This window comes from Rhizobium sp. BK619 (genome assembly GCF_014195245.1).
Lineage (GTDB): Bacteria > Pseudomonadota > Alphaproteobacteria > Rhizobiales > Rhizobiaceae > Rhizobium > Rhizobium acidisoli.
Genome location: NZ_JACIBH010000022.1, coordinates 1 through 40,808, shown reverse-complemented (window position 1 = coordinate 40,808; position 40,808 = coordinate 1). Strand labels below are relative to the sequence as shown.

Genomic DNA, 40,808 nt, shown 5'->3' with positions numbered 1-40,808 from the left:
GTGCCGCCTTCATTGGCCGCCTTCAGATCGGCGATGCCCTTCTTGCCGCAGGCGTCGAAGTCGGTGTCGGGAACGTCGGTGCGGGCCGGCACCGACCCCTTGACGACGTTGAAGGCCGACTGGAAGCTCTTCGACAGCGTCGCGGTCGCCAGCGCCACCTGGGCCGCCTTGCGGTCGTCGGGGACGTTGAACATGCCGAACATGTCGGAGTTGTAGACGACGCTGCCTTCGGTGCCGGGGAAGCGGTAGCAGAGGAAGTCCTTGTCCGGGGTCTTCTTGGCGGCGACGAATTCGCCCTTGGCCCAGTCGCCCATCACCTGCACCAGCGCATCACCCTTGATGACCATGGCGGTCGCCAGATTCCAGTCGCGGCCGGAGAAGTTCGGATCGACATATTTGATGATCGTCGCCAGATTGTCGAAGGACTTCTTCATCGTGTCCGACTTCAGCGAAGCCTCGTCGAGATCGTTGAAGGCCTTCTTGTAGAATTCCGGCCCGCCGGTCGACAGCACGATGGAATCGAACATCGTCGCTTCCTGCCAGTTCTGGCCACCGAGCGCCAAGGGGATCACACCTGCGGCCTTGGCCTTGTCGAGCAGCGCGATCAGATCATCGAAAGTCTTCGGCTGGGTGCCGCCGATCTTGTCCATCACCGCCTTGTTGATCCACAGCCAGTTGACCGAGTGCACGTTAACAGGGGCTGCGACCCATTTGCCGTCATAGACGGAAAACTTCTGCAGCGCCGCCGGCACCGACTTGTCCCAGCCTTCCTTCTTCGCCGTCTCGGTCAGGTCACCCATGACGCCGGCCTGGGCATAATCGAGCACGGTATAGCCCAGCATCTGCGAGGCTGTCGGATAAGTGCCGGCCGCAACCATCGCCTTCAGCGCCGTCATCGCCGCATCACCGCCGCCGCCGGCCACCGGAACGTCCTTCCAGGCAAAACCTTCCTTCGACAGATCCTGCTTCAGGACGTTCAGTGCCGCTGCCTCGCCGCCGGATGTCCACCAGTGCAGCATCTGAACTTCCTTCACGTCGGCTGCGCGGGCGGAGACATGCGCGCCGGCCAGAGCCAATGCGATCATCGCCGTCGTGGTCAAAAACCTATTCATCGAAGAACCTCCCAGTTCCCTCTTGGAAGATGCAGGACCATTCCCGCATCCGATCACCCGCCCTCCTCGGGCGTAGTTTCCTTACCGGCTAAGCCGGCTTTTCCGTCTGCGGCATCCACCAGTTGGTGCGTTTGCCGATATGCATGTTCAGCGTCTTGGTCTCGGTGTAATCCTCCACCGCATGGCGGCCGAGTTCGCGGCCGAGACCGCTCTGCTTGTAACCGCCGAAGGGAAGCTCCGAGGCGCCGTCCATGAAGGTGTTCATCCAGACCGTGCCTGCCCGCACAGACCGGCCGATCGTCAGGCAGGTGTCGAAATCGCGGCTCCAGACACCGGCCGACAGGCCGTAGTCGATGGAGTTGGCGATGCTGATCGCTTCGGCCGACGTCTCGAATGTCAGGACCGACAGCACCGGGCCAAAGACTTCCTCGCGCGCCACCGCCATATCGGGGGTGACCGCTTCGAGGATCGTCGGCGACATGAACTGCCCCATGCCGAGGTCGAGCGTCTCGCCGCCATGGGCGACACGGGCGCCGCTGCTCCTGGCACCAGTGACATAGCCCGAGATCTTCTCCAGATGCTGCGGCGTAATGATCGCGCCGACCTGTGTGGAGGGATCAAGGGGATCGCCGACCTTCACTGCCTTCGACAGTTCGGCAATCCGGTTGACGACGTCTGAGGCGATCGATTTGTGCAGGATCAGCCGCGACCCGGCATTGCAGCACTCGCCGGCGTTGAAATAGGCACCGAAGACCGCGGCATCGATGAAGGCGTCGAGATCGGCATCCGGGAAAACGATCTGCGGGTTCTTGCCGCCGAGCTCCAGCGAGACTTTCTTCAGCGTCTGCGCGGCATTCGACATGGTCAGTTTTCCGACACCGGTCGAGCCGGTGAAGGAGACCATGTCGACATCGGGATGAGATGTCATGATCGCGCCGACCTCAGGTCCCGTACCGGTGACAATATTGACGACGCCATCCGGAACGCCGGCCTGCTGCAGAATTTCTCCGAGCACGAGCGTCGATCCCGATGTCAGCTCCGAAGGTTTGACGACGGCCGTGCAGCCCGCCGCAAGCGCGAAGGGCAGCTTCTGGCCGACGATCAGGAACGGGAAATTCCAGGGCGTGATGATCGAGACCACGCCGATCGCTTCGCGGAGCACGACGCCAAGCGTGCCGTCGCCGAGCATGTTGTAGCTCTCGCCGTGGAGATCGCGCGCCAGGGCCGCCGCATAGCGCCAGATGTCGACAGAGCCGGCAATTTCGCCCCGCACCTGCGTGATCGGTTTTCCGGCCTCGATGGCATCGAGAAATGCCAGTTCCTCCGCACGCGCTGCGATCAGATCAGCCGCCTTGAGCAGGATAGCGGAGCGTTCGGACGCGGTCATCCGCGGCCATGGTCCCTGGTCGAAAGCCTTGCGTGCGGCGGCAATGGCGCGCTCGGCATCATTCCTGCTGCCGGTCGGGAACCGGCTGACCACGACCCCATGGCTCGGTGCGACACGCTCGATCGGATCGGCGGCGCCGGCCTCCCATCTGCCGTCGATCAGCATCTTGAAATCACGCGCCTTGTGGTCGCTGAGCGCCGTGGGGTTGACGAGGACCGTCATTACCATTCTCCCTTGAACGTTGCCGGGCGCTTCTCGCTGAACGATGCGACGCCCTCTTTCAGATCGCCGGTCTTGGCGGCGAGGATCGAGCCCAGGGCTTCGACCGCGGTTCCGTTGTCCTCACCATTCGCCGATGCGATCATCAGCTTGGCGATCTCGACGGCAGCCGGCCCCCTTGCGGCAATCCACTGCGCATAATCCCTAGCGGCGGTCAGCGAGCCTCCCGAGGGAACGACCACATCGACGATACCGAGAAGGCGCGCCTCCTCGGCGGTGAAGATCTCGCCGCCCAAGGCCATGCGCCGGACGGCCTGCGCGCCGAAACGGCGCACGAGACGCTGGGTGCCGGACCAGCCCGGCACCATTCCGAGGCCGGTCTCCGGCAGGCCGATCTTGATGTGTTCTTCTGCGATGCGAATGTCGGCAACGCCTGCCAGTTCGAGCCCTCCGCCGAGGGCGTGGCCGTTCAGGGCCGCGACCAGCGGCACCCGGAGCGTCGCCAGCCGTTCGAAGATCCGGTGCCCGTGCCGAACCCAGGCATGGCCGAACTCCTGCGGCAGCATTCCGCCCCAGGCCTTGATATCGCCTCCGGCGGAAAAACCCTTTCCTTCGCCCGTCAGAACGGCAGCGCGCACGTCCGGGTTCGCCTCGACTACGTCGGCGGCATCCGCCAAGGCTTTCAGCATGTCGAGATCGAGCGCGTTCAGCTTCTCCGGACGAGAAATCGTCAAGGTCGCAACATGTCCGTCAATGTCGATCCTGACTGTTCCGCTAGCCATGGAAAGTACCCTCCAGCGTCCGCGCGCTTTTGGCTGGAAGCGACAGGCCGATGCCGGCCTCGCCGAAGAGTGCCGCATCCATGACCTTCAGGTCAGGCGCGACGATCAGCGGAAATTCGGACTGATCGAGGATCTGGGACTGAAGATCGACACCGGGCGCGATCTCGGTCAGCACGATGCCTTCGGGCGTCAGCTTCATCACGCACCGCTCGGTGACATAGACAATATCCTGCCCCTGCTCGATCGCCCGCCTGCCGCTGAAGGTGACATGTTCGACTTCGTTGACGAGCTTCTTCAGCTTGCCTTCTTTTTCAATGAGCAGAGCCCCGTCGGTGATCGAAAGCTTCGCTCCCGCGTTGAACATGCCTGAAAAGACGATCTTCTTTGCCCGCGCCGTGATGTCGACGAAGCCGCCGGCACCGGCCGTCACATGCGGCCGGAAGGAAAGTTTGGAGACGTTGACCGAGCCGTCCTTGCCGATTTCGAGAAAGGAGAGCAGCGACGCATCGAAGCCCGCGCCTTGAAAGTAAGTGAACTGATAGGGGGACGGCATATAGGCGTCGGCATTGGAGGCGCAGCCGAAGGCGAAGTCGAGCAGCGGCACCCCACCGACCGCGCCTTGCTCGATGACCCAGGTGACGGCGCCGTGGAGCCCCTCCTCCAGCAGAATGCGCGGCACGTTGGCCGAGATGCCGAAGCCGAGATTGACGCAGCTTCCCGCCTGCAGCTCCTGTGCGACGCGGCGGGCGATGACCTTCTGAACATTGAATTCCGGAACGTGGAAACTATCGAGCGGGCGGAAGATCTCTCCCGAAATCGCCGGATCGTACGCCGTCTGTGTCGTCTGCTTCTGATCAGGATCGACGACGATATAATCGACCAGCATGCCCGGCACCCGGACGTCATGCGGTTTCAGCGAGCCTTCCTTGGTGATCCGCTTGACCTGGGCGATGACGATGCCGCCATTGTTGCGTACGGCGAGCGCCTGATCGAGGCCGCCGAGATAGGCGCCTTCATGTTCGTATGTGAGATTGCCGCGCTCGTCGGCAGTGGTGGCGCGGATAATGGCGACCTGAGGGACGATCGAGGGGAAGAACAGCCAGTCGTCGCCCTCGAAGCTGACGCGCTTGACCACCTGTTGTTCCGAAGCCAGTTCGTTCATCGCGCAGCCCTGCCGCCGGGGGTCGACGAATGTGTCGACGCCGACCTTGGTCAGCACGCCCGGCCGCTTGGCGGCGGCTTCGCGATGGATGTCGAACAGGATGCCGGAGGGAATGTTATAGGCCGGGATCTCGTTGTTGGTGATCATCTGCCAGATCAGCGGCGGCTCGGACGATGACGGCCCGGACGGATAGGAGCCACCGATGATGCACTTGAGCAGGCCCTTCCTGGCGATGTAGTCGACGCCCTTGATGCCGCTCATGTCGCCGGCGGCGATCGGATGAAGGGTGGTGAGATCGCGGGGATGGCCGGTCGCCTCGAAACGCTCGCCGATCGCCTTCAGCATGAGGTCCGGGCAACCGAGACCGCTGGAAGACGATACCGTGACGACGGCGCCATCCGGGATGAGCGCGGCCGCTTCGGCTGGGGTGAGATGCTTCTTCATATGCATTACTCAGCGTCCTGTTTCGATTTTACGCTCTTGCCGGCCTTTGCCGGCGCGGTCTTGCCGGCGCCGCAGCTTTCGCGAACGACCAGCCGAACGGCTGTCGTCACCGTCTCCGCCTCGGCCTTGCCGGCATTGATCTGCTTGAGCAGCATCTGCGCGCCGCGGCGCCCGATGCCCTGTGGGTCGACCGAGACCGTCGTCAGCGCCGGAACCGCCGCCTGAGCCTCGATGACGTCGTCGAAGCCCACCACGGCGAAGTCGGCGCCAGGCTCCAGGCGGCGCGCCCGCAACCCGTCGCAAACGCCGAAGGCCACGGCATCGTTGAAGCAGACGGCCGCAGACGGCCGCCGGCCAAGCGCGATTGCTTTTCCGATCGCCTCCACCCCGCCGGCTCGCGACGGCGCCGATGCGACGACGAGTTCTTCGTGATAATCGAGCCCGGCCGCCTCGACGCCGCTGCGATAACCGGCAAGCCTGTCGTCGAAGACGGCAGTGTCGGGAAAACCGCCGAGAAAGGCGATGCGCTTGTGGCCGAGCCCAGCCAGATGCTTGACGGCCGACATCATACCGGCCCGGTTGTCGGAAACGATGGACGAGACTTTGGCGCCGGGCAGGTTTCGAACGACGACCACGACTGGAATCCCTGCCGCAACGAGCGGCTTGAAGTCGGCGGCATCGGTGGCGCGGGCCGGCGAGACGATGAGGCCGGAAATGCCGTGCTCGCGCATCGAGGCGACAACCTCACGCTGCCTGTCGATGCTCTCGCCGGTGTTCGACAGGAACTGCACGAAGCCGGCCGACTGGACGACCATATCGACGCCGACCGCCAGCTCCGCAAAAAAGCTGTTCGTCAGGTCGTTGACGACAACGCCGATAATCTTCGATTTGGCACCGGCCTGGCGAAGATTGGCGGCGCCGCGATTATAGACATAGCCGAGTTCGCGCATCACGGCATTGACCTTGGAGCGCGTCCCCTCATTGACCAGGGAGGAGCCCTGCAACACCAGCGACACCGTCGACTTGGAGACGCCGGCGGCCTTTGCGATGTCAATGACGGTTACCCGCGCCTTTGTCATTTCCCTCTCCGACCATCACGTCGACTGATGGATAAATATTTGGAACGTTCCAATTATGTCAAGAGAAAATTTGCGCAGGCGCCATTCATGCTAACGTTTTAAGCCAGATCTCCCGACTCCTAATATGGAAATCCGCATTCAGAAAATTGGAACGTTCTAAATTGGGAGGCACGTGAGAGTCCGCCGACATTCTCGGGCACGAGAAAGCTTACGTGTTTTTGCGATAGCACGAGGTCAATCCGAGGCTGGTATTTTTCACCGCATCGACTACAAGTCGAAATGAAGCGTCTGCCAAAACAGCGATCGTGACCTGAGTATATTTGTCAAACCTATTGAGTTTTTTATGAAAATTTTCAGAGCTTTTCGTGCTCGTCGCCCCATTTGCGCAGCCACGTTGGGATTTCTATTCGGTCCGGATTTGGTTATGGCCTATCTCGGGCGCGGCTGGAATGCCATCGCTTACTCTATCGGCGGCGTCTGCATCTTTATCGCGCAACTCTGGTTGCTTGATGCTCCTTCGACCGCTGCTTTTGGGTATTTGCTGATCTCTGCCTGGCGTCTGATCGGCCTGTTGCATGGCTATCGCACGGCAAGGAAGATGCCCGCGAACATCGTGTTTCCCTGGTACTCGCGGTGGTACAGTCTCGCTCTGATCTTTTCGATTGTACCGCTCACCTTGGCGATGCTGGTTCGCAGTTTCCTCTTCCAGCCATTCACGATCCCGTCGAGTTCCATGTTGCCGAACTTGCGAAGCGGCGACTACATGTTCGCGCAAAAATACGTCTACGGGTACAGCCGCTATTCGTTCCCTTACGGATTTGGACCGGAGCATCGTATGTTTGGACATGGACCGGACCGAGGAGACGTTGTCGTATTCCGGGGGTCGATGAATCCAGGGGGCGATTTCGTGAAACGCGTCGTCGGTCTGCCGGGTGACCGCATTCAAATGAAATCCGGTATTCTCTACTTGAATGGCAGCGCCGTTGAGCGCGAACCGGTGGGTGATTTGACCTATCAGTCAGTAACTGTGCATGCATTTAAAGAGACGCTGCCATCCGGCCGCAGCTATACGATCGTTGAGCAGGTGGACGACGCCCGTGGTGACAACACCAAGGAATTCATTGTCCCAGACGGGCATTATTTCGTGCTGGGTGACAATCGTGACAACAGCCTGGATAGCCGCTTCGATATGGGGTTCGTCCCAGACGACAACATCTATGCGAAGGCAGCGCTCCTGCTTTTCAATTCCGAGGATAAATCGCGGCAGGCGTCGTGGATCCAGTAGGCTTGAAGCGTACCCATCCTCTGGGAAGGCGGGTTCCCTCTGGACGGGGAGTCCTTGCCATCGGTGGTTGCTCTGAACGATGTACAGTGCCCCCTCTTCAAGTGAGGAAGTCCGATCGATAGCCATTAGCGAAACTTTATCGTTTCTGACGAATGCTACGAATACGTGCAACGTGCCAGATCTGAAGCAGGGCCGGATGATGCCACATTCGTTTGAATCCATTCTGGAGAACCTGCCGCAAGGCATTGTTCTCCTTGATCCTGCCAGCAGGGTGACGGCTTTCAATTCCCGCACACTTGCTATTCTCGGGCTGCCGGATGGAGCCATCGGCAAAGGAATGAATATCGACGGACTGCCGGGCACCGCCGATTGCCGCGCGGCCGCATGCAGGCAGTCGACGACCGGCAGGCCGCACACGTCTCAGTTTGCGCTTTCCGACGGACGGATGGTCTCAATGACCTGCGCCCCATCGAAAGAGGGAGGCTGGATCCTCAGCTACGAAGACATCTCGACCCTGATCCGCGTCGAAGACAGTCTCACCGAACAACATCACCGGTTCGACGCAGCACTCAGCAACATGCCGCACGGCCTATGCATGTTCGATTCGACGAAGAAGCTGATCCTGTGCAACACAGCCTACGCGCGGATGTACAATCTGCCGGATCTCCTGACGCAACCGGGGACGCCGCTTGTCGATATCCTGGCCTATCGCGGCCGCGAGGGAAATGGCCCGGCCGACACCGCTACCTATTTCGATGTGGTGTTCGAAGCAACGGCGCGCGGCGCGGTGGCCAGCCAGAATATCGTGCTCGTTGACGGCCGCGTTATCAAAATCACCCACAATCCGATGCAGAACGGTGGCTACGTGGCCACCCACGAAGACGTCACCAAAACAGTGCGGCTGACCGAAGAGCTGCGCCGGCATCATGATCAGCTCGAAACGACCGTGCAGAGCCGCACAGCCGAGGTCGAGCGGCAGGCGCGGGAACTCGAGCGAATGCTTGCGCAGGAGCGAAACATCAACGAATTGCAGCGGCAGTTCGTGGCGATGGCCTCCCATGAATTCCGAACGCCGCTGGCCATCATCGACGCTGCCGCCCAGCGGCTGCTGCGCAAAAGAGGAGCAGTCGAGCCCGAATTCTTGAGCGACAAGGTCGATCAGATCCGCGCATCGGTGAACCGGATCGTCGACCTGATGGAGAGTATCCTCTCGGCCGGGCGCCTCGACACCGGCAAGATCGATATCAGCTATGACGCCTGCGCCTTGCGATCATTGATCAGAAGCTGTTGCGAGCGGCAGTCGACGATCGCCAAGACGCACAGCTTCGTGCTGGATATCGACGGACTGCCGGAGTTCATCGATGCCGATCCCCGAACTTTGGCGCAGGTCTTTACCAACCTGCTGTCCAACGCCGTCAAATACGCGCCCGGAACCTCGGAAATTCGCGTCACAGCCTGGGAAGAGACGGGAAGCGTCAAAGTTTCGATCAGCGATGACGGGGTGGGGATCGATCCCGAAGACGTGCCGCGGCTGTTCCAGCGCTATTTTCGGGCCGGGACGTCGACGGGAATTGCCGGGACGGGCATCGGCCTCAACCTGGTGAAGCAGATCGTCGAGCTGCACCACGGCTCGATAGAGGTTCGAAGCGCAAGAGGCTGCGGATCGACATTCACCGTAACCCTTCCGATCAAGCGAACCGGTAACGCTTCTGAGAACAGCGACGCCGCCTGACATTTCAGGATTGCTGTCCTCAATATCTACCCTATCCTTCTCGCTATAGAGGAGGACCATGCCATGGCTTTCATTCACACCCCCAATGCATCCGCCAGCGAGAAGACGACGTCGATGTATGCGTCGGCCGTGGCGAATTATGGTTATCTGCCGAACATGTACCGCGCCTTCGGACACCGGCCGGAGGTGATGGAGAACTGGGCAGCGCTGCTCTCGAGCATTCGCGGACATATGAGCCTCAGGCGCTATGAGCTGGCGACGCTGGCGGCGGCCAAGGAGCTGAAATCCTCCTATTGCATGCTGGCGCACGGCTCGGTGCTGCTACGCGAGGGTTTTACCAGCGACGGGCTGACGGCCGTCGTCAACGAGACGGAGAAAGCGCCGATCGATGCCGGCGAAAGGGCGATCATGGCCTTTGCCGCCAAGGTGGCGCGCGACGCGACGTCGATCACCCAGCAGGATATAGACGGGCTGAAGAAACACGGGCTGAGTGATGCCGAGGTCTTCGACGTCACGGCGGCGGCAGCGGCCCGGTGTTTCTTCTCGAAAATGCTGGATGCGCTGGGGGCTGCACCCGATCACGCGTATATCGAGCGGCTGGAGCCGAATGTCAGAAAGGCGCTCAGCGTCGGTCGGGAGGTCGAGCGGCCTCTGGCGCCGTCACCCTCGCGTGGCACATCGCAATGATCCGGACGGCGAGGACGTGAGGCCTCTGCCTCGCGGCCCTACTCCTGCGGCTTGTCTGCGAAATGCCGGATCGCAAATTCGGCGATATTCTGGCTCGACCGGTCGGCATCGTCGAGCAGCGACGGAAACAGCTGCCACTGATGCGGCATGCCCGGCCAGATCTCGGTGGTGACATCCACCCCGGCCTGACGCGCCTTGTCGGCGAGCCGCAGCGTATCGTCCAGCAGCACTTCGCCGGAGCCGACCTGCAGCAGCAGCGGCGGAAAGCCGGTCAGGTCGGCATAAAGCGGCGATGCCTGGGGATCGCTCGGCGACCGGCTGCCGAGATAGGCCTTGCGCAAGGTCTCGATCGTCGCCCTGCCGACCAGCGGATCGCTGTCGGCATTCGATGTCATCGATCCGCCGGTCGCGGCAAGATCGGTGATGGGGCTGAGCGCAATGACCGCCGCCGGCAGCGGCTTTGCCGCCTGCCTCTGCCGCAGTACCGTCTCCAGCGCGATATTGCCGCCGGCGCCGTCTCCCGCCACGACGACATTCTCGGCGCGATAGCCGTTGTCGAGAAGCCAGCGATAGGCCGTCAGCGCGTCATTGATCTGGGCGGGATAGGTATATTCGGGCATCAGCCGATACTCGATCAGAAGCACGTCGCTGGATGCGGCCTTGGCGAGCGAGCCGGCAAGCAGGCTGTGCGTGCGGATGGAGCCGCCGGAAAAGCCGCCGCCATGAATATAGAGGATCACCCTTTGGCCGATCGGATGATGAAGACGGGCGGGCCACATCAGCTCGGCATCGACGCCGTCGGCATCGACCTGCCGGACCTGGATGCGTGTCGGCCCCGGCGTCGTTTCCATCAGCGTCCGGAAGGCTGTCCGCCGCTGCTGCAGGCCATCAGCGCCGGTGAAATGATCCTTCCAGAGGCCGACGAGTTTTTCGACCTGATCGCGCGAGGCCTGGCTTTGCGGTTCAATGTCCTTTCCGGCTGCCGCCGAGGCCAGCAGCATCACCGCAGCGAATGCGGGCAACAGACCGCCGAGCCGCTTTGATGCGCTTCGTTTGACAGCTGGCAAAATCCGACCGTTCATCAACCTCTCCCGATGATGCTGGCCATCGCGGCCATGGCAGCATCATTGGCCAGTTCATGCGCTGGAGTCAAAAGGGTGAGGGATGCGAATCCTGAGCTTTTTTACTCGGCTTTCATCGCATCGATGACCGCCCTGAAGCCCGCCGACATGTGGCGTCGGCTCGGATAGTAGAGATAGAGCGGCTCCTCCGGCTGGCACCAGTCGTCGAGCACCTGGATCAGTTCTCCGTCGGCGATCGCCTTCTCCACCCGCGGCTCCCAGATATAGGCAAGGCCGACGCCGCCGAGCGCTGCCTGCAGCATCAGTTCGTGATCATCGAGCGACAGCGGTCCTGTCGGCTGAAAGCTGACCGTCTGGCCATCCTTCTCGAACTCCCAGGCATAACGCGCGCCTGACGGAAACATGTTCTGGATGCAAAGATGGCGCTTGAGATCGTGCGGCGTCGCCGGCTTCGGCCGGACCTCGAAATAGGCAGGCGAACCGACGACGACCAAGCGGATGCGCTGCTTGATGCGCAGCGCGATCATGCCTTCGGTCACCCGTTCGCCGAAACGGATGCCGGCATCGAAGCCCTCCTCGACGATATCGACCAGCCTGTCGGTCGCGTTGATCTCCAGCTGCAGATTGGGATTGCGTTGGAGCAGCGGGGCAATGACGCGGCCGATGACGAAGGGGCCGATCGAATTCGGCACGTTGATCCTCACCTTGCCGAAGAGCGTGTCTCGGTAACGGTTCAGCGCATCGAGCGCTGCCGCCATCTCGCCGAAGGCCGGGTCGAGATGCGAGATCAGCAGTTCGCCGGCCTCGGTCAACGAGACGCTGCGCGTCGTGCGGTTGAGCAGGCGAATGCCGATCCGGTCTTCGAGGTTGAGCACCGCATGGCTGATCGCCGAGGCGGTCACACCCCTCTCCTCGCCGGCTTTGCGAAAACTCCTATGCCGGGCAACGGCCGCAAAAGCCGCGAGTTCGGACAGTTCGGTGGCCCGCATTACTGAATATTGCTCATCATAGTTTCAATAATAACAAATCTTATACAGCAACGGGTTTTCGGTCAAATTCAACCCGTCAGCACAGAGATGCGACGCCGAGACAACCAAATAGTCCTCGAAAGGAATTCGTCATGAAAGTCTGGTTCATCACTGGTGCATCCCGCGGCTTTGGCGCGCTGATGACCAAAGAAGCCCTTGCCGCTGGCGATGCCGTCATCGCCACCGCCCGCAACCCGAAGACCGTCACCGAGCAGTTCGGCAATCATCCGAACCTCCTCGCTGTCGCGCTTGACGTCACCAACGAGGTCCAGGCGAAAGAGGCTGCGGCAGCCGGCGTCGCTCGCTTCGGCCGCATTGATGTTCTCGCCAACAATGCCGGCTACGGCCTGCTCGGCGCCGTCGAGGAGGCCACGGCCGATGAGATCGAAAAACTCTATGCCACGAATGTCTTCGGCCTTCTGAAGGTGACGCGCGCCGTGCTGCCCTATCTGCGGCGCCAGCGTTCCGGCCACGTCCTGAACTTCTCCTCGATCGGCGGTTACTTCGGCTATCCCGGCTGGGGCGTCTACGGCTCGACGAAATTCGCCGTCGAAGGCCTGTCGGAATCGATGGCCGCCGAACTCGAACCCTTCGGCATCAAGGTGACGATCGTCGAGCCCGGATTCTTCCGCACCGACTTTCTCGCCGATACCTCGCTGGCGGTGAGCCCGGCCTCGATCGCCGATTACGAAGGCACGCCGGCCGGCAACATGCGCAATTTCGCCGCCGACGCCAATCATGCCCAGCCCGGCAACCCCGCCAAGCTCGCCGCCGGCATCATGACAATGGTCAATTCGGCCAACCCGCCGCTGCGCATGCCGTTCGGCAGCGACACGGTGGCGATGATCGAAGCGCAGCATGCGAGCGTCGAAAAGGAACTTGCCGGCTGGCGTGAACTTGCCGTCTCCACGGATTTTCCCAGCGATGCGACGGCCTCGGCCTGATACCCAAGACTATAACCTGCGCCGCTTTCCGGATATCGGGGTGCGGCGCAGGTTCGCTCGTGACCAGAAGGCCGACCGCCTCACTTCATTTGCCGACCTGCTCGGCCCAGTTCGGCGTCTTGCCGCCGCCATCGAGGAAAGTCATCGCCACGTTCGCCATGAGCGGCGAAGCGAAGGTCTCGTAGTGAGTGAGATCCGGCAGGATCGCCAGCCGGTTCTTCGACATGTTCTCCCGCATCCAGCCCGCATCGCGCAGACCGCCGCCGAGCTTGTGATAGAAGTCGATTATATGCTCGGGGCGGATCATATCGGCGTCGCCATAGATCAGCATCACGGGCATGGTGAGCTTGGCGACGGCATCGCTATAATCCTTGGGTTCGCGCATCAGCGCACCCATGGCGTCGAGCAGCTTCGGAAATTCGGACACGTCGGGCGCCACCGCCTTGTAGGAGAGGAACATCGGCGTGTCCTTCATCATCTCGGCCATGCCGGCGCCGACGGCCGCCTGCTGCGGCAGCATCTCCGGGAAGAAGCCGTTCTGCGCATAGGGCGCCGAGAGGATCACCAGGCGGCGCACCTGGTCGGGTGCATTCGCCGCCATGTTCAGCGCCACTCCGCCGCCGAAGGAATAACCGAAGACGTCGAGCTTGTCGTAGCCGAGTTGCTTCACCAGGATTGCGAGATCGGCGCTGATTGCCGCAAGGTCGATCGGCCGATTGCCGAGCGGCGTGCGGCCATGGCCCTGCAGATCGACGGCGATCACCTGCCGGTGGTCGGCGAAAACGGGCATGACCGGCGCGAACATCTCGATCTGCCCGAGGCCGCCGTGCAAAAGCAGCAGCGGTTCGCCCTCCCCGCGGATTTCGTAATAATAGTCGATACCGTTGACCGGCACGCTTCCCTTCCTGACGATCGGCGCGACCGCCTTATCCTCGCTCGCCGGCGCGCCGCCGGCGCCCGCCATATCGGGCGCGGCCAGGAATGCGGCAGCGGTTGCGATCATCGAAATCAGCCTCATCTTCGACATGTCCTTGCTCCGTTTTTGCATCGATACCGCAAGGACGGCGACGGCCAGGCTTTCCCGACACTGCACTTCGAAATTTGCCGATTCAGCCTTTATGCAATTCTTATATTTTCATTCGTCGCCCCGAATGGATTTCCTACCGCAGGCGGCAGTAGGCTTCTGCCATCACTGCAAAGGTCAGACGCCATGCGAGATATCATGTCTTCCGGTTTCCACCCTCTTCGCCCGTACAGGATCACGCGAGGCAGCCGGCAGATGCGCGAGAAGCGCACGGCCCAGGCGCTGATGTTCTTCGGCGTCGTGCTCGCCTGTGTCGAACTCTACATCATCCTTGGCACGCTCTGAGGCCGCCATGGAGACGGCCAGAATGCCACGCCTTGCTGGCGCGATCACCGCCCTCGTCACGCCGTTTCGCCATGGCAGGCTCGACAGGCCGGCGCTTCAGGCGCTTGCGGAATGGCAGGTCCTCAGCGGCGTCGACGGGCTTGCGGTTTGCTCTGTTACAGGAGAAGGCCCCACGCTTAGGCCGCGGGAGCGCGCCGAGGTGATTGATCTCGCCATCCGCTCTGCTGCCGGCCGCGTGCCCATCATCGCCGCCACCGGCACCAACTCTACCGAAAGGACGATCGCGCTGACGCGGGAGGCCGAAGCGCTCGGTGCCGCTGCCGCACTCATCACCGTGCCTTATTATTCCAAACCCGGGCAGAAGGGCATCATTCACCACTTCGAGCAGGTGGTGGCCGCAAGCGGACTGCCTGTTATCGTCGACAATGCGCCGGCGCAGACGGCGAGCGACCTTTCAACGGAAACGCTCGGCCAATTGGCTGCCAACCCTGGGATTCTTGGGATTACCGACGCCACGGGCGATATCGCCCGATTCGCCGGCCTCTCGCCGTTCCTGCGGCAGCGCTTCCGCTTCTTTTCCAGACATGATCCTTCTGCGCTCGCCTTTACCATCGCCGGCGCGACGGCGTGATCTCGCCGGGAGCCAACGTGCTGCCGCGGCTCTTCACCTCGATGTACCGGGCGGCGCGGGCCGGAAACCTTTCGGCAGCGCTTTCGCTGCAAGATCGGCTACTGCCGCTCATTGCCGAGCTCGGGCCGGAGGGCGATCCGGCCGGCATTAAGCATGCGCTGCAACTGCTCCGCGGGCTTGAAGTCGTAATTCGCCTTCCGCTTGTCACCGCCGAGCCTGAGAGACGTTTTGCAATCGGCAAGGCGCTTGCACCTTTCCTTGACGAACGCGGCGGGACAATGGCGCTATCCATATGATATTTTTATGTTTCTCTACACATACCAAATGGAAACCCTATCCGTCCCGGCTTATTTTTTAAAGGTGACGCCGCCGCACCATCTAGCAGCGGTTGTGTGAGACTTCGAAAGGACAAACCGATGTCACGCCTGACTAAACCGAGTGCCGAAATCGCCCCGCTGAAACGTAGCCAGATCAGAATACTCACCGCCGATCCCTCCCATCAGATTCTCTCCGGCCTTGCCGCCATTGCGCCCCGGCTTGCGGTGACTATGGCTTTTGCCGGATTTGTGCAGATGACCTTCAACCTCATCTCCCGCTGAAGCATCGGAACAGAAGGATCATCATGATGGCAAACGCACAGCAACGTCGCAGCCTTCCGGCCAGCCCCTCCTCGCCTTCCACCCGCTTCACCGTCGGCCGCGACAGAAGCGGTCGCTGGATTGTCCACGATCGCGACGGCCTTGTCGGCGGGCTCTTCATCAATGAGGAGGCGGCCCTTCATTTCGCCGCCGGCGAATGCAACTGCACCTCCGCGGATATCTGCAGAGCGGCCGGAGGCATGATACTTGAATTCACGCCCTTTGCCCGCAGCAATGCGAATATCCACTAAACCCTGCCTATGCTCCCGCCCCTTTCCCGTGGCGGGAGCACGACGACATGAGCTCAGCGCGTAATTAGAGTCATAGAGCGTTCGTGGTGGACGCGCGGCACTCTATTGGCTGATTCCAACCTTTCCTTAACCGGCACGCTGGTAGAATCCGGTCGCAGAGACTTCAGACACAACGCGACCGATGCCGAAACCGAATTTCCGCTTTACCCATTACGATCTCAAGGAACAACGCGCCGGAACGATCGTCGAGGTGTCGTTGAATGCGGTAAACAACGTTCGGCTGATGACGGCGCCGAATTTCCAGCGGTTCACCGAGGTTCTCGATTTCAAATATATCGGCGGCGTGGCGCGCAAATCGCCGATCAAGATCGCCGTTCCGGAAAGCGGCCACTGGCATATCGTCGTCGATATGGAAGGCCATCACGGGCTGGCAGAATCATCCGTCAAAGTGATCGCCGCGCCGCCAAATCAGAAGGCGCCGCGCGCGTCTTGAAGGTTCAGCGCGGATTGCGTTCCCTGCGAAGTTTTTCCCACCATTCCAGCCGCTTGCGGATATCGCGCTCGAAGCCGCGCTCCGGCGGATCGTAGAAGGTCTGGCGGCCCATCTTCTCCGGGAAATAATCCTGGCCGGAAAAGGCGTCCGGTTCATCGTGATCGTAGCGGTAGCCCTCGCCGTAGCCTTCGCCCTTCATCAGCTTGGTCGGCGCATTGAGGATATGCTTCGGCGGCAGCAGCGAGCCGTTCTGCTTGGCGGCCTGACTAGCGGCCTTGAATGCGGTGTAGACGGCATTCGATTTCGGCGCGGTGGCGAGATAGACGCAGGCCTGGGCCAGCGCCAGTTCGCCTTCCGGAGAGCCGAGATACTCATAGGCATCCTTGGCGGCATTGCAGATCACCAGCGCCTGCGGATCGGCAAGGCCGATATCCTCCACCGCCATGCGCACCAGCCGCCGGCCGAGATAGAGCGGATCCTCGCCGGCATCGAACATGCGGGCGAGATAATAGAGGGCGGCATCGGGATCCGAGCCACGCACGGATTTGTGCAGCGCCGAGATCAGATTGTAATGGCCGTCCTGCGCCTTGTCATAGACCGGGGCGCGGCGCTGGACGATCCGCGTCAGGCCTTCGGTGTCGAAGCTCTCGCCCTCGCGCGCGGCCCGCCACACTTCTTCGGCAAGCGTCAACACCGCGCGGCCGTCGCCGTCGGCCATGCGGATCAGGCTGAGACGCGCTTCCTCGGTCAACGGCAGCGGCTTCTGCTCGATCGCCTCGGCGCGCTTCAGCAATTCCTCCAGGCTCTCCTCGTCATGCGACTTGAAGGTCAACACCCGGGCGCGCGACAGCAGAGCGGCATTGAGCTCGAAGGACGGGTTTTCGGTGGTGGCGCCGACGAGGATGACGGTGCCGTCCTCCATAACCGGCAGGAAACTGTCCTGCTGGGCGCGGTTGAAACGATGGATCTCGTCGACGAAGAGCAGCGTCTGACGGCCATCCATGCGCCGCAGGCGGGCTGTCTCGAACATCTTCTTCAGATCGGCGACACCGGAAAAGATCGCCGATATCTGTTCGAAAGCCAGCCCCGCCTCGCCCGAAAGCAGCCGCGCCACCGTGGTCTTGCCGGTGCCGGGCGGCCCCCAGAAGATCATCGAGCCGAGCGAACCGCTTTCGATCATCCTTTTCAGCACGCCGTCTTCACCGGTCAGATGTTCCTGACCGGTGACATCGGCAAGCGTCTTCGGCCGCAGCCGGTCGGCAAGCGGCCGCCTGGCGGCAACCTCCTCCGGAACGCGCGGCGCGAAGAGATCATTGCTCATCGGAAGAACTGCCGGATGCGCTGGCCGTCGCGCTCGATTTCCACCCGCCAGAGGCCGGGGTCGCTATCGGCGATTTGGGACAGCTCGCTGGTCGACTTCACATCGGTGCCGTTGATCGAGACGATGATATCCTTCGGCTCGAAACCGAGACGGGCGGCAGGCGAATCCTCCTTCACCTCAGATACGACGACGCCTGCCGATTCCGGCGGCATGCGCAACTCGTCGGCGACCCGCGGCGACAGGTTCTCGACGACAGCACCGCTGAAGGGGGTACGCCCGCCGATGGTGCGTTGGTCGCGCGGCGAAGTTTCCGGGGCGCGATCGAGCGTCAGCGGCACCTGCTCCTCGCGGCCGTTCTCGACGACGGTGAGCTTGACCGATTTTCCGAGACCGGCCGTCGTCAGCCGGTAAAGCAGCGCATCCGGATGTTCGACCGAAATACCGTCGACAGCGGTGACGATTTCACCGGCCTTCAGCCCGGCCTTGGCGGCCGGGCCGCCTTCCGAAACCTTGACGACCAGCGCGCCGCGCGCCTTGTTCAGTCCAAGCGCTTCGGCGACTTCCGAGGTCACCGCATCGAAACTCGCGCCGACATAGGGCCGCTCGAAGGATTTGACGCCGGCATCGGCCGAAGCGAGGAAGACCTTGACCAGATTGGCGGGGATGGCAAAGCCGATACCGTTCGAGCCGCCGCCGCGCGAGAAGATCGCCGTGTTGATGCCGATCAGCTCGCCTTTCATATTCATCAGCGCGCCGCCGGAATTGCCGGGATTGATCGAGGCGTCGGTCTGGATGAAGAAGCCGAACTCGTTCCTGACCACCTGGTTGCGGGCAAGCGCGGAGACGATGCCGCTCGTCACCGTCTGGCCGACGCCGAAGGGGTTGCCGATCGCCAGCACGAGATCACCGACCTCGACGGCATCGGAATTGCCGATCGGCAATGTCGGGAAGCTTTCCTTGGTGTCGATCTTCAGCACGGCAAGATCGACGCGGTCGTCCCGCAGCACCACTTTGCAGGGGAACTCTCGTCCATCAGGCAGCGCAACCTTGATATCGTCGGCGCCTTCGACCACGTGATTGTTGGTCACCACAGTGCCGTTCGCCTCGACGATGACGCCGGAACCGAGCGAGGACTGCTTTTCCGAGCGATTCGGCATCTGCTGGCCGAAAAACTGCTCGAAGAAGGGATCGCCGGCAAAGGGCGACTGCCGCTGGACGGTCTTTTCCGCATAGACATTGACGACGGCGCCCGATGTCTGCTTGACGAGCGGCGCGAAGGAGAGCTGCATCTGCATCTGGCTCTCGGGCACCGTCTTTGCCGTCTGCGCGTAAGCGGCAGCCGGCAGAAGGAGCGTCAGAGCGAGCAGCGAAACGGAGGCGTGTTTGAACAGGCCTTGCATGATTATCCCTTTTGAATCCTCTTGAGCAACGTTTTAGAGCATGATCCCGAAAAGTGTGAGCGGTTTTCGGACGACATCATGCTCTAACTATTTAGTTGCGAACAGGATTCAGATTTTAGGCCGAGCCGGCCTAAAATCATCCTGTTCTGCGGCCCGACGCTAGAAAGGAAAGAGGGCGGAAGCATGGAAGAATAAGGCAAGGGAATGGTCTGGAGGTCATTGTGAATCTGATTCAGGAAAATTGGCCATGCAACTGATATCCAAAGCCAAAATCTGGGCGAAGTCACTGAAGCGTGACATCGTCGCCCTATGGCTTGCCGCCCGGGACCCGCGCGTGCCTTGGCATGCGAAAGCGGTGGCCGGCGCCGTTGCGGCCTATGCGCTGTCGCCCGTCGATCTCATCCCCGATTTCATTCCCGTACTCGGCTACCTCGACGATCTCCTGATCGTGCCGCTCGGCATTCTGCTGGCGACGCGGCTTATCCCGACCGAGGTGATGAGCGAGCTTCGCGAGGAGGCGGCAAGACGCATCGAGCGCCCTTCCGGCCGGGCCGGACTGATCTTCATCCTTGCCGTCTGGCTTGCCTGCATCATCTTCCTGGCTCTGGCATTGCGCAAACTGGTTTGACCGGCAGCAACAGGAACAGGAATGATGACGGTAAGAGCGATGATGATGGGTTTTGGTTTTGCGATTTCGATCTTCGCATCGGATATGGCGCAGGCGGCGAGCTTCGACTGCGACGCGAAGGAATTGAAGCCGGACGAAAAGACGATCTGCGACAACCGCGCGCTCAACGATGCCGACGTGAAGATGGTGACGACCTTCGAACTGCTCTCCGGTCTGCTGGCGATGGGCGCACGCGGGACATTGCAGGACGAGCAGACCGCCTGGCTGAAGAAACGGCAGGAATGCGCGGCGGATGCCGTCTGCATCAAGGCTGCCTATGACGAGCGACTGAAGCAGCTCGGCGAGAGCTATAAAAACATCAACCGGCCGCTTTGAAAGCGACAGGTCGAAAAGACTATCGATTGACGCGCGTCAGCGGGCGTTCAGATCCCGCACGGCGCCGCGGTCCGCGCTCGTCGCGAAGGCAGCATAAGCCTTCAGCGCCGTGGTGACATTGCGCTTGCGCACTTCTGCGGGATGCCAGCCCTTGGCGTCCTGATCGGCGCGGCGGGCGGCAAGTTCGGCCTCATCCACGCGCAGGCTGATCGTGCGGTTCGGGATGTCGATATCGATCATGTCGCCTTCGCGCACCAGGCCGATCGTACCGCCATTTGCCGCTTCCGGCGAGGCGTGGCCGATCGAGAGGCCGGAGGTGCCGCCGGAGAAGCGGCCGTCGGTGATCAGCGCGCAGGCCTTGCCGAGGCCCTTCGATTTCAGATAGCTCGTCGGATAGAGCATTTCCTGCATGCCTGGGCCGCCCTTCGGACCTTCGTAACGGATGACGACGACGTCGCCGGCCTTCACCTCATTGGCGAGAATCGCCTTGACGGAGGCATCCTGGCTTTCGAAGACACGGGCCGGGCCGGAAAATTTCAGGATCGATTCATCGACGCCGGCCGTCTTGACGATGCATCCGTCGACCGCGAGATTGCCCTTAAGCACGGCAAGACCACCATCCCTAGAGAAGGGATGTTCGACCGAGCGGATGACGCCGTTCTGGCGGTCGGTGTCGAGTTCGTCCCAGCGGGCCGCCTGGCTGAAGGCAACCTGGGTCGGGATTCCCCCGGGTGCGGCACGATAGAAGTTGCGGACGGTTTCGCTGGTGGTGCGGGTGATATCCCAGCGGTCGATCGCATCGCCCAGCGTTTCGGCATGCACTGTCGGGCAATTGCGGTTCAAGAGACCGCCCTTATCGAGTTCTCCGAGGATCGACATGATGCCGCCGGCGCGGTGCACGTCTTCCATATGAACATCGCTCTTGGCGGGTGCGACCTTCGACAGGCAGGGCACCCGGCGCGAGAGCGCGTCGATATCGGCCATGGTGAAATCGATTTCGCCTTCATGGGCGGCGGCAAGGATGTGCAGGACGGTATTGGTCGAGCCGCCCATGGCGATATCGAGCGCCATGGCATTCTCGAAGGCCTGCTTGGAGGCGATGGTGCGCGGCAGCGCCTTGATATCGTCCTGCTCGTAGTAACGGCGGGCGAGATCGACGATCAGATGGCCGGCCTCGACAAAGAGGCGCTTGCGGTCGGCATGGGTTGCAAGCGTCGAACCGTTGCCGGGCAGCGACAGGCCGAGCGCCTCGGTCAGGCAGTTCATCGAATTGGCGGTGAACATGCCGGAGCAGGAGCCGCAGGTCGGACAGGCCGAACGCTCGATGGTCTGCACGTCCTCGTCGCTGATCTTTTCATCGGCCGCGGCGACCATGGCATCGACGAGGTCGAGTGCATGCGTCTTGCCGTGCAGTACGACCTTGCCCGCTTCCATCGGGCCGCCCGAGACGAAGACTGTGGGTATGTTGAGGCGCAGCGACGCCATCAACATGCCGGGGGTGATCTTGTCGCAGTTGGAGATGCAGACCATGGCGTCGGCGCAATGGGCATTGACCATGTATTCGACGCTGTCGGCGATGAGTTCGCGCGAGGGCAGCGAATAAAGCATGCCGTCATGGCCCATGGCGATACCGTCGTCGACGGCGATCGTGTTGAACTCCTTGGCAACACCGCCGGCCGCCTCGATTTCGCGGGCAACGAGCTGGCCGAGATCCTTCAGGTGCACGTGGCCGGGTACGAACTGGGTGAAAGAATTCACCACCGCGATAATCGGCTTGCCGAAATCCGAATCCTTCATGCCCGTGGCGCGCCAAAGGCCGCGCGCGCCTGCCATGTTGCGGCCGTGGGTCGTGGTTCTGGAACGGTAGGCTGGCATCGGTATCTTCCTCGACGTGTCGGAGATCATCAGGCGAAACGGGGCGGCATTGAGCCTGCGGCCGGGCAACGCTGCTGTTTGGAATTGTCCTAATCCAATCGGCGGGGGCTGTCACTACCGGCAAGGCCAAATCCGGTACGCTGCCTGGAGAAGCGCCTTGAGCGCCGTTGGTGATATTCGGTTCGGCGCGGTGTTCGGTTACAGCCTATTCCATCACAGCCGAACACAAAAAATTGGCTTCCCGTCGGTGATATTCAAGGCATAGACACTAAAGCGCGTTGCGATCTTTCAGATTCGCTCCCCGCGCTTTAGGCCTTTGTTTTTACGCATGTCGTTATCGCAAAACCGCTACACACTTTTGCGCGACATGCTTTAATCCCAATATGCGGGCGGTTCGTTTAGAGACTATATTCGGGAAACCCGCCCTGGAGGTTTTCGACATGCCCAGCTATCGCCCACCGAAGATCGCGTCGTCGGAGATCACGCCGCACCAGCTCTATCTGCGCCGCCGTGAATTCCTCGGTGCTGCAGCACTCGGCGCCATGGCGCTCTACGGCGCCGGCACAGCGAGTGCGGCCGCCCTTTCCGCCGTCGAAAGCAAATACAAAGTCGACGAGAAGCCGACGCCGATCAAGGACGTCACGACCTACAACAATTTCTATGAATTCGGCCTCGACAAGGGCGATCCGGCGGCGAATTCCGGCGATTTCAAGCCGCTGCCCTGGACGATCAAGGTCGACGGCATGGTCAACAAACCTGGCACCTTCGACCTCGAGGCACTGATCAAGGAATTCCCGATCGAGGAGCGCACCTACCGCATGCGCTGCGTCGAGGCCTGGTCGATGGTCATTCCCTGGGATGGCTTTCCGCTGGCATCGCTGCTCGACAAGGTGGAGCCGCTCGGCAGCGCCAAATATGTCGCCTTCGAAACCGTGGTGCGGCCGGAGGAAATGCCGGGGCAGAAGGGCTTCTTCCAGTCGCTCGACTGGCCCTATGTCGAAGGTCTGCGGCTCGACGAGGCGCGCCATCCGCTGACGCTGCTTGCCGTCGGGCTATATGGCGAAACGCTGCCGAACCAGAACGGCGCGCCGATCCGCCTCGTCGTGCCGTGGAAATACGGCTTCAAGGGCATCAAATCGATCGTCAGGATGACGCTCACCGACCAACAGCCGAAGAACACTTGGCAGGTGACCAATCCGCAGGAATACGGCTTCTACGCCAACGTCAACCCTGCGGTCGACCATCCGCGCTGGAGCCAGGCGAGTGAGCGGCGCATCGGCGAAAGCGGCTTCTTCGGCGCCAGCCGCCACCCCACCCTGCCCTTCAACGGCTATGCCGACGAGGTGGCGGGCCTTTATGCAGGCATGGATCTGAAGGCGAATTTCTGATGGCGGAATTGTCGCTCGCCATCCCGAAGCGCTGGCAACCCGCTTCCGTCTGGCTGCTTTATGTCGTCGGGCTCGTACCTGCGGCCTGGACCTTTTATCTCGGCGCGACCGATCAGCTCGGCGCCGATCCGGTCAAGACCTTCGAGCTCTTCCTCGGCATCTGGACGATCCGCTTCCTGATCGCAACCCTTGCCGTCTCCCCTGCCCGCGAACTCCTCGGCTGGAACTATCTGCGCTACCGCCGCGCGCTGGGCTTGCTGACCTTCTACTACGCGCTGATGCACTTTACCGTTTACATGGTGCTCGACCAGGCGATGGATATCCACGCTGTCGTCAACGACGTGCTGAAGCGTCCCTTCATCATGTTCGGCATGGCCGGACTTGCGATGCTCATACCGCTGGCGGTGACATCCAACAATTTCTCGATCCGCCGCCTCGGCAAGAGCTGGATCTGGCTGCACCGCCTCGTCATGATCATCGCCGCCTGCGGAGCGCTGCATTTCGCGCTCTCGACCAAGATCCTCGATCTCGAGCAATATATCTATGTCGGGCTGATCATCGCTCTCATCCTCTACCGCTCCTGGCGGCCGATCGCCCGCAGCCGGAAAAAGGGCCAGGAGCGGACTCGCAATCGCGCCATGGCGTCGGCTTCGTGAGGCGGAAAACTTAAGGCCGGGGCCTTATCGCCGCCCGACGGGCGGGATCGAAGGCGCAAGCCGCGGTGATCCCGATTGCATAGGCCAGCATGTTCCAGAGCGAAAAGACGCGGCCGAGCAGCAGCGCCCCTGCGGTCGTCAGCCGAAACGCATCGAGCCAGGGCGTATGATAGAGCCGGAACAACTCCACTGCGATCGCTATCGCCATAGCTATGACAGCAAGGATGGCCGGCCGTGAGCTTGCGACAAAGAGCGTCACGAGCAGATAGACCATCGCCCCCCAGAGCGCCGATGCGCCATAGTTGACGATGATGAAAGGCAGCTCGGCCGCGTAGCCAAACCGTCTGAGCAGCAGCCCGAGCGCGATAACCACAAGCACGGCTGCGAAACGAAATACCTGCTCTCCAGAACGTATTTGAATATTTTCGCGCAATTGAACATATCCCGTCAATCTCAGCCGATTTAACCGCCTACCGCGCGGGCACAAAATTATCAAGCCAGCCACTGTTTGCCGCTGTGAGGCGCTGATAGCCTGTGATTCGTTCTATACAGGTTCGGATATCCCAAAGAGCACATGTCGAAGGCTGCCGCGCTTCAAAGATTACTTCCTTCACTGGACAAGCATTTGACCGATCGGCCGTCCGATCTGCAACGAAGCGGTATTCAGCGCTTTGCCATCGAGTTCGTTTACTTCGGCGTGAAAGAGGCTCGGGCTTGCCTATTTGCCGGTCTTTTTTTCCTGGCGGTATTTCTGGTCCCGCGGGCAGGCCTCGTTCATATTCCCCGCTACGACTTGTTGCTCATCATCGCGCTTGCGATCCAGGTATCGATGATCTGGGCAAAGCTCGAAACTTTCGATGAGCTGAAAGCGATCTCGCTCTTTCATCTGGTCGGCTTTGCGCTGGAGGTCTTCAAGACCTCAGGCGGCATCCAATCATGGAGTTATCCGGATTTCGCCTATACGAAATTATTTGGCGTCCCACTGTTTTCCGGTTTCATGTATGCCGCCGTTGGCAGCTACATCATTCAAGCATGGCGGCTGCTGGACCTGCGGGTGAGGCACCATCCATCCTACGGGATGGCCTGGCTCATGGCGCTGGCGATCTACGCCAATTTTTTTGCGCATCACTATCTCGGCGATTATCGCTGGTATATCGCCGCCTGCACGCTCGGCCTCTACGCCCGGACCACGATCATTTTTCGTCCCTACGATCGCGATCGAAAGATGCCCCTGCTCCTCGCGTTCACCCTGATCGGATTCTTCATCTGGCTTGCGGAAAACATCAGCACCTTCTTCGGTATTTGGCGATATCCGAACCAGGTCGGGGCATGGTCTGCAGTCGAGATCGGAAAATGGAGTTCGTGGTGCCTGCTAGTCATCATGACCTTTACGATCGTCGCGAACCTCAAACATATCAAGCAGCACATACATGTACCCGATTGACGGGCGAAATATCGACGACGAGTTAGCTTCCTTCCGCTGTCCGCCATGCTTTGACCAGTCCACGACCCGAAGCCCAAACAAAAACAGCCGGGCTTTGCGAGCCCGGCTGTTTTGTTTCCGACGGAGCGGAAGATTAAGCGGCGACGGCCTGCTCTTCGGCAGCGACGCGGGCCTTGTCGGCTGCGCCCTTGGCGAAGGTGTCGCGGTCAACGAATTCGACAACGGCCATGGCGGCATTGTCGCCCTGGCGGAAGCCGGCCTTCATGATACGCAGATAGCCGCCGTTGCGGGTCGCGTAACGCGTTGCGATCGTGTCGAACAGCTTCGAGACGACAGCGGCATCGCGGATCTGCGAGATCGCCTGACGGCGAGCATGCAGGTCGCCGCGCTTGCCGAGCGTGACGAGCTTCTCGACGATCGGACGGATTTCCTTGGCCTTCGGCAGGGTCGTGACGATCTGCTCGTGGGTAATCAGCGAAGCCGCCATGTTGGCGAACATCGCCTTGCGGTGGCTTGCAGTTCTATTCAGCTTGCGGCCGGCTTTACCATGGCGCATTGCTATTCTCCTTTAATGCAGGTGCCCTTACGCTAAGTGGGCCTGCCGTTTCCTGGCACATGCAGGCGATCGGCCTGCTGTTTGACGGGGAAAGGCAGCCGAAAGAGCCTGCCTTTTGTTATGTTCTTGCGATCGGCGTGCGGGCGGAAAACCGCTTCACACTTTTCCTCACGCCGCTCAATATTGGTCTTCGTAACGCTTGGCGAGATCTTCGATGTTCTCGGGCGGCCATGCCGGCACTTCCATGCCGAGGTGCAGGCCCATGGAAGCGAGAACTTCCTTGATTTCGTTCAGCGACTTGCGACCAAAATTCGGCGTGCGGAGCATTTCTGCTTCGGTCTTCTGAATGAGGTCGCCGATGTAGACGATGTTGTCGTTCTTCAGGCAGTTTGCCGAACGGACCGACAGTTCGAGTTCGTCCACCTTCTTCAGGAGAGCCGGGTTGAAAGCCAGTTCGGTGACTGCTTCCTCTTCGGTTTCCTTCTGCGGCTCGTCGAAGTTGACGAAGACGCCAAGCTGATCCTGGAGAATGCGCGCCGCAAAAGCGACGGCGTCTTCGCCGGTGATCGAGCCATCGGTTTCGATGGTCATGTTCAGCTTGTCGTAGTCGAGAACCTGTCCTTCGCGGGTATTTTCAACCTTGTAGGACACCTTCTTGACCGGCGAATAGAGGCTGTCGACCGGGATGAGACCGATCGGAGCATCTTCCGCACGATTGCGCTCAGCCGGAACGTAGCCCTTGCCGTTGTTGACGGTGAACTCCATGCGGATTTCGGCGCCCTCGTCGAGCGTGCAGATGACATGCTCGGGGTTGAGGATTTCGATATCGCCGACCGTCTGGATGTCGCCAGCCGTGACAACGCCCGGGCCCTGCTTGCGCACGACCATGCGCTTTGCGTCGTCGCCATCCATCTTGATGGCGATTTCCTTGATGTTGAGCACGATGTCCGTGACGTCTTCGCGGACGCCCGGAATCGAGGAGAATTCATGCAGCACGCCATCGATCTGCACCGCCGTGACGGCAGCGCCGCGCAGCGAGGAGAGCAGAACGCGGCGAAGCGCATTGCCGAGAGTGAGGCCGAAGCCGCGCTCCAGCGGTTCGGCAACAAGCGTCGCCCTGGTGCGCGAGCTCGAGGAGAACTCCACCTTGTTCGGCTTGATCAGTTCCTGCCAGTTCTTCTGAATCATGAGTTTGCCTTCCGTTCGTTGCCACCATCCAATCGTGGCAACCGAGCTTGAAAACCACCGGGAGCGCCAAGGCGCTCACCAGTGACGAGAGCGATGATCAGACGCGGCGCTTCTTGCGCGGACGGCAGCCATTGTGCGGGATCGGGGTCACGTCGCGGATGGACGTGATCATGAAACCTGCAGCCTGGAGCGCGCGCAGAGCCGATTCACGACCCGAACCCGGACCGCAGACTTCGACTTCCAGCGACTTCATGCCGTGCTCCTGAGCCTTCTTGGCGCAGTCTTCAGCAGCGATCTGGGCAGCGAACGGGGTCGACTTGCGCGAGCCCTTGAAGCCCTTGGCGCCAGCCGACGACCAAGCGATCGCGTTGCCCTGGGCATCGGTGATGGTGATCATCGTGTTGTTGAAGGTCGAGTTGACGTGAGCGACACCCGACGAGATGTTCTTGCGTTCACGACGGCGAACGCGGACGGCTTCCTTAGCCATGGTATTCCTTTCGTTGATCTCTTCACCGCCGTAATGCCAGCGGCTACACCGGAACGGCGCCTATATGGTCCCGCTCCAAACTCAAAAGAGGCCGGCGCAGACCGCCAGCCTCCCCACCCCGGTTTCCCGGAAATTACTTCTTCTTGCCAGCGATTGCCTTTGCCGGGCCCTTGCGGGTGCGGGCATTGGTGTGCGTGCGCTGACCGCGGACCGGAAGGCCGCGGCGATGACGCAGGCCGCGGTAGCAGCCGAGGTCCATCAGGCGCTTGATGTTCATCGCGGTATCGCGACGAAGATCGCCTTCGACCTGATAGTCGCGGTCGATGGCTTCACGGATCTGAAGGACTTCGGCGTCCGTCAGCTGATGCACACGACGTTCAGCCGGGATACCGACCTTCTCGACGATTTCCTGTGCGAATTTCGGACCGATCCCGTGAATGTAGGTCAACGCGATAACAACGCGCTTCGCAGTCGGGATGTTGACGCCAGCGATACGTGCCACGCCTGTTCTCCTTGCATTCCAGTTGCCATCCGGCAAGTGGGCTTCGTTATGCGGCCTTTGGAACCGCTCGTTCAGATTTACGTCCGTAACATGTCAAAACGACCGCACCCGGACTTCCCTGGGAAATCCGCGCCGATCGCATGGAATGTCGCGAGTTGGCGCGGTGTTTAGCGGAATCACTGCTGAAAAGCAACCGTTCCGCCAAGTTTATTTTCAAAGCCTTAAAGCTTGGAAAGAATGTTTTCGACCTCGGCCGTCACCTGATCGATTTCCGCCATGCCGTCCACGGACCTGAGTTTGCCCTTGGCATGGTAATAGCCGATCAGCGGCGAGGTTTCCTTGTAATAGACCTGCAGGCGAGCCGTCATGGTCTCCGGATTGTCGTCGGGACGGCGCTTGAAGTGCGTGGAACCGCACTTGTCGCAGACGCCTTCGGCGGCCGGAACCTTATCGGTATCGTGATAGACGCTGCCGCACTGGGCGCAGGAGTAGCGGCCGGCGACACGGCGGACCAGTTCGTCATCGTCGACACGGAATTCGATGACGACGGAGAGGCCGAGGCCCTTCGCCCGCAGCATCGCTTCGGTGGCATCCGCCTGGACAAGCGTCCTCGGGAAACCGTCGAGAATGAAGCCGTTGGCGCAATCTGGTTGATCGATTCGCTCGGAGACGATGGCGATAACAATCTCATCCGAGACAAGTTTGCCGGCATCCATCACCGCCTTGGCGCGCTTGCCGACATCCGTGCCGGCGTTAACCGCTGCGCGCAGCATGTCCCCCGTGGAAAGCTGCGGAATGCCGTGCTTTTCCACGATCCGCTGGGCCTGGGTTCCCTTACCCGCGCCCGGCGGCCCTAAAAGGATAAGTCTCATCGCCCCCTCTTTCCTCCACGCAACTTCGATTTCTTGATCAGGCCTTCGTATTGCTGCGCGATCAGGTGACCCTGGATCTGTGCAACCGTATCAAGAGTTACGCTAACCACGATCAAAAGCGAAGTCCCACCAAGGGATAATGGGATGCCGGTTTGCGACACCAAGATCTCCGGAAGGATGCAGACGAAGACGAGATAGATTGCGCCGATCACCGTGATTCGGGTCAGCACGTAGTCGATATATTCGGCGGTGCGCTCGCCCGGGCGGATGCCGGGAATGAAGCCGCCATGCTTCTTCAGATTGTCGGCCGTGTCCTTCGGATTGAAGACGATGGCGGTATAGAAGAAGGCGAAGAAGGCGATCAGCGCCGCATAGAGCACCATGTAGAGCGGCTGGCCATGGCCGAGGGCCGCTACGATCGACGTTGCCCAGGAGGGCATTGCCGTGCTGTTTGCAAAGCCTGCAAGCGTTGCCGGCAGCAGCAGCAGCGACGAGGCGAAGATCGCCGGGATGACGCCCGAGGTGTTGAGCTTCAGCGGCAGATGCGAAGTATCGCCCTGGAACATCCGGTTGCCGACCTGGCGCTTCGGATACTGGATCAAAAGCCGGCGTTGCGCCCGCTCGACGAAGACGATGACCCCGATGACGCCGATCGCGACGATAATGACCAGCAGAATGAGGAAGGTCGACAGCGCGCCTGTACGGCCAAGCTCGAGCGTGCCGGCAAGGGCTGTCGGAAGACCGGCGGCGATGCCGGCGAAGATGATCAGCGAGATGCCGTTGCCGATGCCGCGCGAGGTGATCTGCTCGCCGAGCCACATCAGGAACATCGTGCCGCCGAGCAGCGTCAGAACGGTGGAAACACGGAAGAACAAGCCCGGATCGACGACGAGGCCCTGGCCGCTCTCGAGACCGGCGGCAATGCCGTATGCCTGGAGCGCACCGAGGATGACCGTGCCATAGCGGGTATACTGGTTGATGATCTTACGGCCCTGCTCGCCCTCTTTCTTGAGGTTTTCGAGCGCCGGCACGACCGATGTCATGAGCTGCACGATGATCGAAGCAGAGATGTAGGGCATGATGCCGAGCGCGAAGATCGCCATGCGCTGAACGGCGCCGCCCGAAAACATGTTGAAAAGGCCGAGAATGCCACCTGCCTGGCCGCGGAAAGCCTGGGCATAGGCTTCGGGATTGAGGCCCGGAAGCGGAATATGGGTACCGAGCCTGTAAACGAGGAGAGCTGCCAGTGTGAACCACAGGCGCTTCTTCAAATCCTCGGCTTTGGCAAAGGTCGAAAAATTGAGGTTGGATGCCAATTGTTCCGCTGCAGAAGCCATGCGTTTCTCCGCGCTACCAATTCCGGCGTCTCTGGGGGATAGGCCGGCCCCGGAATCAGTATGAAAATTATTCAAAACCGGGTTCAGTACGGATTGCAGCGCAACCCCATGCCTCACCCTTGTTTCAGTCTTACCGGCATGACGCGGGCGCGCCAGCCAACATTTTGTGAGGCCCACATATGGGAGCAAAATCGCCCGGTGTGAAGCACCCCGGGCGATATATCATCAGATTATTATTCGGCTGCAGCCGGAGCCGAAAGCAGCGTCACGGTGCCGCCGGCCTTTTCGATTTTCTCGACGGCAGGCTTGGAGGCGCCGGCAACGACGATGGTGATCTTGGCCTTCAGCTCGCCGTCGGCGAGAACGCGAACGCCGTCCTTGGTGCGGCGGATGACGCCGGCTGCCTTGAGGGCAGCTGCGTCAACGGTCGCCTTGGCATCGAGCTTGCCGGCGTCGATCGCCGCTTGGATGCGAGCCAGCGACACAACAACAAAATCGGAAGCGAAAATGTTGTTGAAGCCGCGCTTCGGCAGGCGACGATAGATCGGCATCTGGCCGCCTTCGAAGCCGTTGATGGCGACGCCCGAACGGGACTTCTGACCCTTCACACCGCGACCACCGGTCTTGCCGGAACCCGAGCCGATACCGCGGCCGAGGCGCTTGCGGCTGTGGGTCGAGCCTTCGTTGTCTTTAATTTCATTGAGTTTCATGAGCGTTTCCTCCGTCTCACTTCTCGTCGACGACGCGAACGAGATGCTGGACAGCACGGATCATGCCACGAACCGAAGGAGTATCCTCCAGCGTGCGGCGACGGTGCATCTTGTTCAGTCCGAGACCGATCAGCGTGCGCTGCTGAACATCCGGACGGCGAATCGGGCTGCCGATCTGTTCGATCGTGACAGTCTTCGCTTCAGCCTTCTTGGTAGCCTTGGCCATCAGTCAAACTCCTCTTATTCTTCAGAGGCGTTGCCGGAGGCGCTACGACGAGCCTGCAGCGTTGCATACTTGATGCCGCGCTGAGCTGCGATGTCCTTCGGGTGAACCTGGTGCTTCAGAGCGTCGAAGGTGGCGCGAACCATGTTGTAGGGGTTCGACGAACCAGTCGACTTGGCGACGACGTCGTGCATGCCGAGCGTTTCGAATACGGCGCGCATCGGACCGCCGGCGATGATGCCGGTACCGACCTTGGCCGAGCGCAGCAGAACCTTGCCGGCGCCATGGCGGCCGTGAACGTCGTGATGCAGCGTACGGCCGTCACGCAGCGGTACGAAGATCAGTTCGCGCTTGGCGGCTTCGGTTGCCTTGCGGATGGCTTCCGGCACTTCGCGTGCCTTGCCATGGCCGAAGCCAACGCGGCCCTTCTGGTCGCCGACGACGACAAGTGCTGCGAAACCGAAACGACGGCCGCCCTTGACAACCTTGGCGACGCGGTTGATCGCGACCAGCTTGTCGACGAATTCGCTATCGCGCTCTTCACGGCTCTGGCGGTCTTCCCGCTGCGGCCTTCTTTCCTGTGCCATTGTCCTCTTCCTTTTTCTTTTCCGGGTGCAATCGGCAAATACATGTGGACCGCATCAGCCTCCCCTTCCGGAGAGTGCCTGCGGTCCGGCGAAAATCCGGCCGGCGCCAAAGCGTCCGGCCGGAAACTGATCAGAAGGTGAGACCGCCTTCGCGGGCTGCATCGGCGAGAGCCTTGATGCGGCCATGATAGATGAAGGCGCCACGGTCGAATACGACGTCGGTGACGCCCGCCTTCGAAGCGCGCTCTGCAACGAGCTTGCCGACGAGGGCAGCTGCTGCTGTGTCAGCACCGGTCTTCAGAGAACCGCGCAGATCCTTATCGAGGGTCGATGCAGCGGCAAGTGTCTTGCCGGCAACATCGTCGATAATCTGAGCGTAGATGTTCTTCGAGGAGCGATGAACCGACAGGCGCGGACGGCCGTTGGCCACCGACTTGAGATGACGGCGCACGCGGTTGGCACGACGTGCAAGTGCTTCTTTCCTGCTAGCCATTTCGCGTGATCCTTACTTCTTCTTGCCTTCTTTGCGGACGATCCGCTCGTCAGCGTACTTGACGCCCTTGCCCTTGTAGGGCTCAGGACCGCGATATTCGCGGATTTCGGCGGCGACCTGACCGACCTGCTGCTTATTGATGCCGGAGACAACAATTTCAGTCGGCTTCGGAACGGCGATCGTGATGCCGACCGGCGGCTCATAGATCACGTCGTGGCTGAAGCCGAGGGCCAGCTGCAGGTTCTTGCCCTGCAGCGAGGCGCGGTAACCGACGCCGTTGATTTCGAGCTTGCGCTCGAAGCCGTCCTTGACGCCCTTGAAGATGCCTTCGATCATCGTGCGGGACATGCCCCACTTCGAACGTGCATCCTTGGTCTGGTTCACGGGCGTCACGACGACCGCGTTGTTTTCGAGCTTGAGGCTGATTTCGTCGTTAGCAACGAAAAACAGCTCGCCCTTCGGGCCCTTTGCAGTGACCTTCTGGCCATCGACCGTAGCCGTGATCCCAGCAGGCACCTGAACGGGCTTTTTACCGATACGAGACATGTTTCAATCCTGTCTGTTCGCTATGGAGATCCCTGCCCGATCTTAGAAGACCGAGCAAAGAACCTCGCCGCCAACGTTCTGTTCGCGAGCCTGGTGATCGGCCATCACACCCTTCGGAGTCGAAAGGATGGTGATGCCGAGGCCGTTCGCGACCTGCGGAATGGACTTGACCGAGACATAAACCCGGCGGCCCGGCTTGGACACACGGCCGATCTCACGGATCACCGATGCGCCTTCATAATATTTCAGCTCGATGCTGAGTTCCGACTTGCCATTGCCGAAATCGACAACGGAATAGCCACGGATGTAGCCTTCGGACTGCAGGACATCGAGAACACGTGCACGGAGCTTGGACGCAGGCGTCGAAACCGACGACTTGCGGCGGGAAGCGCCGTTACGGATACGGGTGAGCATATCGCCCAACGGATCAGTCATTGTCATGTAACCTGCTCCTTACCAGCTCGACTTGACGATGCCCGGCACCTTGCCGAGATTGCCCAGTTCACGCAGCGCAATACGCGACATGCGCAGTTTGCGGTAATATGCGCGCGGACGCCCCGAAACTTCGCAACGGTTGCGAATACGGGTCTTCGATCCATCACGCGGCAGGGATGCCAGCTTGATCGAGGCCTTGAACCGCTCTTCGATCGGAAGAGCCTGGTTCATGATGATCGCCTTCAACGCAGCCCGCTTAGCGGCCTGGTTGGCGACCGTAGTACGGCGGCGCTTGTTCTTTTCAACTGCGCTTGTCTTCGCCATGTCAGGTTCCTTTTCTACGCTCGTCGTTACGGTTATTGACGGAACGGGAAGCTGAACTCTTTCAGAAGAGCCCGTGCTTCGTCGTCGGTCGTCGCCGTCGTGCAAACGATGATGTCCATGCCCCACATCTGATCAACCTTGTCGTAGTTGATCTCAGGGAACACAATGTGCTCCTTGATGCCCATGGCGAAGTTGCCACGGCCGTCAAAGCTTTTCGGGTTCAGGCCGCGGAAGTCGCGAACGCGCGGAAGCGCGATGTTGACCAGGCGATCCAGGAACTCGTACATGCGGGCGCCGCGCAGGGTGACCTTCGCGCCGATCGGCATCTGTTCGCGGACCTTGAAGCCTGCGATGGAGTTGCGGGCGCGGGTGATGACCGGCTTCTGGCCGGCGATCGCTGCGAGGTCGGCGGCAGCTACCGTCGGCTTCTTCGAGTCAGCGGTTGCTTCGCCGACACCCATGTTGATCACGATCTTGTCGAGCTTCGGGATCATCATCTCGTTGGCGTAGGAGAACTGCTCCTGCATCGCCTTGCGGATGCGCTCGACATATTCCTTCTTGAGCCGCGGCTCGTATTTTGCCTCAGCCATCGATCACTTCTCCAGAACGCTTGGCCACACGGACCTTTTTGCCGTCAACAACCTTGAAACCGACGCGGGTCGGCTTGCCGTCCTTGTCGACGATTGCAACGTTCGACAGGTGAACGGAGGCTTCCTTGTTGATAATGCCGGCTTCCTGGGTCTGCGTCTGGCGCTGGTGGCGCTTGACGACGTTGACGCCACGAACAACGGCACGATCTTCCTTCGGCATGACCTGGACAACTTCGCCGGTACGGCCCTTGTCCTTGCCAGCGAGCATGACGACCTTGTCGCCCTTACGAATCTTCTGCATCGCTTTGCTCCTTACAGTACTTCGGGAGCCAGCGAGATGATCTTCATGTGGTTCTTGGCGCGAAGTTCGCGCGGAACCGGTCCGAAGATACGGGTGCCGATCGGCTCTTTCTTGTTGTCGATGAGGACTGCTGCGTTGGTGTCGAAACGGATGACGGAGCCATCCGGACGGCGGATGTCCTTGGCGGTGCGAACGACAACCGCCTTCATCACGTCACCCTTCTTCACGCGGCCGCGCGGGATCGCTTCCTTGATCGAAACGACGATGACGTCGCCGATCGAGGCATACTTGCGCTTCGAGCCGCCCAGCACCTTGATGCACATGACACGACGTGCGCCGGAATTATCCGCGACGTCGAGGTTTGTTTGCATCTGAATCATATCAGGTCGCCTTCTTGGTTTACCGGAATGGTTGGGCTAGCCCCCTACTCCGGCTTATGAAAATTTTCGCCGGCCGAACTGCCGTAACGGCAGCACAGACGCGGCAATGCTGAATAGCGCGGGATCGATCGTGCCAGGGTGGTTTCCCGAAGGACCTTCCGTGCGCTCAAAGCAAAAGAACGCCCGGCATTCGAGCGTTCTGACGCTGCTTCATACAGATATTTCGGCGAGACGCAAGGCCTCGCACAAAATTCTGTTTACTGGCCCTGGGCGGAAATCACCGTCCAGCGCTTGTCCTTGGAGATCGGCGCGCATTCCTCGATGGATACGGTATCGCCAATCTTGTACTGGTTGTTCTCGTCGTGGGCCTTGTACTTCTTGGAACGACGAACGGTCTTCTGGAGCAGCGGGTGAGCGAAACGACGCTCGACGCGAACCACTACCGTCTTCTCGTTCTTGTCGCCAACGACGACGCCCTGCAGGATGCGCTTCGGCATATTTTTCTTCCTTTAGGCCTTAACTTCTGCCGCCTTCTGGCGGGCAATGGTTTTCACGCGGGCGATGTCCTTGCGGACTTCGTTGATGCGCGAGGACTTTTCGAGCTGGCCGGTCGCCTTCTGGAAGCGCAGGTTGAACTGCTCCTTCTTCAGCTTGGCAAGCTCGTCCTTGAGTTGGTCGGCGGTGAACCCGCGAACATCTGAGGCTTTCATGAGCTCAATCCCTTACTCTGCAATGCGCTGAACGAAGCGCGTCTTGACCGAGAGCTTGGCAGAGCCGAGACGAAGCGCCTCACGGGCGATTTCTTCGCTGACACCGTCGATCTCGAACATCATACGGCCGGGCTTGACCTTGCATGCCCAGTATTCAACGGAGCCCTTACCCTTACCCATGCGGACTTCGGTCGGCTTTTTGGTTACCGGAACGTCCGGGAACACGCGGATCCATACACGGCCGGCGCGCTTCATATAACGCGTGATCGCGCGGCGGGCCGCCTCGATCTCGCGCGCGTTGACGCGGTTGGGTTCCTGAGCCTTCAGGCCGAATTCGCCGAATGCCAGGTCAGAACCGCCCTTGGCGACGCCCTTGATGCGGCCCTTGAATTGCTTGCGGTACTTGGTACGCTTTGGCTGCAACATTTTCTTATTCTCCGAACTTCTCTGCCACGCGCGCTATCAAGCGTTGTCGCGGCGACGGTCTCTGTCGCGGTCACGATCACGGCTTGCCGGACCCTGGGCGTCACCTTCCATCGCACGGCGCTCGGAAGCCATCGGATCATGCTCAAGGATTTCGCCCTTGAAGATCCAGACCTTGATGCCGCAGATGCCGAACGCGGTTTCTGCTTCAGCCGTGCCGTAGTCGATGTCGGCGCGCAGCGTGTGCAGCGGCACACGACCTTCGCGGTACCATTCCGTACGGGCGATTTCAGCGCCGCCGAGACGGCCGGCGCAGGTGATCTTGATGCCTTCGGCGCCAAGACGCATCGCGGACTGAACCGCGCGCTTCATGGCGCGGCGGAAAGCCACGCGGCGCTCGAGCTGCTGGGCGATCGACTGAGCGACCAGCGTTGCGTCGACTTCGGGCTTGCGCACTTCGACGATGTTGAGGTGCGTTTCCGAGTTGGTCATATCCGACAGCTTCTTGCGGAGCTTGTCGATGTCGGCGCCCTTGCGACCAATGATCAGGCCCGGACGTGCCGAGTGGATCGTGACGCGGCACTTCTTGTGCGGACGCTCGATGACCACCTTGGAGATCCCGGCCTGCTTCAGTTCGCTCATGACGAACTTGCGCATCTTCAGGTCTTCGTGCAGCAGCTGGCCGTACTCGGCATTGTCCGCGAACCAGCGGCTATCCCAGGTACGGTTGATGCCAAGACGGAAACCGATTGGATTGATTTTCTGACCCATTATGCGGCCTCCTCAACTGCCTGCACTTCACGAACGACGATCGTCAGGTGCGCGAAAGGCTTTTCGATGCGCGACGCGCGACCGCGACCACGAGCGTGGAAACGCTTCATGACGATCGACTTGCCGACATAGGCCTCGGCGACGACAAGAGCGTCGACGTCGAGATCGTGGTTGTTCTCAGCGTTGGCGATCGCAGATTCGAGCGTCTTCTTGACGGCACCTGCGATACGCTTGCGGGAGAACTCCAGCTCAGCGAGTGCGCGCTCGACCTTCTTGCCACGGATAGCCGCAGCAACCAGATTGAGCTTCTGGGGGCTGACGCGGAGCGTGCGGGCGACTGCTTGCGCCTCGTTGTCCTTCAGCCGGCGTTCGGCTTTTGCCTTGCCCATTGTTACTTCCTCTTCGCCTTCTTGTCCGCGCCGTGACCGTAGTAGGTGCGGGTCGGAGAGAATTCACCGAATTTGTGGCCGACCATGTCTTCATTGACGCTGACCGGGATATGCTTGCTGCCGTTGTAGACGCCGAAGGTAAGACCGACGAACTGCGGCAGGATCGTGGAGCGACGGCTCCAGATCTTGATCACTTCTGCACGTCCGCCTTCACGAACCTTCTCAGCCTTCTTGAGAAGATAGCCGTCAACGAACGGACCTTTCCATACTGAACGAGCCATTGGAGACTTCCTCTCTTACTTCTTACGCTGATGACGCGAGCGCATGATCATCTTGTCGGTCGACTTGTTCGACCGGGTGCGCTTGCCCTTGGTCGGCTTGCCCCATGGTGTCACCGGATGGCGACCACCGGAAGTGCGGCCTTCACCACCGCCGTGCGGATGGTCGACCGGGTTCATGACGACACCGCGGTTATGCGGACGCTTGCCGCGCCAAACGGTACGACCGGCCTTGCCGTCGTTGATATTGGCGTGGTCAGGGTTGGAGACGGCGCCGATCGAAGCAAGGCAGGAGCCATGCACGAGACGCTGTTCACCCGAGTTCAGGCGAAGGATCGCCATGCCCTGGTCACGGCCGACGAGCTGTGCGTAGCCACCGGCGGAACGAGCGATCTGACCGCCCTTGCCCGGCTTCATTTCCACGTTGTGGATGATGGAGCCGACCGGGATGAACTGCAGCGGCATGGTGTTGCCGGGCTTGACGTCGACAGCCTTCTCGGAAGCGATGACCTTGTCACCGGCAGCGAGACGCTGAGGAGCGAGGATATAAGCCTTTTCGCCGTCAGCATAGTTGACCAGCGCGATGAAAGCCGTGCGGTTCGGATCGTATTCGATACGCTCGACCGTGCCTTCGACGTCGAACTTGCGACGCTTGAAGTCGATCAGGCGATAGGTACGCTTGTGACCGCCGCCGATGAAGCGGGCAGTGATGCGACCGAGGTTGTTACGACCGCCGCTCTTGGTCAGGCCTTCCGTCAGCGCCTTGACCGGCTTGCCCTTGTAGAGGGCCGAACGGTCGACGATGACCAGCTGGCGCTGGCTCGGGGTGATCGGATTGAATGTTTTCAATGCCATTTTCTTATACCTCAGAGACCGGTGGAGACGTCGATCGTCTGGCCTTCAGCCAGGGTCACAACAGCCTTCTTCACGTCCTTCTGCTTGCCGACGAAACCGCGGAACCGCTTGGTCTTGCCCTTGCGCAGCAGAGTGTTGACGGCCGTAACCTTGACGCCGAACAGCGCCTCGACAGCAGCCTTGATTTCCGGCTTCGTCGCCTGCTTGGCGACATTGAAAACAACCTGGTTGTTTTCGGATACCAGCGTGGACTTTTCGGTGATCGCCGGAGAGACGATCACATCGTAGTGGCGAAGATCGGTCACTTGAATCGCTCCTCTAGCGCTTCAACCGCAGCCTTGGAAAGCACGAGCTTGCCGCGGCGCACGATGTCATAAACGTTGATGCCCTGGATCGGCAGAACATCGATGTTCGGGATGTTCTGAGCTGCGAGCTTGAAGTTGCCGTCAAGTTCTGCGCCGCCGATGAAGAGGGCGTTGGTCAGGCCGAGCGTCTCGAATACGGACGCCAGAGCCTTGGTCTTGGCTTCAGCGGCAACCAGGTTGTCGATGACGATGACGTCATCGGCCTTGATCTTGGCCGAAAGAGCGAGGCGCAGGCCGAGTGCACGAACCTTCTTCGGAAGGTCATGCTCGTGGCTGCGGACGACCGGGCCGTGAGCCTTGCCGCCGCCGCGGAACTGCGGAGCGCGAGCCGAATGGTGGCGAGCGCGGCCCGTACCCTTCTGCTTGTACATCTTGGCGCCGGTGCGCGAAACTTCAGCGCGGCCCTTTGCCTTGTGGGTGCCCTGCTGCTTCTTGGCAAGCTGCCAGCGGATGACGCGGGCGAGAATGTCTTCGCGGGGTTCGAGGCCGAAAATCGCGTCCGAAAGGGAAACCTTCCCGGCGTCTTTTCCCTCGAGGGTTTTGACGTTGAATTCCATTGATCTGGCTCCCTTACTTCGCGGCCGACTTGACGGCGTCGCGCACGATGATCCAGGCACCCTTGGAACCGGGAACAGCACCCTTGATCAGGATCAGACCACGATCTTCGTCGGTCGAAACCACTTCCAGGTTCTGCGTCGTGACGCGCGTCTGGCCCATGTGACCAGCCATCTTCTTGTTCTTGAAAACCTTGCCCGGATCCTGGCGCGAGCCGGTCGAACCGTGCGAGCGGTGCGAAACCGACACACCGTGCGTGGCGCGAAGACCGCCGAAACCGTGGCGCTTCATGGCGCCGGCAAAACCCTTACCGATCGTCGTGCCCGTCACGTCGACGAGCTGACCGGCTGCGAAGTGACCTGCCTTGATCTCCGTGCCGATCTCAAGCAGCTGGTCTTCCGACACGCGGAATTCAGCAACCTTGGCCTTCGGCTCGACGTTGGCAACGGCAAAGTTGCCGCGCATCGCCTTGGAGGTGTTCTTCACCTTCGCCTGGCCGGCACCGAGCTGAACTGCGGTATAGCCATTCTTTTCGACAGTGCGCGTGGCGACGACCTGGCAGCCGTCCATACGCAGTACCGTTACCGGGACATGCTCACCGGCGTCGTTATAGACGCGGGTCATTCCCACCTTCTGTGCAATCACACCTGAACGCATCGGTTCAATCCTTCTCACTCAGCCCGAAGACCCGAGGTCTCAGAGCTTGATCTCAACATCGACACCGGCGGCGAGATCGAGCTTCATCAGCGCGTCTACCGTCTGCGGGGTCGGGTCAACGATATCGAGAAGGCGCTTATGCGTGCGCATCTCGAACTGTTCACGGCTCTTCTTGTCGATGTGCGGGGACCGGTTGACCGTAAACTTCTCGATGCGGGTCGGAAGCGGAACGGGGCCCCGGACGCTTGCACCGGTGCGCTTAGCCGTCGATACGATCTCGCGCGTGGAGGCATCGAGAATCCGGTGATCGAACGCCTTCAGGCGGATGCGGATATTCTGGCCGTTCATTCGACTTTATCCTTGTGTCTGTTATCCGCGTGTCACCATTCAGGGACACGACTTACCTTCAGTTACGTTAGCGGGCCACCGGTTTCAAAGATCGAGAGGGACACCGAGATCGGCGTCCCTATCCTTTCCTTGGGCCTGGTGGCCCAGCCGCTAATTACTCGACGATCGAAGCAACGATACCGGCGCCGACGGTGCGGCCGCCTTCGCGGATTGCGAAGCGCAGCTTTTCTTCCATCGCGATCGGAACGATCAGCTCGACGGCAACCGTGACGTTGTCGCCCGGCATGACCATCTCGGTGCCCTCAGGCAGCGTCACGATGCCGGTAACGTCGGTCGTGCGGAAGTAGAACTGCGGACGGTAGTTGGTGAAGAACGGCGTATGACGGCCACCCTCTTCCTTCGTCAGGATGTAGGCTTCCGCCATGAACTTCTTGTGCGGCTTGACAGAGCCCGGCTTGCACAGGATCTGGCCACGCTCGACGCCGTCACGGTTCACACCGCGAACCAGTGCGCC

The 40,808-nt window shown here is 60.7% G+C and carries 51 protein-coding genes and 2 pseudogenes; 13 read left to right on the top strand and 40 right to left on the bottom strand.

What is annotated here, in order from left to right; genetic code table 11:
• The 5 genes from FHX14_RS31620 to FHX14_RS31600 all read right to left on the bottom strand — a co-directional run.
• Nucleotides 1–1,112 (bottom strand): ABC transporter substrate-binding protein (locus FHX14_RS31620; RefSeq protein WP_184381010.1); only part of this gene is annotated, 1,112 nt, incomplete at its 3' end.
• A gap of 88 nt (nt 1,113–1,200) precedes the next feature.
• A complete protein-coding gene (locus tag FHX14_RS31615; RefSeq protein ID WP_003587157.1) occupies nt 1,201–2,721 on the bottom strand; it encodes an aldehyde dehydrogenase family protein in 1,521 nt (506 codons plus the stop codon).
• A complete protein-coding gene (locus FHX14_RS31610; protein WP_003587158.1) occupies nt 2,721–3,500 on the bottom strand; it encodes an enoyl-CoA hydratase/isomerase family protein in 780 nt (259 codons plus the stop codon). Before FHX14_RS31610 ends, FHX14_RS31615 begins: the two co-directional genes overlap by 1 nt.
• Nucleotides 3,493–5,106 (bottom strand): acyl CoA:acetate/3-ketoacid CoA transferase, encoded by a 1,614-nt coding sequence (locus tag FHX14_RS31605; RefSeq protein WP_172643297.1) that lies wholly within the window; start codon nt 5,104–5,106, stop codon nt 3,493–3,495. The genes FHX14_RS31610 and FHX14_RS31605 overlap by 8 nt, the downstream gene beginning before the upstream one ends.
• A 5-nt stretch (nt 5,107–5,111) precedes the next feature.
• A complete protein-coding gene (locus tag FHX14_RS31600) occupies nt 5,112–6,185 on the bottom strand; it encodes a LacI family DNA-binding transcriptional regulator (protein ID WP_003587162.1) in 1,074 nt (357 codons plus the stop codon).
• Nucleotides 6,186–6,609: 424 nt separating this feature from the next.
• Between FHX14_RS31600 and lepB the strand changes: the two genes are divergently transcribed.
• From lepB to FHX14_RS31585, 3 genes are all read left to right on the top strand, one after another.
• The gene (gene lepB / locus FHX14_RS31595) at nt 6,610–7,470 is read left to right on the top strand and encodes a signal peptidase I (protein WP_003587164.1); all 861 of its coding nucleotides are present in this window, start codon (nt 6,610–6,612) and stop codon (nt 7,468–7,470) included.
• Nucleotides 7,471–7,666: 196 nt separating this feature from the next.
• On the top strand, nt 7,667–9,202 hold the full coding sequence (locus tag FHX14_RS31590; protein WP_003587166.1) for a PAS-domain containing protein: 1,536 nt from the start codon (nt 7,667–7,669) through the stop codon (nt 9,200–9,202).
• Between the two features lie 63 nt (nt 9,203–9,265).
• On the top strand, nt 9,266–9,889 hold the full coding sequence (locus FHX14_RS31585) for a hypothetical protein (protein WP_003587167.1): 624 nt from the start codon (nt 9,266–9,268) through the stop codon (nt 9,887–9,889).
• 38 nt (nt 9,890–9,927) lie between these two features.
• On the opposite strand, the gene FHX14_RS31580 is transcribed toward FHX14_RS31585, so the two are convergent.
• Nucleotides 9,928–10,971 carry an alpha/beta hydrolase gene (locus tag FHX14_RS31580; protein ID WP_003587168.1) on the bottom strand — a complete coding sequence of 348 codons (1,044 nt, stop codon included), beginning with the start codon at nt 10,969–10,971 and terminating at the stop codon, nt 9,928–9,930.
• A 101-nt stretch (nt 10,972–11,072) separates the two neighbouring features.
• On the bottom strand, nt 11,073–11,960 hold the full coding sequence (locus tag FHX14_RS31575) for a LysR family transcriptional regulator (protein WP_184381008.1): 888 nt from the start codon (nt 11,958–11,960) through the stop codon (nt 11,073–11,075).
• Between the two features lie 131 nt (nt 11,961–12,091).
• Here FHX14_RS31575 and FHX14_RS31570 point away from each other — a divergent pair, with 131 nt between their 5' ends.
• Complete coding sequence (locus tag FHX14_RS31570) at nt 12,092–12,943, top strand: oxidoreductase (protein WP_003587170.1); 852 nt, start codon at nt 12,092–12,094, stop codon at nt 12,941–12,943.
• An 85-nt stretch (nt 12,944–13,028) separates the two neighbouring features.
• On the opposite strand, the gene FHX14_RS31565 is transcribed toward FHX14_RS31570, so the two are convergent.
• Nucleotides 13,029–13,970 (bottom strand): alpha/beta fold hydrolase, encoded by a 942-nt coding sequence (locus FHX14_RS31565; protein ID WP_037073908.1) that lies wholly within the window; start codon nt 13,968–13,970, stop codon nt 13,029–13,031.
• A 349-nt stretch (nt 13,971–14,319) separates the two neighbouring features.
• Between FHX14_RS31565 and dapA the strand changes: the two are divergent.
• The 4 genes and pseudogenes from dapA (at nt 14,320) to FHX14_RS31545 (ending at nt 16,325) form a co-directional block, all read left to right on the top strand.
• Nucleotides 14,320–15,239 (top strand): annotated as a pseudogene (gene dapA / locus FHX14_RS31560) (4-hydroxy-tetrahydrodipicolinate synthase).
• Nucleotides 15,240–15,335: 96 nt separating this feature from the next.
• Nucleotides 15,336–15,542, top strand: coding sequence for a hypothetical protein (locus tag FHX14_RS31555; RefSeq protein ID WP_080589035.1), 207 nt, complete (start codon nt 15,336–15,338; stop codon nt 15,540–15,542).
• A 26-nt stretch (nt 15,543–15,568) separates the two neighbouring features.
• Nucleotides 15,569–15,832, top strand: a complete 264-nt coding sequence (locus FHX14_RS31550; protein ID WP_037073910.1) for a hypothetical protein — start codon at nt 15,569–15,571, stop codon at nt 15,830–15,832.
• Nucleotides 15,833–16,013: 181 nt separating this feature from the next.
• Nucleotides 16,014–16,325 (top strand): DUF1883 domain-containing protein, encoded by a 312-nt coding sequence (locus tag FHX14_RS31545; RefSeq protein ID WP_003587179.1) that lies wholly within the window; start codon nt 16,014–16,016, stop codon nt 16,323–16,325.
• A gap of 4 nt (nt 16,326–16,329) precedes the next feature.
• Here the strand turns inward: FHX14_RS31545 and FHX14_RS31540 are convergent, their stop codons facing one another.
• A complete protein-coding gene (locus tag FHX14_RS31540; protein WP_003587181.1) occupies nt 16,330–17,646 on the bottom strand; it encodes a replication-associated recombination protein A in 1,317 nt (438 codons plus the stop codon).
• Nucleotides 17,643–19,046, bottom strand: coding sequence for a DegQ family serine endoprotease (locus FHX14_RS31535; RefSeq protein WP_003587182.1), 1,404 nt, complete (start codon nt 19,044–19,046; stop codon nt 17,643–17,645). The genes FHX14_RS31540 and FHX14_RS31535 overlap by 4 nt, the downstream gene beginning before the upstream one ends.
• Nucleotides 19,047–19,293: 247 nt before the next feature.
• On the opposite strand from FHX14_RS31535, the gene FHX14_RS31530 reads away from it, so the two are divergent.
• Both FHX14_RS31530 and FHX14_RS31525 read left to right on the top strand, forming a co-directional pair.
• The gene (locus tag FHX14_RS31530; RefSeq protein ID WP_003587183.1) at nt 19,294–19,674 is read left to right on the top strand and encodes a YkvA family protein; all 381 of its coding nucleotides are present in this window, start codon (nt 19,294–19,296) and stop codon (nt 19,672–19,674) included.
• 21 nt (nt 19,675–19,695) lie between these two features.
• Nucleotides 19,696–20,049, top strand: coding sequence for a periplasmic protein (locus tag FHX14_RS31525; protein ID WP_037073162.1), 354 nt, complete (start codon nt 19,696–19,698; stop codon nt 20,047–20,049).
• A 36-nt stretch (nt 20,050–20,085) separates the two neighbouring features.
• Here FHX14_RS31525 and ilvD read toward each other — a convergent pair whose 3' ends face one another.
• Nucleotides 20,086–21,924 carry a dihydroxy-acid dehydratase gene (ilvD, locus tag FHX14_RS31520; RefSeq protein ID WP_003587185.1) on the bottom strand — a complete coding sequence of 613 codons (1,839 nt, stop codon included), beginning with the start codon at nt 21,922–21,924 and terminating at the stop codon, nt 20,086–20,088.
• Nucleotides 21,925–22,364: 440 nt separating this feature from the next.
• Here ilvD and msrP point away from each other — a divergent pair, with 440 nt between their 5' ends.
• Together msrP and msrQ are read left to right on the top strand one after the other, a co-directional pair.
• Nucleotides 22,365–23,312 carry a protein-methionine-sulfoxide reductase catalytic subunit MsrP gene (gene msrP, locus FHX14_RS31515; RefSeq protein ID WP_003587186.1) on the top strand — a complete coding sequence of 316 codons (948 nt, stop codon included), beginning with the start codon at nt 22,365–22,367 and terminating at the stop codon, nt 23,310–23,312.
• Nucleotides 23,312–23,968 carry a protein-methionine-sulfoxide reductase heme-binding subunit MsrQ gene (msrQ, locus tag FHX14_RS31510; RefSeq protein WP_003587187.1) on the top strand — a complete coding sequence of 219 codons (657 nt, stop codon included), beginning with the start codon at nt 23,312–23,314 and terminating at the stop codon, nt 23,966–23,968. The genes msrP and msrQ overlap by 1 nt, the downstream gene beginning before the upstream one ends.
• A 10-nt stretch (nt 23,969–23,978) precedes the next feature.
• Here the strand turns inward: msrQ and FHX14_RS31505 are convergent, their stop codons facing one another.
• The gene (locus FHX14_RS31505; RefSeq protein ID WP_003587189.1) at nt 23,979–24,401 is read right to left on the bottom strand and encodes a DUF2809 domain-containing protein; all 423 of its coding nucleotides are present in this window, start codon (nt 24,399–24,401) and stop codon (nt 23,979–23,981) included.
• A gap of 141 nt (nt 24,402–24,542) precedes the next feature.
• On the opposite strand from FHX14_RS31505, the gene FHX14_RS31500 reads away from it, so the two are divergent.
• Complete coding sequence (locus FHX14_RS31500) at nt 24,543–25,412, top strand: DUF817 domain-containing protein (protein WP_003587190.1); 870 nt, start codon at nt 24,543–24,545, stop codon at nt 25,410–25,412.
• Between the two features lie 133 nt (nt 25,413–25,545).
• On the opposite strand, the gene rplQ is transcribed toward FHX14_RS31500, so the two are convergent.
• The 28 genes and pseudogenes from rplQ to tuf form a co-directional block, all read right to left on the bottom strand.
• Complete coding sequence (gene rplQ / locus FHX14_RS31495; RefSeq protein ID WP_003573769.1) at nt 25,546–25,968, bottom strand: 50S ribosomal protein L17; 423 nt, start codon at nt 25,966–25,968, stop codon at nt 25,546–25,548.
• A gap of 177 nt (nt 25,969–26,145) precedes the next feature.
• Nucleotides 26,146–27,156, bottom strand: a complete 1,011-nt coding sequence (locus tag FHX14_RS31490; protein WP_003547579.1) for a DNA-directed RNA polymerase subunit alpha — start codon at nt 27,154–27,156, stop codon at nt 26,146–26,148.
• Nucleotides 27,157–27,253: 97 nt separating this feature from the next.
• Nucleotides 27,254–27,643 (bottom strand): 30S ribosomal protein S11, encoded by a 390-nt coding sequence (gene rpsK, locus FHX14_RS31485; RefSeq protein WP_003547577.1) that lies wholly within the window; start codon nt 27,641–27,643, stop codon nt 27,254–27,256.
• A 133-nt stretch (nt 27,644–27,776) separates the two neighbouring features.
• A complete protein-coding gene (rpsM, locus tag FHX14_RS31480; protein ID WP_003573772.1) occupies nt 27,777–28,145 on the bottom strand; it encodes a 30S ribosomal protein S13 in 369 nt (122 codons plus the stop codon).
• Between the two features lie 221 nt (nt 28,146–28,366).
• A complete protein-coding gene (locus tag FHX14_RS31475; RefSeq protein ID WP_003587191.1) occupies nt 28,367–29,017 on the bottom strand; it encodes an adenylate kinase in 651 nt (216 codons plus the stop codon).
• Entirely contained in the window at nt 29,014–30,354 is a 1,341-nt protein-coding gene (gene secY / locus FHX14_RS31470; protein ID WP_054185902.1) for a preprotein translocase subunit SecY, read from the bottom strand. The genes FHX14_RS31475 and secY overlap by 4 nt, the downstream gene beginning before the upstream one ends.
• A gap of 233 nt (nt 30,355–30,587) precedes the next feature.
• Nucleotides 30,588–31,064 carry a 50S ribosomal protein L15 gene (gene rplO, locus FHX14_RS31465; RefSeq protein ID WP_012557366.1) on the bottom strand — a complete coding sequence of 159 codons (477 nt, stop codon included), beginning with the start codon at nt 31,062–31,064 and terminating at the stop codon, nt 30,588–30,590.
• 16 nt (nt 31,065–31,080) lie between these two features.
• Nucleotides 31,081–31,290, bottom strand: coding sequence for a 50S ribosomal protein L30 (gene rpmD, locus FHX14_RS31460; protein ID WP_003547566.1), 210 nt, complete (start codon nt 31,288–31,290; stop codon nt 31,081–31,083).
• Nucleotides 31,291–31,304: 14 nt separating this feature from the next.
• The gene (gene rpsE / locus FHX14_RS31455; RefSeq protein WP_003573784.1) at nt 31,305–31,874 is read right to left on the bottom strand and encodes a 30S ribosomal protein S5; all 570 of its coding nucleotides are present in this window, start codon (nt 31,872–31,874) and stop codon (nt 31,305–31,307) included.
• A 130-nt stretch (nt 31,875–32,004) separates the two neighbouring features.
• A complete protein-coding gene (gene rplR / locus FHX14_RS31450; RefSeq protein ID WP_184381005.1) occupies nt 32,005–32,367 on the bottom strand; it encodes a 50S ribosomal protein L18 in 363 nt (120 codons plus the stop codon).
• Nucleotides 32,368–32,379: 12 nt separating this feature from the next.
• The gene (rplF, locus tag FHX14_RS31445) at nt 32,380–32,913 is read right to left on the bottom strand and encodes a 50S ribosomal protein L6 (protein WP_003578670.1); all 534 of its coding nucleotides are present in this window, start codon (nt 32,911–32,913) and stop codon (nt 32,380–32,382) included.
• Between the two features lie 42 nt (nt 32,914–32,955).
• Complete coding sequence (gene rpsH, locus FHX14_RS31440) at nt 32,956–33,354, bottom strand: 30S ribosomal protein S8 (RefSeq protein WP_003547562.1); 399 nt, start codon at nt 33,352–33,354, stop codon at nt 32,956–32,958.
• Nucleotides 33,355–33,366: 12 nt separating this feature from the next.
• Nucleotides 33,367–33,672: a 30S ribosomal protein S14 gene (rpsN, locus tag FHX14_RS31435; protein ID WP_003573787.1), complete on the bottom strand. Its 306-nt coding sequence runs from the start codon at nt 33,670–33,672 to the stop codon at nt 33,367–33,369.
• 32 nt (nt 33,673–33,704) lie between these two features.
• A complete protein-coding gene (gene rplE, locus FHX14_RS31430; RefSeq protein ID WP_003573788.1) occupies nt 33,705–34,262 on the bottom strand; it encodes a 50S ribosomal protein L5 in 558 nt (185 codons plus the stop codon).
• On the bottom strand, nt 34,255–34,563 hold the full coding sequence (gene rplX / locus FHX14_RS31425) for a 50S ribosomal protein L24 (protein WP_003587195.1): 309 nt from the start codon (nt 34,561–34,563) through the stop codon (nt 34,255–34,257). The genes rplE and rplX overlap by 8 nt, the downstream gene beginning before the upstream one ends.
• 11 nt (nt 34,564–34,574) lie before the next feature.
• Nucleotides 34,575–34,943, bottom strand: coding sequence for a 50S ribosomal protein L14 (gene rplN / locus FHX14_RS31420; RefSeq protein WP_003573790.1), 369 nt, complete (start codon nt 34,941–34,943; stop codon nt 34,575–34,577).
• 257 nt (nt 34,944–35,200) lie between these two features.
• Nucleotides 35,201–35,440 (bottom strand): 30S ribosomal protein S17, encoded by a 240-nt coding sequence (gene rpsQ / locus FHX14_RS31415; RefSeq protein ID WP_003573791.1) that lies wholly within the window; start codon nt 35,438–35,440, stop codon nt 35,201–35,203.
• Nucleotides 35,441–35,452: 12 nt separating this feature from the next.
• A complete protein-coding gene (rpmC, locus tag FHX14_RS31410) occupies nt 35,453–35,653 on the bottom strand; it encodes a 50S ribosomal protein L29 (RefSeq protein WP_003547556.1) in 201 nt (66 codons plus the stop codon).
• 12 nt (nt 35,654–35,665) lie between these two features.
• On the bottom strand, nt 35,666–36,079 hold the full coding sequence (gene rplP / locus FHX14_RS31405) for a 50S ribosomal protein L16 (RefSeq protein ID WP_003547555.1): 414 nt from the start codon (nt 36,077–36,079) through the stop codon (nt 35,666–35,668).
• A gap of 36 nt (nt 36,080–36,115) precedes the next feature.
• A complete protein-coding gene (gene rpsC / locus FHX14_RS31400; RefSeq protein WP_003587196.1) occupies nt 36,116–36,847 on the bottom strand; it encodes a 30S ribosomal protein S3 in 732 nt (243 codons plus the stop codon).
• Nucleotides 36,847–37,236, bottom strand: a complete 390-nt coding sequence (gene rplV / locus FHX14_RS31395) for a 50S ribosomal protein L22 (RefSeq protein WP_003573794.1) — start codon at nt 37,234–37,236, stop codon at nt 36,847–36,849. The genes rpsC and rplV overlap by 1 nt, the downstream gene beginning before the upstream one ends.
• A 2-nt stretch (nt 37,237–37,238) precedes the next feature.
• On the bottom strand, nt 37,239–37,517 hold the full coding sequence (gene rpsS, locus FHX14_RS31390) for a 30S ribosomal protein S19 (protein ID WP_003573797.1): 279 nt from the start codon (nt 37,515–37,517) through the stop codon (nt 37,239–37,241).
• 15 nt (nt 37,518–37,532) lie between these two features.
• Complete coding sequence (gene rplB / locus FHX14_RS31385) at nt 37,533–38,369, bottom strand: 50S ribosomal protein L2 (protein WP_003547551.1); 837 nt, start codon at nt 38,367–38,369, stop codon at nt 37,533–37,535.
• Nucleotides 38,370–38,380: 11 nt separating this feature from the next.
• On the bottom strand, nt 38,381–38,674 hold the full coding sequence (locus tag FHX14_RS31380; RefSeq protein ID WP_003547550.1) for a 50S ribosomal protein L23: 294 nt from the start codon (nt 38,672–38,674) through the stop codon (nt 38,381–38,383).
• The gene (gene rplD / locus FHX14_RS31375; protein WP_003587197.1) at nt 38,671–39,291 is read right to left on the bottom strand and encodes a 50S ribosomal protein L4; all 621 of its coding nucleotides are present in this window, start codon (nt 39,289–39,291) and stop codon (nt 38,671–38,673) included. The genes FHX14_RS31380 and rplD overlap by 4 nt, the downstream gene beginning before the upstream one ends.
• A 13-nt stretch (nt 39,292–39,304) precedes the next feature.
• The gene (rplC, locus tag FHX14_RS31370) at nt 39,305–39,946 is read right to left on the bottom strand and encodes a 50S ribosomal protein L3 (RefSeq protein WP_003587198.1); all 642 of its coding nucleotides are present in this window, start codon (nt 39,944–39,946) and stop codon (nt 39,305–39,307) included.
• A gap of 39 nt (nt 39,947–39,985) precedes the next feature.
• On the bottom strand, nt 39,986–40,294 hold the full coding sequence (gene rpsJ / locus FHX14_RS31365) for a 30S ribosomal protein S10 (protein ID WP_003547547.1): 309 nt from the start codon (nt 40,292–40,294) through the stop codon (nt 39,986–39,988).
• Nucleotides 40,295–40,448: 154 nt separating this feature from the next.
• A pseudogene (gene tuf, locus FHX14_RS31360) lies at nt 40,449–40,808 on the bottom strand (elongation factor Tu); the annotation flags it as partial.

Excerpts from the sequence above, each read along its gene's own strand:
- FHX14_RS31615 (WP_003587157.1), bottom strand. The coding sequence starts at position 2,721 with ATGACGGTCCTCGTCAACCCCACGGCGCTCAGCGACCACAAGGCGCGT.
- FHX14_RS31610 (WP_003587158.1), bottom strand. The coding sequence starts at position 3,500 with ATGGCTAGCGGAACAGTCAGGATCGACATTGACGGACATGTTGCGACC.
- FHX14_RS31605 (WP_172643297.1), bottom strand. The coding sequence starts at position 5,106 with ATGAAGAAGCATCTCACCCCAGCCGAAGCGGCCGCGCTCATCCCGGAT.
- FHX14_RS31600 (WP_003587162.1), bottom strand. The coding sequence starts at position 6,185 with ATGACAAAGGCGCGGGTAACCGTCATTGACATCGCAAAGGCCGCCGGC.
- lepB (WP_003587164.1), top strand. The coding sequence starts at position 6,610 with ATGGCCTATCTCGGGCGCGGCTGGAATGCCATCGCTTACTCTATCGGC.
- FHX14_RS31590 (WP_003587166.1), top strand. The coding sequence starts at position 7,667 with ATGATGCCACATTCGTTTGAATCCATTCTGGAGAACCTGCCGCAAGGC.
- FHX14_RS31585 (WP_003587167.1), top strand. The coding sequence starts at position 9,266 with ATGGCTTTCATTCACACCCCCAATGCATCCGCCAGCGAGAAGACGACG.
- FHX14_RS31580 (WP_003587168.1), bottom strand. The coding sequence starts at position 10,971 with ATGAACGGTCGGATTTTGCCAGCTGTCAAACGAAGCGCATCAAAGCGG.
- FHX14_RS31575 (WP_184381008.1), bottom strand. The coding sequence starts at position 11,960 with ATGCGGGCCACCGAACTGTCCGAACTCGCGGCTTTTGCGGCCGTTGCC.
- FHX14_RS31570 (WP_003587170.1), top strand. The coding sequence starts at position 12,092 with ATGAAAGTCTGGTTCATCACTGGTGCATCCCGCGGCTTTGGCGCGCTG.
- FHX14_RS31565 (WP_037073908.1), bottom strand. The coding sequence starts at position 13,970 with ATGTCGAAGATGAGGCTGATTTCGATGATCGCAACCGCTGCCGCATTC.
- FHX14_RS31550 (WP_037073910.1), top strand. The coding sequence starts at position 15,569 with ATGGCAAACGCACAGCAACGTCGCAGCCTTCCGGCCAGCCCCTCCTCG.
- FHX14_RS31545 (WP_003587179.1), top strand. The coding sequence starts at position 16,014 with ATGCCGAAACCGAATTTCCGCTTTACCCATTACGATCTCAAGGAACAA.
- FHX14_RS31540 (WP_003587181.1), bottom strand. The coding sequence starts at position 17,646 with ATGAGCAATGATCTCTTCGCGCCGCGCGTTCCGGAGGAGGTTGCCGCC.
- FHX14_RS31535 (WP_003587182.1), bottom strand. The coding sequence starts at position 19,046 with ATGCAAGGCCTGTTCAAACACGCCTCCGTTTCGCTGCTCGCTCTGACG.
- FHX14_RS31530 (WP_003587183.1), top strand. The coding sequence starts at position 19,294 with ATGCAACTGATATCCAAAGCCAAAATCTGGGCGAAGTCACTGAAGCGT.
- FHX14_RS31525 (WP_037073162.1), top strand. The coding sequence starts at position 19,696 with ATGATGACGGTAAGAGCGATGATGATGGGTTTTGGTTTTGCGATTTCG.
- ilvD (WP_003587185.1), bottom strand. The coding sequence starts at position 21,924 with ATGCCAGCCTACCGTTCCAGAACCACGACCCACGGCCGCAACATGGCA.
- msrP (WP_003587186.1), top strand. The coding sequence starts at position 22,365 with ATGCCCAGCTATCGCCCACCGAAGATCGCGTCGTCGGAGATCACGCCG.
- msrQ (WP_003587187.1), top strand. The coding sequence starts at position 23,312 with ATGGCGGAATTGTCGCTCGCCATCCCGAAGCGCTGGCAACCCGCTTCC.
- FHX14_RS31500 (WP_003587190.1), top strand. The coding sequence starts at position 24,543 with ATGTCGAAGGCTGCCGCGCTTCAAAGATTACTTCCTTCACTGGACAAG.
- rplQ (WP_003573769.1), bottom strand. The coding sequence starts at position 25,968 with ATGCGCCATGGTAAAGCCGGCCGCAAGCTGAATAGAACTGCAAGCCAC.
- FHX14_RS31490 (WP_003547579.1), bottom strand. The coding sequence starts at position 27,156 with ATGATTCAGAAGAACTGGCAGGAACTGATCAAGCCGAACAAGGTGGAG.
- rpsK (WP_003547577.1), bottom strand. The coding sequence starts at position 27,643 with ATGGCTAAGGAAGCCGTCCGCGTTCGCCGTCGTGAACGCAAGAACATC.
- FHX14_RS31475 (WP_003587191.1), bottom strand. The coding sequence starts at position 29,017 with ATGAGACTTATCCTTTTAGGGCCGCCGGGCGCGGGTAAGGGAACCCAG.
- secY (WP_054185902.1), bottom strand. The coding sequence starts at position 30,354 with ATGGCTTCTGCAGCGGAACAATTGGCATCCAACCTCAATTTTTCGACC.
- rplO (WP_012557366.1), bottom strand. The coding sequence starts at position 31,064 with ATGAAACTCAATGAAATTAAAGACAACGAAGGCTCGACCCACAGCCGC.
- rpmD (WP_003547566.1), bottom strand. The coding sequence starts at position 31,290 with ATGGCCAAGGCTACCAAGAAGGCTGAAGCGAAGACTGTCACGATCGAA.
- rpsE (WP_003573784.1), bottom strand. The coding sequence starts at position 31,874 with ATGGCACAGGAAAGAAGGCCGCAGCGGGAAGACCGCCAGAGCCGTGAA.
- rplR (WP_184381005.1), bottom strand. The coding sequence starts at position 32,367 with ATGGCTAGCAGGAAAGAAGCACTTGCACGTCGTGCCAACCGCGTGCGC.
- rplF (WP_003578670.1), bottom strand. The coding sequence starts at position 32,913 with ATGTCTCGTATCGGTAAAAAGCCCGTTCAGGTGCCTGCTGGGATCACG.
- rpsH (WP_003547562.1), bottom strand. The coding sequence starts at position 33,354 with ATGACAATGACTGATCCGTTGGGCGATATGCTCACCCGTATCCGTAAC.
- rpsN (WP_003573787.1), bottom strand. The coding sequence starts at position 33,672 with ATGGCGAAGACAAGCGCAGTTGAAAAGAACAAGCGCCGCCGTACTACG.
- rplE (WP_003573788.1), bottom strand. The coding sequence starts at position 34,262 with ATGGCTGAGGCAAAATACGAGCCGCGGCTCAAGAAGGAATATGTCGAG.
- rplX (WP_003587195.1), bottom strand. The coding sequence starts at position 34,563 with ATGCAGAAGATTCGTAAGGGCGACAAGGTCGTCATGCTCGCTGGCAAG.
- rplN (WP_003573790.1), bottom strand. The coding sequence starts at position 34,943 with ATGATTCAGATGCAAACAAACCTCGACGTCGCGGATAATTCCGGCGCA.
- rpsQ (WP_003573791.1), bottom strand. The coding sequence starts at position 35,440 with ATGCCGAAGCGCATCCTGCAGGGCGTCGTCGTTGGCGACAAGAACGAG.
- rpmC (WP_003547556.1), bottom strand. The coding sequence starts at position 35,653 with ATGAAAGCCTCAGATGTTCGCGGGTTCACCGCCGACCAACTCAAGGAC.
- rplP (WP_003547555.1), bottom strand. The coding sequence starts at position 36,079 with ATGTTGCAGCCAAAGCGTACCAAGTACCGCAAGCAATTCAAGGGCCGC.
- rpsC (WP_003587196.1), bottom strand. The coding sequence starts at position 36,847 with ATGGGTCAGAAAATCAATCCAATCGGTTTCCGTCTTGGCATCAACCGT.
- rplV (WP_003573794.1), bottom strand. The coding sequence starts at position 37,236 with ATGGGCAAGGCAAAAGCCGAACGCCGGCTGAAGGACAACGAGGCGCAA.
- rpsS (WP_003573797.1), bottom strand. The coding sequence starts at position 37,517 with ATGGCTCGTTCAGTATGGAAAGGTCCGTTCGTTGACGGCTATCTTCTC.
- rplB (WP_003547551.1), bottom strand. The coding sequence starts at position 38,369 with ATGGCATTGAAAACATTCAATCCGATCACCCCGAGCCAGCGCCAGCTG.
- rplD (WP_003587197.1), bottom strand. The coding sequence starts at position 39,291 with ATGGAATTCAACGTCAAAACCCTCGAGGGAAAAGACGCCGGGAAGGTT.
- rplC (WP_003587198.1), bottom strand. The coding sequence starts at position 39,946 with ATGCGTTCAGGTGTGATTGCACAGAAGGTGGGAATGACCCGCGTCTAT.
- rpsJ (WP_003547547.1), bottom strand. The coding sequence starts at position 40,294 with ATGAACGGCCAGAATATCCGCATCCGCCTGAAGGCGTTCGATCACCGG.